Annotated in this window: 38 protein-coding genes and 6 pseudogenes (1 of these 44 running past the window's edge); 27 read left to right on the top strand and 17 right to left on the bottom strand. The window is 59.1% G+C overall.

Features of this window, described 5'->3' with window-relative positions:
- Positions 1-2,251 carry the end of a tandem-95 repeat protein gene (locus C0617_RS04920; RefSeq protein WP_291315898.1) on the top strand. The gene continues 3,362 nt to the left of window position 1, outside the view, so the window shows 2,251 of its 5,613 coding nt (coding positions 3,363-5,613); the start codon falls outside the window, past its left edge; the stop codon is at positions 2,249-2,251.
- 21 nt (positions 2,252-2,272) lie between these two features.
- A complete protein-coding gene (locus C0617_RS04915; protein ID WP_291315897.1) occupies positions 2,273-8,338 on the top strand; it encodes a tandem-95 repeat protein in 6,066 nt (2,021 codons plus the stop codon).
- A gap of 154 nt (positions 8,339-8,492) precedes the next feature.
- On the opposite strand, the gene epmA is transcribed toward C0617_RS04915, so the two are convergent.
- Both epmA and efp read right to left on the bottom strand, forming a co-directional pair.
- Positions 8,493-9,404 carry an EF-P lysine aminoacylase EpmA gene (gene epmA, locus C0617_RS04910; protein WP_291315896.1) on the bottom strand — a complete coding sequence of 304 codons (912 nt, stop codon included), beginning with the start codon at positions 9,402-9,404 and terminating at the stop codon, positions 8,493-8,495.
- Between the two features lie 61 nt (positions 9,405-9,465).
- On the bottom strand, positions 9,466-10,029 hold the full coding sequence (gene efp / locus C0617_RS04905; protein ID WP_291315895.1) for an elongation factor P: 564 nt from the start codon (positions 10,027-10,029) through the stop codon (positions 9,466-9,468).
- A gap of 172 nt (positions 10,030-10,201) precedes the next feature.
- Between efp and C0617_RS17020 the strand changes: the two are divergent.
- From C0617_RS17020 to C0617_RS04840, 13 genes and pseudogenes are all read left to right on the top strand, one after another.
- Positions 10,202-10,456: pseudogene (locus C0617_RS17020) on the top strand (elongation factor P); the annotation flags it as partial.
- A gap of 139 nt (positions 10,457-10,595) precedes the next feature.
- Complete coding sequence (locus tag C0617_RS04895; RefSeq protein ID WP_291315893.1) at positions 10,596-13,202, top strand: hypothetical protein; 2,607 nt, start codon at positions 10,596-10,598, stop codon at positions 13,200-13,202.
- Between the two features lie 11 nt (positions 13,203-13,213).
- Positions 13,214-15,448 (top strand): hypothetical protein, encoded by a 2,235-nt coding sequence (locus C0617_RS04890; protein WP_291315892.1) that lies wholly within the window; start codon positions 13,214-13,216, stop codon positions 15,446-15,448.
- Entirely contained in the window at positions 15,438-15,974 is a 537-nt protein-coding gene (locus C0617_RS04885; RefSeq protein WP_291315891.1) for a hypothetical protein, read from the top strand. The genes C0617_RS04890 and C0617_RS04885 overlap by 11 nt, the downstream gene beginning before the upstream one ends.
- Positions 15,975-16,029: 55 nt before the next feature.
- On the top strand, positions 16,030-16,506 hold the full coding sequence (locus C0617_RS04880; RefSeq protein ID WP_291315890.1) for a hypothetical protein: 477 nt from the start codon (positions 16,030-16,032) through the stop codon (positions 16,504-16,506).
- Positions 16,507-16,746: 240 nt separating this feature from the next.
- Positions 16,747-19,056 (top strand): AAA family ATPase, encoded by a 2,310-nt coding sequence (locus C0617_RS04875; protein ID WP_291315889.1) that lies wholly within the window; start codon positions 16,747-16,749, stop codon positions 19,054-19,056.
- Positions 19,057-19,274: 218 nt separating this feature from the next.
- The gene (locus C0617_RS04870) at positions 19,275-19,919 is read left to right on the top strand and encodes a hypothetical protein (RefSeq protein ID WP_291315888.1); all 645 of its coding nucleotides are present in this window, start codon (positions 19,275-19,277) and stop codon (positions 19,917-19,919) included.
- 69 nt (positions 19,920-19,988) lie between these two features.
- Entirely contained in the window at positions 19,989-20,468 is a 480-nt protein-coding gene (locus C0617_RS04865; RefSeq protein ID WP_291315887.1) for a hypothetical protein, read from the top strand.
- A 93-nt stretch (positions 20,469-20,561) separates the two neighbouring features.
- On the top strand, positions 20,562-21,125 hold the full coding sequence (locus tag C0617_RS04860) for an elongation factor P (protein WP_363324405.1): 564 nt from the start codon (positions 20,562-20,564) through the stop codon (positions 21,123-21,125).
- Positions 21,126-21,276: 151 nt separating this feature from the next.
- Complete coding sequence (locus C0617_RS04855; protein WP_291315885.1) at positions 21,277-23,355, top strand: site-specific DNA-methyltransferase; 2,079 nt, start codon at positions 21,277-21,279, stop codon at positions 23,353-23,355.
- A gap of 2 nt (positions 23,356-23,357) precedes the next feature.
- Entirely contained in the window at positions 23,358-25,706 is a 2,349-nt protein-coding gene (locus C0617_RS04850; RefSeq protein WP_291315884.1) for a DEAD/DEAH box helicase family protein, read from the top strand.
- Positions 25,707-26,705: 999 nt separating this feature from the next.
- A pseudogene (locus C0617_RS04845) lies at positions 26,706-26,804 on the top strand (elongation factor P); the annotation flags it as partial.
- A gap of 1 nt (position 26,805) precedes the next feature.
- Positions 26,806-27,027, top strand: a pseudogene (locus C0617_RS04840) (elongation factor P); the annotation flags it as partial.
- Positions 27,028-27,116: 89 nt separating this feature from the next.
- Here the strand turns inward: C0617_RS04840 and C0617_RS04835 are convergent.
- From C0617_RS04835 to C0617_RS04815, 5 genes are all read right to left on the bottom strand, one after another.
- Positions 27,117-27,725, bottom strand: coding sequence for an acetate uptake transporter (locus tag C0617_RS04835; protein ID WP_363324406.1), 609 nt, complete (start codon positions 27,723-27,725; stop codon positions 27,117-27,119).
- A gap of 636 nt (positions 27,726-28,361) precedes the next feature.
- Positions 28,362-29,747 (bottom strand): sigma-54 dependent transcriptional regulator, encoded by a 1,386-nt coding sequence (locus C0617_RS04830; protein WP_363324407.1) that lies wholly within the window; start codon positions 29,745-29,747, stop codon positions 28,362-28,364.
- A complete protein-coding gene (locus C0617_RS04825) occupies positions 29,744-31,708 on the bottom strand; it encodes a cache domain-containing protein (RefSeq protein WP_291315881.1) in 1,965 nt (654 codons plus the stop codon). Before C0617_RS04825 ends, C0617_RS04830 begins: the two co-directional genes overlap by 4 nt.
- A 134-nt stretch (positions 31,709-31,842) precedes the next feature.
- A complete protein-coding gene (locus C0617_RS04820; protein ID WP_291315880.1) occupies positions 31,843-32,985 on the bottom strand; it encodes an AI-2E family transporter in 1,143 nt (380 codons plus the stop codon).
- Positions 32,982-33,515 carry a cyclic nucleotide-binding domain-containing protein gene (locus C0617_RS04815; RefSeq protein WP_291315879.1) on the bottom strand — a complete coding sequence of 178 codons (534 nt, stop codon included), beginning with the start codon at positions 33,513-33,515 and terminating at the stop codon, positions 32,982-32,984. The genes C0617_RS04820 and C0617_RS04815 overlap by 4 nt, the downstream gene beginning before the upstream one ends.
- Before the next feature lie 286 nt (positions 33,516-33,801).
- On the opposite strand from C0617_RS04815, the gene uvrC reads away from it, so the two are divergent.
- On the top strand, positions 33,802-35,658 hold the full coding sequence (uvrC, locus tag C0617_RS04810; protein ID WP_291315878.1) for an excinuclease ABC subunit UvrC: 1,857 nt from the start codon (positions 33,802-33,804) through the stop codon (positions 35,656-35,658).
- Here the strand turns inward: uvrC and C0617_RS04805 are convergent.
- The 9 genes from C0617_RS04805 to C0617_RS04765 form a co-directional block, all read right to left on the bottom strand.
- Complete coding sequence (locus C0617_RS04805) at positions 35,634-35,855, bottom strand: hypothetical protein (RefSeq protein ID WP_291315877.1); 222 nt, start codon at positions 35,853-35,855, stop codon at positions 35,634-35,636. The two genes, uvrC and C0617_RS04805, sit on opposite strands and share 25 nt — an antisense overlap.
- Positions 35,856-36,070: 215 nt before the next feature.
- Complete coding sequence (locus C0617_RS04800; protein ID WP_291315876.1) at positions 36,071-37,084, bottom strand: sensor domain-containing diguanylate cyclase; 1,014 nt, start codon at positions 37,082-37,084, stop codon at positions 36,071-36,073.
- A gap of 9 nt (positions 37,085-37,093) precedes the next feature.
- Positions 37,094-38,248, bottom strand: coding sequence for a hypothetical protein (locus C0617_RS04795; protein ID WP_291315875.1), 1,155 nt, complete (start codon positions 38,246-38,248; stop codon positions 37,094-37,096).
- Positions 38,249-38,333: 85 nt separating this feature from the next.
- Positions 38,334-38,717, bottom strand: a complete 384-nt coding sequence (locus tag C0617_RS04790; RefSeq protein ID WP_291315874.1) for a cytochrome c3 family protein — start codon at positions 38,715-38,717, stop codon at positions 38,334-38,336.
- A 192-nt stretch (positions 38,718-38,909) separates the two neighbouring features.
- Positions 38,910-40,055: a metallophosphoesterase gene (locus C0617_RS04785; protein WP_291315873.1), complete on the bottom strand. Its 1,146-nt coding sequence runs from the start codon at positions 40,053-40,055 to the stop codon at positions 38,910-38,912.
- Positions 40,056-40,135: 80 nt separating this feature from the next.
- A complete protein-coding gene (locus C0617_RS04780; RefSeq protein WP_291315872.1) occupies positions 40,136-40,906 on the bottom strand; it encodes a hypothetical protein in 771 nt (256 codons plus the stop codon).
- A 189-nt stretch (positions 40,907-41,095) separates the two neighbouring features.
- Positions 41,096-42,613 carry a 4-alpha-glucanotransferase gene (malQ, locus tag C0617_RS04775; RefSeq protein WP_291315871.1) on the bottom strand — a complete coding sequence of 506 codons (1,518 nt, stop codon included), beginning with the start codon at positions 42,611-42,613 and terminating at the stop codon, positions 41,096-41,098.
- A gap of 87 nt (positions 42,614-42,700) precedes the next feature.
- Positions 42,701-43,537, bottom strand: a complete 837-nt coding sequence (locus tag C0617_RS04770) for a c(7)-type cytochrome triheme domain-containing protein (RefSeq protein ID WP_291315870.1) — start codon at positions 43,535-43,537, stop codon at positions 42,701-42,703.
- Positions 43,538-44,347: a c(7)-type cytochrome triheme domain-containing protein gene (locus C0617_RS04765; protein WP_291315869.1), complete on the bottom strand. Its 810-nt coding sequence runs from the start codon at positions 44,345-44,347 to the stop codon at positions 43,538-43,540.
- A gap of 301 nt (positions 44,348-44,648) precedes the next feature.
- Here C0617_RS04765 and C0617_RS04760 point away from each other — a divergent pair, with 301 nt between their 5' ends.
- Complete coding sequence (locus tag C0617_RS04760) at positions 44,649-45,023, top strand: hypothetical protein (protein ID WP_291315868.1); 375 nt, start codon at positions 44,649-44,651, stop codon at positions 45,021-45,023.
- 462 nt (positions 45,024-45,485) lie between these two features.
- Here C0617_RS04760 and C0617_RS04755 read toward each other — a convergent pair whose 3' ends face one another.
- Positions 45,486-47,132, bottom strand: coding sequence for an OFA family MFS transporter (locus C0617_RS04755; protein ID WP_291315867.1), 1,647 nt, complete (start codon positions 47,130-47,132; stop codon positions 45,486-45,488).
- A 498-nt stretch (positions 47,133-47,630) separates the two neighbouring features.
- Here C0617_RS04755 and C0617_RS04750 point away from each other — a divergent pair.
- The 10 genes and pseudogenes from C0617_RS04750 to C0617_RS17015 form a co-directional block, all read left to right on the top strand.
- A pseudogene (locus tag C0617_RS04750) lies at positions 47,631-48,866 on the top strand (peptide chain release factor 3); the annotation flags it as partial.
- 1 nt (position 48,867) lies between these two features.
- A pseudogene (gene prfC, locus C0617_RS04745) lies at positions 48,868-49,173 on the top strand (peptide chain release factor 3); the annotation flags it as partial.
- A gap of 62 nt (positions 49,174-49,235) precedes the next feature.
- Complete coding sequence (locus C0617_RS04740; RefSeq protein ID WP_291315866.1) at positions 49,236-49,730, top strand: hypothetical protein; 495 nt, start codon at positions 49,236-49,238, stop codon at positions 49,728-49,730.
- 283 nt (positions 49,731-50,013) lie between these two features.
- Positions 50,014-51,309 (top strand): double-cubane-cluster-containing anaerobic reductase, encoded by a 1,296-nt coding sequence (locus C0617_RS04735; RefSeq protein WP_291315865.1) that lies wholly within the window; start codon positions 50,014-50,016, stop codon positions 51,307-51,309.
- A gap of 6 nt (positions 51,310-51,315) precedes the next feature.
- The gene (locus C0617_RS04730) at positions 51,316-52,056 is read left to right on the top strand and encodes an acyl-CoA dehydratase activase (protein WP_291315864.1); all 741 of its coding nucleotides are present in this window, start codon (positions 51,316-51,318) and stop codon (positions 52,054-52,056) included.
- 655 nt (positions 52,057-52,711) lie between these two features.
- Complete coding sequence (locus C0617_RS04725; protein ID WP_291315863.1) at positions 52,712-54,205, top strand: DUF2779 domain-containing protein; 1,494 nt, start codon at positions 52,712-52,714, stop codon at positions 54,203-54,205.
- Positions 54,206-54,414: 209 nt separating this feature from the next.
- Positions 54,415-55,380, top strand: coding sequence for an ABC-three component system protein (locus C0617_RS04720; protein WP_291315862.1), 966 nt, complete (start codon positions 54,415-54,417; stop codon positions 55,378-55,380).
- Complete coding sequence (locus C0617_RS04715; protein ID WP_291315861.1) at positions 55,367-55,594, top strand: ABC-three component system middle component 6; 228 nt, start codon at positions 55,367-55,369, stop codon at positions 55,592-55,594. Before C0617_RS04720 ends, C0617_RS04715 begins: the two co-directional genes overlap by 14 nt.
- A complete protein-coding gene (locus C0617_RS04710) occupies positions 55,585-57,318 on the top strand; it encodes a DUF2326 domain-containing protein (RefSeq protein ID WP_291315860.1) in 1,734 nt (577 codons plus the stop codon). Before C0617_RS04715 ends, C0617_RS04710 begins: the two co-directional genes overlap by 10 nt.
- A 237-nt stretch (positions 57,319-57,555) precedes the next feature.
- Positions 57,556-57,671 (top strand): annotated as a pseudogene (locus C0617_RS17015) (acyl-CoA thioesterase); the annotation flags it as partial.

Here is a 57,671-nt window from a genome sequence, read left to right as displayed (position 1 = left end):
GAACGGCAACATCGCCATCGGCGGCAGCGGCGGCAGCCGTAGCGTGACCGTGACCCCGGCGGGCGATGAAACCGGGACCGCGACGATCACCCTGACGGTGTCGGACGGAAGCCTGTCGGCGTCGGATACTTTTGTCGTGACCGTCACCGCGGTCAACGACGCACCGACGATCACGGACGTTTGCAATCAGTCGACCAGCGAGGACTCTGCGGTCGGTCCGGTCGCGTTCGACGTCGCTGACGTGGAAACGGCTGCAGGCAGCCTCTCCGTCACGGCGAGCTCCAGCAACACGACGCTGGTGCCGAACGGCAACATCGCCATCGGCGGCAGCGGCGGCAGCCGTAGCGTGACCGTGACCCCGGCGGGCGATGAAACCGGGACCGCGACGATCACCCTGACGGTGTCGGACGGCAGCCTGTCAGCGTCGGATACCTTTGTCGTGACCGTCACCGCGGTCAATGATGCGCCGTCGATCACTGGCCAGGGCGCGATCACCATCGGTGAGGATGCGCCGCGGACGATCGTGTTTGGCGATTTGACTGTCACCGACGTGGACAACAGCTACCCGACGGGTTTCACCCTCGCGGTGCAAAATGGCAGCAACTACACGCGCAGCGGCAACACGATCACCCCGGCGGCGAACTTCAACGGCACCCTGACGGTGCCGGTGGTGGTCAACGACGGCACGGCGGACAGCAATACCTACAGCCTCAGCGTGACGGTCAACGCCGCGAACGATGCGCCGACGATTACCGGGCAGGGCACGATCGCCCTGGACGAGGATACCTCTCGGGCGATCGTCTTCGGAGATGTGAGCGTCACCGACGTGGACAACAGCTACCCGACGGGTTTCACCCTCGCGGTGCAAAATGGCAGCAACTATACGCGCAGCGGCAACACGATCACCCCGGCGGCGAACTTCACCGGCACCCTGACGGTGCCGGTGGTGGTCAACGACGGTGCGGCGAACAGCAATACCTTCAACCTGAGCGTGACGGTCAACGCCGTGAACGATGCCCCGACGATTACGGGCCAGGGCGCCGTCACCTTGGACGAGGACATGTCACGAACGATTGTGTTCGGCGATGTGAGCGTTTCCGACGTGGACGACAGCTACCCGACCGGGTTCAGCCTCGCGGTGCTCGGCGGCGTCAATTATACCTGCATCGGCAACACGATCACCTCGACGGCGAATTTCAACGGCACCCTGACCGTGCCGGTCAAGGTCAACGACGGCGCGGCGGACAGCAATACCTTCAACCTGAGCGTGACGGTCAATGCCGTGAACGATGTGCCGACGATTACCGACATCGCCAACCGGAGCACACCCGAGGACGTGACCGCGGGGCCGATCCCGTTTGCCCTGGGCGATGTGGAAACGGCTGCTGCAAGTCTGACGGTAACGGCCAGTTCCAGCAATACGGCGCTGGTTCCTAACGGCAATATCAGCCTTGGTGGAAGCGGTGCAAACCGGAACATTACGCTGATTCCGGCAGCCAATCAGTCGGGCAGCGCGATGATCACGGTGACGGTCTCGGACGGGACCGATTCAACCAATGACAGCTTCGTTCTGACTGTCGGTCCGGTGAACGACCTGCCCACGATCTCCGACATCGCCAACCGGAGCACGCCCGAGGACGTTGCGACGGGTGCGATTTCGTTCATCGTGGGCGACACCGAGTCGGCAGCCGCCAGCCTGCTCGTGACGGCCAGTTCCAGCAACACGGCGCTGGTCCCGAATGGCCACATTTCGCTCGGCGGTAGCGGCACCAGTCGGACCCTGACCCTGATTCCGGCGGCCAATCAGTTCGGCAGTGCGACGATCACAGTGACGGTCGATGACGGCCTCGACACCCAGAGCGACACCTTTGTCCTGACCGTCAATGCCGTCAACGACGTGCCGGCCATTACGGATGTCGGCAACCAGTCTACGCCTGAAGATACCGCGACGAGTCCGATCGGGTTTGTCGTGAGTGATATTGAGGCGGCGTCGAGCAGCCTGACCGTCACGGCGAGTTCCAGCAACACGACCCTGGTGCCGAACAGCAACCTCGCCATCGGCGGCAGCGGCGGCAGTCGCAGCGTGACCGTGACCCCGGCGAGCGATGAAACCGGGACCGCAACGATCACTCTGGCGGTATCGGACGGCAGCCTGTCGGCGACGGACACCTTCGTGGTGACCGTCACCGCGGTCAACGACGCGCCGACGGTAACGGGCCAAGGCGCGATCACCGTGGGCGAGGACGCGTAGCGGACGATCGTTTTCGGCGATTTGAACGTCACCGACGTGGACAACAGCTACCCGACGGGTTTCACCCTCGCGGTGCAAAATGGCAGCAACTACACGCGTAGCGGCAACACGATCACCCCGGCGGCGAACTTCAACGGCACCCTGACGGTGCCGGTCAAGGTCAATGACGGCACGGCGGACAGCAATTCCTACAACCTCAGCGTGACCGTCAACGCCGTCAACGACGTGCCGACCATTACAGATGTCGGCAACCAGTCCACGCAGGAGGATACCGCTACGAGCCCGATCGGGTTTGTCGTGGGTGATATCGAGACGGCGGCGGGCAGCCTGACCGTGACGGCGTCTTCCAGCGACCAGGCACTGGTTGCCGACGCCGGAATTGTCGTCGTCGGCAGCGGCGCCAGCCGCACGGTGACGATCACCCCGGAAAAGAACCAGACGGGCGATGTCACGATCACCCTGACGGTCTCCGACGGGAGCGACACGGCCAGCGACACGTTCGCGCTGAACATTGGCGCGGTCAACGACACCCCGGTGCTGACCGGGCAGTCCGTCTTGGGCACTCCGGAAGACACGCCACTGGCGATTACCTTGGACGATGTGACCGTCAGCGATGTCGACAGCACCTGGCCCGATGATTTCACCCTGACCGTCCTCTCCGGCAGCAACTACCACGTCTACGGTGCGACGATCGTGCCGGTGCCGGATTTCAGCGGCACCCTGACGGTGCCGGTCGAAGTCAGCGATGGCCAGGCGACCAGTGAAGCGTATGATCTGAGCGTGTCGGTCACGGCGGTCAACGACGCCCCGGTCGCGGGCATCGGCCTCGGCTCCGCCCTCGAATTCGACGGGATCAACGACCATGTCCTCGTGGCGCCTGATGCCTCCCTCGACCTTGCGGACGGCACCATCGAGTTCTGGGTCAAGCGCGGGCCGACCGTGGGCAACACCTGCGTCCTCGCCAACCGCGGCTTCTCCGGCAGCGAGACGCGCTACAGCGTGCACCTTTCCGCCACCGCGATCGGGCTGTGGAACGGGACCAGCTTCAATACCGTCGGTTTCGCGACGACGGAAGGGGAGTGGTATCACATCGCCCTGGTGGACAGCGGTTCCGACAGCGAGGTGTTCGTCGACGGCGTTTCGGTCGGCACCACCGGCAACGCCTTCAACCCCCTGGCGTCCGGCCAGAACCTGACCATGGGTCTGACCTACTCCGGTTCGGGGCAGCTCGATTTCGAGCCCTTCGTCGGCGCGATTGACGAAGTCCGGCTGTGGAGCGTCCCGCGCACGGTCACCGAAATACGCCGGACCATGAACCAGCCCCTGGCGGGCGATGAAGCGAACCTGGTCGGCTACTGGCCGATGGACGAGGCGACCGGTTTCAAAATCGACGACCTGTCCGGCGACGGTAACGACGGCACCCTCGGCGGCCAAATGTCAGCGTCCGACTGGGTCGCCGGCCAGATGACCAGTCGCAAGGTCGTGGTCAACGGCCTCGAGGACAACCGGGTGACCGTTGCCCTGGCCGGTGCCGATACCGAAGGCGACAGCCTCTCGGCGACGATTACCGCACTGCCCCAGTTGGGTCAGCTTTACCAGGCCTCCAACGGCACCAGCCCCGGCGCGATGATTACCTCCGTCCCGACCGTGGTGACGGACTCCCAGAGCCGGGTCATCTTCGAACCGGTGGCCAATTCCACTGCGGACCAGGATTTCGCCTACCGGGTGGAGGACGCTTCGGACGCATCGATCCATGCCGTTGCGGTACGCCTGGCTATCGCGCCGACCAACGACAGGCCGACCTCGGCGAGCAACACGGTCCAGACCACGCAGAACACCCCCTACCGCTTCTCCGGGAGCGACTTCGCCTTCAACGACATCGACGGGGATGTGCTCAAGGGCATCCAGGTCACCTATCTGCCGGCGGACGGCTCCCTCTCCCTGGGATCTTCGGCGGTTGGCGTCAACCAGGTTGTCTCGGCAAACGACCTCGGCAGCCTGGTCTTCACCCCGGCGCCCAACGAGTCCGGGGTCGGATACGACAGCTTCGCCTTCCGGGTCTTTGACGGGACGGAATTCAGCCAAAATTCGTACTTCATGACCTTCGACGTGGAGGCCAGCCGCTACGTGCTGACCTCGAGCGCGTCGGCCCATGGTGCCATCTTCCCTGCCGGCAGCGTGACCAAGGTCTACGGGACCTCGCAGACCTACGTGATCAGCTCCGATTCGGGTTACCTGCTCAAAGACGTCGTTGTTGACGGAAGACCCATCGGTGCCGTGACGTCCTACACATTCAGCGATATCGACAGGCCTCATTCGATCAACGCGATTTTCGTAAAGTCGGAGGCGACGCTTCAGGGCCGGGTTTTAAATTCCGCCGGCGCCCCGTTGAGTGGCGCAACAGTATCCGTTGCAGGGGCCTCTTCCTCCACCGGTTCGGACGGTCTCTATTCGATGACCGTGCCTGGCGGCAGTCAGAACATCAAGGTGGAAAGGGCGGGGTTTTTCACTCAGGAAGAGGCGATCAGCGTTGCCCCGGGCGGGACGCTGATCCGCAACTATAAGCTCTATTCGACCGTTGGCGACAACATGGCCATTGTCGTAATCAATTCGAAATATTCCGATCATGCCTATTTCGTGGAAGGGATTGACCACGACGTGACTTATACGGTCGACGTCAAGTGGGGGGTCCATCCCAAAGGGGATGTTCATTTCACCTCGTCCAATGGAACCTCGATCGTCGGTGTTGGCGCGCAAGATCAGGTGACGACCCTGGCTTCGGCCTCAAAGAGTTACAATGTCGGGGACTTGGATGTCTGTTCCAAACTCTATGTCCAAGCGGTAAGTGCCGACGGCACCGTTACACAGAATTCGGTGGCGCCGTTCTCGATAATGCCCCGGCCCGCGTACATGCCGGCGATGGAGTTTGTTCCGCCTCCGCTGTGGGGAGACGACTCCTTTTCGTATAAGGGGGCGCCCGGCCCGATCGATCTGCTGACAGCGATGATTCCCCAGGACATGATCCCGAGCGATGTGCCGCTTTTCAGCGGCGGGGCGATCGAACTGGATTTCGTGCCGACGGTGGAAAGTGAGATTGACGGGAATGAATTGGAATACGTTCTTTCCGGTTCTGGTTTCGGCGGGGACGACGAGCCCTCGGAGTCACTGAAGGATGCCTGGAAAAAGGGGCTGAAAGATGCCAAGGGCAAGCAGCGGGTCGCCGGGATGGAGATGGAATTTACCCCCACGTTCTCCCTGGTCGGCGAGTTCGAGGATGAGATCTGCAGCTGGAACTACGGCGGTTACATCGGTGTCGAAGCCGCGATAAGCGCTTCGGTCACCTGGCCGACGGTCATTATCACGCCGGTCACTCCGCCGATTCCCGGCTACTACAAGGCCTCGGCCGATTTGGCCCTCGGCTTCAATCTGGGAATTGAAGACCTGCTGCCCGAACCGCAGTTCAATGGGAAACTCGATATCGGTCCTTACCTGAGGGGTACGATCGCCGCTGGTGTCGATGGGGTTGCCGCCCTCGAAGGTTGGGTCGGCGGCGGGGCCGACATCGGCTTCCAGTTCCCCGTTCAGCCCCCCCTCAATGAAGCGTCTTTGTATGTCAACGCGGGCGCGACGGCTTATGTGTGGATTTTCTCCTACGAAGTCGAGCTGTTCCGCAAAACGCTCGACCTACTTGCAAGCAACGGTTCGCCCCCCCTGGCATCTCCTTTGAGGATGACGCCTGCACGCGGGCCGAGCTTGATCGCGAGAAATTATTTGGTGCGCCCCGACTATGCGGTCTTCGATGGGGGAACGATTCCGAAGGTGCAGGCCTTGGGTGACGGGGATAGCGGTCCTTCTCTAACGCCGATCCAGACGACTATCTATCCTCGCTCGCAGGCAACCTTGTCTGCCGGCGGTTCACATCTCGATCTCGCCTGGCTGTACGATGACCCGGCGCGGGACGTCGGTGCGATTTTGGCTCCCAACCGGACGGAGCTGGTCTGGTCCGGTTGGAGCGGTTCGGCCTGGTCGACTCCGGTGGCGATTGCCGACGACGGGACCGCTGACTTTCATCCAAACCTGTTCACTTCGGGCGACGGTTCAGTCATGGCGGTTTGGGAAGACCTGAGCACCGTGATTGACAATACGACCCTTCCTGAACTCGAGGACGTGACTGCCAACATGGAAATCTCCACATCCGTCTACAATCCGACCACGCAGACCTGGGGGCCGGAAAAGACTTTGACGGCCAATAGCATTCTGGATCGCACCCCTCAACTGGCAGGAAGTTTCGCCGCCGATCTTCTCCTGATCTGGATCGCCAACGATCAGAACGACATTCAGGGCAGCGGTGTCGCCCCCAACACCATCATGGCTGCCTGGTGGAACGGTGCCGACTGGAGCGCACCCGAGGTGGTGGCGACGGTCCCGAACTACATTGTTAAATACGATGTGGTCTATGACGGCACCCGGGCCGATATCGTTCTGACCATGGATACGGACGGGAACAGTGCGACGGTCGAAGACCACGAACTCTTCCATCTCGAGTACGGCGGCGCCTGGAACCAGATGGTTCAGTTGACCTCTGACGTTCTGGCCGACGATAATCCGCAGCTGGCTTTCGACCCGACAGGTGATGTCGTCATGGCATGGTTGCGCGGCAACGAAGTAAGTGGAGTGACCAACTTCGACTTTGCCAACCGTTCCGTTATTCGCACCGACGAATATACGACCAACCTGGCCGATTTTAAGCTCGCCTCGAACGGCACCGGGCAGATTGCTCTCGTCTGGGCGGAGACGACACAATCAGAAATCGAACCCGACATGCCCTCGTCGGATATCAAGACGATATTCTACGACCCGATCCTCGATGTCTGGGGTCACCCGCGCCAACTGACCTCTGATCCGGAAATCGAACAGGCGATTACCGCGGCCTTTGTCGACGATACCCTGTTCAGCGTTTACAATCGGACCGAGATGGTCAAGATTTCCGAGGAGGTTGTGACCGGTGGTGGCGACACGCTGACCGTAAACTCTTTCGAAGCGGGAACAACGGGCCTGTATATGCTCGAGCACCAGATCAGCAGCAACCTGAGCGTCGCCGAAGACGGCATCGCCATGACACCGCCCAACCCGCTTCCCGGCACGCCGGTCACTCTCGGTGCACAGATCGAGAATATCGGCGATACCGGTGCCGAGGACGTCATTGTCGCCTTCTATAACGGCAGTCCCGATCCGGCCAACCTGATCGACACCGTCGTTGCCGAGGGCATTCTGGCTCCCGGCGCGGCAAAAGTGGTAACCCTCGACTGGACGATACCTGCCGGGGTGACGAACCTGCAGATCAGCGTGCTGGTAGACCCCGATCTGGCGCTGGAGGACAGCGACCGCCTGAACAACACCCTGACCAGTTCGTTCCTGGAGCCCGACCTGACCATCGCCACGGCCGACTGGGAGAAGATCGGCGACAATTACTACGTGACCTTCGATGTCATCAACCAGGGCGCCGTCGATGCGTCCTCGACCGGTTGGGTGCTCCGGGGGGCCGAGAGCGGCACGATCACCAGCGGGTCGGTCGGGGTGCTTGAGCCGTATAATTCGACCGATATCGAGATCGGTCCGTTGACCGCCAATCAGATCGCGAATGCCAACTACACGTTGATCATCGAGGTTGACCAGAACAACGCTCTGCAGGAGTTCGAGGAAGCGAACAATGCGATGACGCTGAACATCGACCGGCTTATGGCCGGCATGTGCGAGCCCCTGAATTACTTCATCGACGGTGACGGCGACGGTTACGGGGATCACAGTGCGTTGCCGATCGAGACCTGTTCGCCGCCTCAGACCGGAACCTATGTGCTTAACGATGAGGACAGAGACGACAGCAACAACACCGTTTACCCCAATGCTCCCGAGCTTTGCGACGGCCTCGACAACGACCAGAACTACCGGGTCGACGACGGCGCTTGTGCTCCGGGCGAAACCGCTGCGGGAGCATCGGAGCCGGCGCGGGTGCCGATTCTCGACGGCTGGTGGCTGCTGGCCGCGGTCGCGGCAGGGGGCGGAATGCTTCGGCGCAGACGGCAATAACCCTTAACTTAGATCGCATCGAAAAGAGGCCGCGCCATGATGGGCGCGGCCTCTTTTTTGTCCGTTGCAACCGGGTTCCGCCCGGCCCCTCGCTTGTCGTGAAAGGGTCTCTTCAGGGGCTTTCAGGGGGGGGAAGACGACGGGGGCCGCGACCCTACAGCTCCTCCGGGGTGAAGGCCACCACTTCGTCGATGGCCTCGGCCCCGGTCAGGAGCATTACCAGGCGATCGACGCCGAGGGCGATGCCGGCGGCCTCGGGCATGGCCTCCAGTTCGCAGAGGAACTTTTCGGGGAAGGGGTAGGGTTTCTTGCCGGCGGCGCGGCGGCTCTTCTCGTCCTGCATGAAGCGCTCGCGCTGCTCGGCCTGGTCGGTAAGCTCGGAGAAGGCGTTGGCGATCTCCAGCCCGGCGATGTACAACTCGAAGCGTTCGGCCACGGTCGGATCATCCGGTTTGGTTCGGGCCAGGGCGCCCAGCTCGAGGGGATAGTCATAGAGGAAGGTGGGCCGGCCCTGACCCAGGCGGGGCTCGACGTACTCGGTGAGGACCTCCTCGAAGCGCTCGGAGGCGAGAGCCCGGTCCAGTGGCATGGGGGCGTAGCGGTCGAAGGCCTCGCGGACCGACAGTCGCTGCCAGGGGGCGGCGAGGTCGATGGCGTGGCCCTGCCAGGTCGCTTTCCCCCCGGGGAGGAGGGCGGCGAGGAGCGCTTCGCATTCGGTCATCAGGGCCGTGTAGTCGGCCCCGGCCCGGTACCATTCGAGGAGGGTGAACTCGGGGAGGTGGTTGGCGCCCCGCTCGCCCTCGCGCCAGCAGCGGCAGAGCTGGAAGGTGCGCTCGTAGCCCGCGGCGAGGAGGCGCTTCATGGCGAGTTCCGGGGAGGTGTGCAGGCACCAGGATCCGCTCGGGACGGGGTCGATGTGCGCCTCGGGGGCGTTGCCCGGAATGCGGTGGGGGGTCTCCACCTCGAGGTAGTCGCGTTCGGCGAAAAAGGCCCGGATCGTCTGAACGATCCGGGCCCGCTTCTGAAGGTTCTGCCGCTTGCGGGCGAGTGCCCAGTTCGGTTCCATGGTCTTCCATTGGAAGTCCCCCTTTGAAAAGGGGGAGGCTCAAGAGGGCGAAATCGGCCGCCTACTCCTTGACCCGGGTGACGTACTCCCCGGTGCGGGTGTCGATCTGGATCAGGACCCCCTCCTCGACGAAGGAGGGGACCTGCAGGGTGTAGCCGGTCTCCACGGTGGCCGGCTTGTTGTTGCCGGCGGCGGTGTCGCCCTTGACCCAGGGTTCGGACTGGGTGACCCGCAGGTTGACGAAGTTGGGCAGGGTGATGCCGATGCCCTGGCCGTTGAACATGAGGATCTTGACCTCGGTGTTGTCGAGGAGGAAGTACTTGTCGTCGCCGAGGGTCTCCTCGGTGAGGGTGACCTGATCGTAGGTCTTCTGGTCCATGAAGACATACCCCGACTCGTCCTGGTAGAGGTACTGCATGTCCCGCTCTTCGAGGCTGGCCGGCGAGAAGGACTCGCCCGAGCGGTAGGTGCGGTCGAAGAGCGAGCCGGTGATCATGTTGCGCAGCTTGCACTTGTAGAGGGCCTGGCCCTTGCCGGGCTTGGTGAAGTCGAACTGGACGATGACGTGGGGTTCGCCGTCTACCATCAGCTTGAGGCCTTTTTTCAGATCTGCGCAACTGTACATGACGCTTTTCTCCTTTTATGTGGTTTCAACGATTATTCCGAGAACAAAACTCGTTATTTAAGCATAGATGTGGACAGATTGTCATCGAAAAAGTCCCCCGGCCGGTTGTTCTCGCCCCGCCCTTTATGGTAGATTTGCCCGGCAGCGCATAACTCAACCGAAGGAGACAGCCATGCCGACCACCGCCGATCTGAAACGCGGCCTCGTCATTCAGCTTGACAACGCCCCCTGCCTCGTCCTCGACGTCACCAGCCAGTCTCCCTCCGCCCGCGGGGGAAGCACCCTGGTCAAGATCAAGTACCGCAACCTGCTGACCGGACAGGTGCTCGACAAGGCCTATAAGTCCGGCGAGCGGGTGGACGCGGCCGATTTCGAGAAGCGCAAGGGGCAGTTCCTGTACGCTACCGGGGATGACGGGGTGTTCATGTATATGTTTTGCGGACATATGAAAACCTTTCGCATGAATGAATGCTTGATATCACTAACGAAATTTGCTATTGTCTCCATACGAAAGATTCATGCTTTTTTTCTGTACCTAAAATGCATTTTTTTGGAGGGATTTCTGGATGGAGTACACCATTGATGTTGAGGCACTAAGAAAGCAGTTTCATCAAAGAAAGCCCTCCTGCAAGCAGGACGCCGAACTTGTCCCCCTCCTTTTTGGTTACCTCGAAGACATCGCAAAAAACAAAGCAGTAACCGTCAGTCAAAAGCTAACACTACACAGACGTGGCATGTTTGAGGCCTTCGGTGCGCCCATGAAGGAATCCACAATGCCCGCCCTGTTTAAAGAGATCTTATTCGCCGCCGACAATCAACTGAAATATCAGCACAATAAGCTCAGGCCTATTCCCGCCTCGTCCCGAGAGATATGCAAGCGTCTTCGTGGCTGGCTTCGTGCGCACGCAAAAGAAGGAACGTTGCCGCTGAACCAGTTTGGCTACCTCAGCGTTAACGAGATGGCCAAAGCGATCAATGTCAAGAATAGTCGCAACGGATGGAATAAAACTTTTCGCCGTCACGTTGAGCGCGTCGATCGCATCTTAGCAAAGCTTCCCACCCACCCAGACAACAGTCCTTACGTTGCCAACATCGACAAGCACAAGCGGTTTTATTCTTTTGAAAAGTACAGGCCTCTAGATAGTGAGCTGATCCTCGAAATTGTAGAGGTCTTCAAAAAAGAGTTCGAAAGCAAGGCGAAAGCCACAACACAGAATTCATTCTTTTCTATCTGCGCGTTTCTTGAGTTCTGGATCGAACAGGCCAGCAACGGCGCACCAGGCTATCTAAATATCAGTCGAAAGCTAATGGATGGAGAAAAGCCAAATCATGAAGAAATGGAGATGGTGCTAACTCGATTTCGTGAGCATGTGCTGCACTCAGGGATGTGGACTGGCGGGGTACTACAAAACTACTTTGGGAATATCAACCGCCTATTCAGAGCGCTTGACCGCGAAGGGGTACTCCCAAAGCCAATTGACCTTAAGCAGCCAGGCCGGGGCTGGAAAGCCAATAAAAACAACCGCCCCAAGAAGAGCCTCGCAGAGGTTCCCGCGACTACCTTTTCGGAGAAGGAATTAAAGAAAATTGTCGAGCCCCTGCTAGAAAAGAATGTCAGTAGCGATGAAATAGTAGAGGCAACAAAAAATGACTTCTTAAAAACATTGGCAGCCGACGGCTTTGACATTACGGCATCGCAGGAAGAACATCTCAAGCATATAGCCGACCTCACCGAAAAGCGCCTTTCCAGCTTGAGGCGATGCGCCGAGGATGAACTCCTAAAATGGTACGAGACCTACCAGGCGGGACAGAAACTCCTCAAGTCCTGCGACCTTTCTTATGAAAAAGGCATCCTCCCCCTCATTGAAGAGTGGCTTCAGGCCTCAAACAGATCCAACACAAAGCTTGCCAGAATCCTTTATAGAAACCAGGAAACTCCAAAAGACGTTGCCCTCTCACGTTACCTCTGCTTAATCGAGAATCGTTGGAATGGAATCCTTCCGACCAGCCAACACTGGGAGCTGCACAGCTTCAATAAAGAGTTCTTCATGAGCGTTGCAAGCCGAACGGACATTCTCCCGATGATGCAGCCTCACAAAGATGCGTACGTCGCCGCCATGGTGATCTTGCTCGTTGACACAGGAGGCAATGTTGATTCCATAAACGATCTTCCATACCCATGCCTTCAAGACACGGACGATCCAAATGAAAAAATCCTCTCTACTTGGAAACCAAGAGCAGGTCATGCCCTCATTCAGGAGATTGTCCAAGTAAACGACAGAAACCGCATCAGCAGCGTAAGGGCCATTGAAATGATAGAGGAAATGACCTCACGGCTGCGGCGAATGGCAAAACATGGGCCGACCGGACCTTTTCAAAGCGAAGCATATGGCACCCACAGGGATAGCGGCCTTGACAAGGTCCACAATCATCTCTTCATCTCCCGTCTCTATCCATCAAAACCAATGCGGGTCTTCAATAAGGCAACCCGAACAAAATCTTTCAAAAAGCTTCTGAAGCGTCATTCCGAACTAGAAAAAATCGCCATGAAAATGGAATTCATCAGAAGTACCATCATCTTAGACGCAACCATCAAGAAGGAAGGTCGACTCCTGGTGGGCCAAACGATAGCAAATCACAAGCATCAGGACACGACGAGCGGTTACAACCGAAAATACACACAAAGCATCATGGCCGTGCAGTCGATCCGCAAATTCCAGAACCTTCTTGAAGCAATTCTGATCACCGACATCAAGAACGGCTACAAAGCCCTTGGAATGTCAAAGGAAAAATGGGAAGAGGCTCTAAGTGAAGCTCACCGTACTGGCCTCGGAGTTATGTGCCTCAACCCGAAAGCAGGAGTGCAGCCAGGGACACAAGAAGGTACGCAATGCGACAAACTAGAAAGCTGCCATTCATGCAAAAGCATGTTTATTCCCGCGACCGTTGAAAACATAAAAGACATGATCTTATTTAGCCAGTATCTACAGGAACATAGTGACGACCTGGCAGCGACCTCTCCGGCTGACTGGGAGAATATCTGGCTTCCCTACATGACCTTGCACGACACTGCCCTGGCGAAATTGATGAAGGGGGGGACGTCAGGGGTTTACCAAGAAGCATTGACTGAAGTTGAAGGTGCAAAGTTCGCCGGAATACCATCTGCCATCTAAGGGGGAACGCAATGTCAAACAACAACACAAATCTCGCACAAGTTCTGCCCTTTCCGGCAGCCGACGAACACCTAAACAGAAGCCAACGACCATGGCTTGACACACTAGCACAGCCGGCCTGGCTAGCCAGCGCCCTACATAGTGACGAGTGGATATTGGGGAACAAGGTTGGCTCGCCGCTCCGCCCGCAGAAAATCCGCTGGAAGCAACTACTCTCAGACGGAACCTATTTGACCGACCCAGAGAATGCCTCCTTCCTTAAATCTTTGCAGTTGATTGCTTACCACATGCGAAGCAGGGCGTATTCGAACATCACATCACCAGCTACTCATAAAGGCAAAGTACAGAAGCTAATAAGTCTCGTCCAGTGGATGGTCCTCAAAAGAATCAAGAGTTTCGGTCGACTCACGCTCAAGGACTTGGATGATTTTCTCGCCGAAGTCAAATACGGAATCAGCGGACTAATGAACCTTCACGAACGGTTTGATAGACATGTTCAAAAGGTCAGATCACAAGGAGATGCTTTTCCAGTTACAGCGGCAGGCCATTTTGCTGCATCTAGCTTTTGTGAAGAGTTTGGATGTGAGCCCTACATGCTCAGATCCGACACCTTGATCACGTGGAAGGGTGTCGAAATTGCGCTTGAGCAGGGCCTTAAGATAAAGCCAGCAAATCAGGAAAAGTATCTAGACACGCTTCCCGATGGAACTCAGATTATGGCTGAGCCACCTGAAATACAAGTCATTACTAGCGCTTCAATTGAAGATACACTCTGGGCGTGGCTCGACCTATGGGAGCACAGGAAATATGTCGACGACAAACTTACTTTTATGCCTTTTGGCAGCATAGAGTCGCTTAAAAAACGGGCTCATGCCTTGGGCCGTGAAGGGGCCCGCACGGGAACAATCCCAGAGAAACAGGCAGCAGAATTAATCGACCGCGCGATCCGCTGGGTTCTTTTTTATGGCGACGATCTCTTTGCTCTTAAAGATATTTACGATGCCGCCTCAAGGGAATTCAGAGAAAAGTTTGGCCCTCATCAAGGCATTCCACATCTAGTTACAAAGCGCTTGGTTTTTATTCGAAAGGCCTTCGCAAAATATAGGCCCACTAGCCAAGGCAAGGGAAGCCCTTGGCCCGTTGATCCGGCGCTTATGCATTCCGATGGGCTGAGTCTTTTTGATGCACTCTACGTCCTTCTTCCCGCAGCTTGTTCAATTGTAATAGGTGCCTTTACTGCACGGCGGCACATAGAGATTTTAACAAGCAAAGAAGACTGTATATCGTTCGAGAATGATGGGGCATGGATCGAAACCTGGATTGAAAAAACGGTTCAGAACTGGGACAAGACTCCATGTCCAAAAGTTGTTGTCCGCGCGGTAGAAGTTCTTAAACGACTCAGCCAGATGGCCCGTGAGAAAACAGGGGAGTCCTACCTTTTTAGGTTTCAAGGAAGATGGGCTGAAGAGGGCGAGAACAATGGCGTTAAGACATTTGAGATGGGTAAGGGGCTTAGGGGATTTGCAGCCTTCGTGAAGGTGTCTCCTCTTGATGATGGCTCCTTCTGGGACTTTAAACCGCATCAGTTCCGGAGATTCTTCGCCATGCTTTATATGTGGAGATATTCAGATCGTCTCAAGTCGCTTGAAGCGCTCCTAAATCAACTCCGCCATGCTTCAGTCGAGAGAACAATGCATTATGTCACCGAGATAAGGCCCGGCGAAGTGTTCGAAAAAGCCAATGCAGAAGAAAACTATCGGATAGTAAATGATGTAGCGTTTCATCGTAGTGGGTATGTTGGTGAATTTGCAAAGCGATTCGGGAAAACCATTGACAAGCTTACAGCAGTTGCACGCAAGCAGATTGTCGTTCTGACCGAACAAAATGTTAAGCGCCGCATCGAACGCTACCTAGAAAAGCACCAGACGCACATTGTCCCATTGCCATGGGGCTTTTGTGCCGTCGAGACGCATGAACCCATTGAAACGGCCTGTTGCCTAAAGTCAGTTGATGGGGCAAAGGTTACACGATTAAGTCATTCCGACCCCGCAAACTGCGCCCACTGCGAGAGATTTTTGGCAGACGACAGCTTTAGGCAGTATTGGGAAATGCAGGCACTGAAATGCGAGACGGTCGCTAACAACAAAAGCAATCCACCTCTCATGAGGAACTGGCAGTCCGAAAGGGCCAAAAAGTTCCGAAGGGGCATCGCCGCCCTCTGGCAGGAGGAAGATAATGGCTCGTAGAGAAGCAGGACAGACGCCCCAGATCAGTCAGGAAAAGAAAGACCAAACTACCCGGCACATCAAAGACAAGGTGCTTGTCCTGAAAACATGGCTCAATGAAGGAGGGGTTCCAGAAGGCTACAATTGGCCCGGGTGGACAACTAAGAAGAACAAGAAAGTTTTATCCGGCACAGAAGCTTTTCGAGTCTGGCATGATCCCGAATTGGAAGTGAAAGTGCGCGGTAAAACCATCAAAGGAATCTTCAAAATAGGTTCACCCGCTTCATTGAATAAAGAATGGAACGTTAAGCATGTAAAACAGGCCGTAGAGCTGATAAAGGCCCTCAATAGGCTTTCTACCACTAAAACCTCAGATGTCGTGAAAGAGCTGAAGGCGCTATTAAAGGCCGAGGAAACTCTTACCCAAGACCTCCAGAACCAAGTTGTCATGGTAGAAGCTGAAAATGAAAGTTTAGATCGCGAAAACGATAGATTAAGGCGCAGATACAAGGAAATGGAAGAGGATCTACAACGGGCAAGTGTTTAAATACGTTCCCTGAAAAATACCACTCTGCTTCGATCCCACAGGGGAGGAAAGGATAATGATGAGCAATAAGCCCCAAGGCCTATCGAAGCAAGAGATCAAGGCGCAGAATCTAGCGAAGCTAAAGGAGCGACTAGAGGAAGGCCTCCGCAATGGCGACCTACCTCTGAAAGCTGACGGAACGATCAAGCGAGACGAGGTTGCGCAAGAGTGTGGCTTCGCACGTTCAGCCTTTCAGAAGGCGACAAAAACTGTTGATGGCCAGCGAGTTAAGGTCGACTCCGACTTTGCAAATTTAGTCGATGACTACGACTTGAAAATAGCAGGTAAGTCCGGTTCCGAGTGGGGCGGAAACTCCAGGAAATCTGGGGGGGACGACCAGCGGGTACGCGATCTAAACAACCGCATTCTGAAACTTGAGCAACGAAATGCGACTCTAACTCTGGAGCGAGATGAAGCCAATGAAAAGCTGGCAACACTGGGCTACAAAGACGCCGAGCTGAATGACGGCAACATCAGGTTACCATGGGATTGAGACAGATGATTTAGCTCTGTTCGCGAAACAGATTTTCGTTCTTGTCGTTACACTTTTTGCGTAACGCAAAAAGCGTAACGACGAAAGGTCTTTAGTTTCCGCTTAGTTACACTGCCAACTCAATGCGCTAACAGAGCCAATAACTTTCTGTACCGAACAAATCATATGAACTTGCTGATGGGTGCTATGGTCGATGTTTTACTTCGCGTAAAAAGACTCACATGGCCAAGGAGTGGGGTTGTGGGCAAAGGAGCAATCTTCCTTGCGGAGACCTTGGATAAAGACCTCAATACGACAGGCAAAACCATCACTGTCCGGGCTGACTACAAAGCCATTGGCCGCGAATCATGTGTCAACGATCGCGAGATATGGCGCATCATCGGTTCCTGGGAAACCTATAAAGGCAAAAAGCAGATTACAGCTCAACAGGCCTTCCTCTTCCGTCCCCGCGGCGATCACATTGTCGACCTGCTCACCCATAACCCAAGGTTCGCTGGACTAGGCGAAGCATATGCTGAACGGCTATGGGCGAACCTTGGGACAGATCTCCATGACATCCTAAACTCAGGCGATTTCCATGCGCTTGAAGACGCCATGATGGTGGCTGAGGTCCGCAACGCAGAGAAGGTCGCCCGAACAGCTATTGAAGCATGGGCCGAGATGGGTTATGGCGAGGTTGTGTCTTGGCTGGATTCGCTCCGTGCAGGAGAGAAGATGGGCGTGCGTATGGGACGCAAAATATATGAGTGCTGGGGTGACAAAGCCAAGGAAATTGTCACGGCCGACCCTTATCGGCTAGTCGCCTTCACAAACAGCTACGAGAAAAAAAAAGACAACAAGAAAAGAAAGGGTTGGAAACTTGTCGACGGCATTGCCCGGTCCGTCTTCATGATTCCGCCTGATGATGTAAGGCGCCAGCACGCCGCAATCGTTGACTCGCTCTTCTGCCAGTACGATGAGAAATCAACGATTGTTGACAGGGACACCCTTTTCGATGAACTCAAAAAGAGGCTTGGCAATGAAAAACTCGCTGAGCGCACCCTGAAGGAGAATTTTGCTTCACGGGCATTCCTAACCAATGACCGATTCTGGCAGGCCAGGGGGGCCTTCCTCATGGAAAAAGCCGTCGCGGAAGGATTGGCGGCGCTCGCTCAGATCAAGCAGTACGAATTATTTGGGGAGAATGCGGCGAATAAGGAACGAATCAGGGGTGTTATACGAGAATTTGAGGGCGAAGAAGGGTACGACCTAGGGGATGAACAAAAAAAAGCCGTAGAACTCGCCCTAGAGAACCAGGTGTCAGTCATTACTGGGGGAGCCGGTGTAGGAAAAACCTCAGTTTTAACATGTCTTCATAAATGTATTGAGGATGCTGGGGGTAGGGTGATCCAAATGGCCCTTAGCGGTCGGGCCTCTCGACGTATGGCAACAACAACCAAGCGCCATGCGATCACCATCGCCGGTTTTCTGAGCAAAGAGCAAGACTTCGACGGAAAGCCGACAATTATCATCGATGAGGCCTCGATGCTAGACCTACCGCTGACCTACCGTATCGTCAAGAAGGTTCCCCTTGGTTGTCGCCTGGTCTTTGTCGGGGACGCAGAGCAGTTGTCACCCATCGGTCCAGGCAAGGTGTTCCATCTGTTGACAAAAGATTTCCGTGGCATTTTTCCGACCGTTGAATTAACCAAAGTGTACCGACAGGATGGCGCTACAGGCATCCCGGCGGTCGCCGACGCCATCAGGAGAAGCGAGTGGCCAGAACTACCTGAATTTGATGGCCAGAAAGGAGTCGGCGTCAGTGTTATTCCAGCCCCAGGCAGTGCATTGCTAGGCTCTTTCGATAAAGAGGGCAAATACCAAAACGGCATTCTTGAAGACCTTTACGAAAAACTGGGCGGAAACAGCGAAGAGGACGTTCAGATCCTGTCAGCGACCCGCGGAGAAGACTCTTGTGGGACAGTGGGAATTAACGAGGCCTTCCACGAAAAATATGCGCTTGGCTGTCGCAAAGCTCTTGTTTGGTACAACCACGTGGATTACTTTTTGGAGAGGTGGATCGATTCAGGTTTCAGTGAAGGCGACAAGGTGATGTTCACTTACAACGACTGGGACCGTGATCTGTTCAACGGGTCCCTCGGTGTTGTCACCAACGCCTATGGTTCAACCTCAGACCCCGCACCCGAAACTGATAGTCCACGCATGGAGGTTGACTTCGATACAGGCGCCCAGGAACTCAACGCCGAAGATCTGGACTCGTGTGAATTGGCGTACAGCATTACTGTCCACAAGGCGCAAGGAAGCCAGTTTGAGCGTGTCATTATTCCGATCAGAAAGGGAAACCTTCTCGATCGATCCTTGATATATACCGCAATCACACGTGGAGTTAAGCAAGTCGTCCTAGTAGGTGACATTGAAGCTGCAGCTAATGCGGTCAGATCAGAGGCCCACGCCGATAAACGACAGGTGGGACTGGGCCATCTCCTTAAGTTAGAAGTGCATTCATACTCTAGAAATGCCTTCGACCAACCCCACGCACAGGGGAGCTGATCGTGGCCAGGGTATTAAAATTCAAAAGGAAACGAAGACCGTACCCGATAATTCGTTATACAAACGATGCCTGCATCATCAACAGGCTACCCCAAAGTGGCATTCCCATCATCATTGATTGCCACAACCAGGTCGTATGGGAGCTAGTGTCGTGGTTTAGGTATCTCAAAGTCACCGAGACTAGACCGACTTCTTCTCTCTCCACATATGCAGACCACATGAGAATGTTCTGGGAGCACCTATCGAACGAAGGCAGAGACTGGAAGGACGTTGATGACGATTTCTTGAGAGATTTCAGAAACCTCCAGCGTTCAGGCGTGAGAATTTCGCACAAACAAAAAGGTGAAGAGCTTTTTGAGGGGACGATAAACGGCCGCCTCATGACTATTCTCGCTTTCTATTGGTGGTGTCATAAAAACGGCAAAGTTAGAGAGGATATGATCGGCCCATCAAGATGGGAAGAAGAAGGCCATTTCCGACCTCAGATAGTTTTAGATGTCAAAGGATATGATCCAAGGAGTGACAGTCCGTATAAGGACCTAAAGTACAGCAGTCCCCTTTTGTATAAGAACATCCGCGCTCCCAAGCGAACTATTCCTACAGAAGACCAGACCAGTAAAATGCAAGCGAAGCTGAGTAGTTTTCGTGACCAGATCATGTCGCAGTGGACTGAGCAGACCGGACTTCGCGCTTTCGAAATCTGCAAAATTAAAGTTGAAGACGTTCCGTCGTTCGACGACATCGATGCGCTAGAGGACGCCGACAATCATCATAAATTCCTGCTGAAAGGAAAGGGTCGCAAGGAGCGCTTTATCTACGTTCAATCAGATCTGCTAACTTCCACTCGTGAATATATCGAGTGAGAAAGAGCACAGCTCGTCGAACGCAAAAAAAAGAAAGGCGGGGCATATCACGAACCCGAGGAAGTGTTTTTGTCCAAAACGACTGGCCAGCCTCTTGATTCTGAAACGTTCTCCAAATATGTCACAAAAGCGTTCCGCAAGACGGGTGTCGACGCACGCAATCATGACCTTCGAGCTAAATTCATTACCAAGTTCATTCAGCAAAAAATTGACAACATCATCAAAGAAGGCTCCGGCTGGGAAGCGATAGATGTAGACACGATCTTGTTGGAAGCTGCCGAAAGGTTGGGGCATGCAAGCATTGAGTATCTGAGACCATATGTTGTGCTGGAACGTAAGCGGCTTTTGGCTAAAACACCCGCGTCAAAAGCCGATTCCTTGGATACTGAAATAACAGCCAAAAAGCGACGGCTCCAAGCTTTAACGCGACAAGTTAGAGAAATAGAATTATTGCGAGAAGCAGCGGGGAAACTAACCGAAGGGGACCGAGGTGGATTTATCCGCGAGGTTGAAGAGCTGCTGCGAAATATGAAGGCCGGCGAAGCGTAGCTTGCATGATCGACGAGAAGAGACTATAAAACTAATCCAATAGAAACCCGTAGATAATAGATGCACCCTTCGGTGCCCCAATAGGAGACTTCAATAATGACAACAGCAGACCTGAAACGCGGCCTGGTCATTCAGATCGATAACGCCCCCTGCATAGTTCTCAATGTCACCTCCCAATCCCCTTCTGCGCGGGGCGGAAGCACCTTAGTCAAGACCAAGTATCGAAACCTTCTCACAAGCCAAGTTCTGGAGAAAACCTTCAAAGGCGGAGATCGTGTCGATGAAGCCGACTTCGAGCGCCGCAAAGGGCAGTTTCTCTACTCCGATGGTGACGAAGGGGTATTTATGGACCTTTCGAGCTACGAGCAATATCACCTGGGCGAAGACCTTTTCGAGCCAGTGAAGGGCTATCTACTAGATGGCACTGAAGTCACACTGGGCGTCTATGATGAACAGGTGATCAGCCTAGAAGCACCTTCGGTAGTTGAGCTGGTGGTCAGCGAAACTGCGCCGGCGATCAAGAACGCTACCGCAACGGCCCAGACCAAGGAAGCGATTTTGGAAACCGGCATCGCCATCCAGGTTCCGGGCTACCTCGAATCGGGGCAAAAAATCAAGGTCGATACCCGCGAAGGGCGCTTCATCTCGCGGGCCTGAACCAGACGGAAACACATGGCAGAGCAAGTTGGTCCCAGCTTAACACACAGGGTCCATTCACCCCTGCCAAGGGCGGGAACGACTGTCCAAAACAATTAATGCTTTACGTATAGCAGTCATAGGGTTTTGCTATCCAGGCACAAGGTGGGAAATGAAAGACGATTTTAGACAGATGGTAATTGATGCGCTCCGACGCGGTGAAGACCTACCCACAGAATGGTCGAGGATACTCTTCCCCCCCGACAAGCAAGAATATGAACTCGTTTATCACGGTAAAGAGCGGAAAGAGGAAGTTATCCGTGGGACGATGGGTGTCCCTCTCCAGCCTGCAAGCTCGTTTGGAAAAAATAGCGCCGACTGGCACAACAAACTGATTTTCGGTGACAACCTTCAGGCGATGAAAAGCCTGTTGAGAATGAAAGAACGTAATGAACTTGTAAATGCGGACGGTTCTCCTGGGGTAAAGCTTATTTATATCGATCCACCCTTCGCGACTAAACAGGAATTCCGAGGCAGTAAAGAGCAAAAAGCATATCAAGATAAAATTGCAGGTGCTCAGTTCGTAGAGTTCATGCGCAAGAGACTTGTCTTTCTTTACGAGCTTCTGGCTGACGACGGCTGTCTTTATTTTCATCTGGACACCAAGAAGATTCATTACATGAAAGTGGTTTTAGATGAGATTTTTGGTGAAGAACGGTTCGTCAATGAAGTCATCTGGAAAAGGACTTCAGCGCATAGCGACTCAAGCCTTTATGCAAACGTACATGACACTTTGCTACTTTATTCTAAGTCATCAAAATTCACCTTCAACCAACAGTTCACAGATTATACGGAAGCTTACATCGCTGAGCGCTACAAGCATATTGAAACCAAAGGCCCTCGAAAGGGGGAAAGGTATGCGGATGATAATTTGATTGGTACTGGTCTGAGGGGTGGCGGCTACCCATATGACTGGAAAGGGGTTTTTCGTACGTGGAGATGCCCTATTGATACGATGCGGAAGTATGCAAAAGAGAATAAGCTTTACTATACAAGAAACGGAGTAGCCCGGATAAAACGGTTCGTTAAAGACCTACCAGGTGTTCCACTTTCCGATGTGTGGACCGATGTTAATCCGGTAAATTCGCAAGCGGCTGAGCGGCTTGACTACCCGACCCAAAAGTCGGAATCTCTTCTGGAAAGAATCATAAAAACATCTTCCTCTGAAGGAGATATTGTCTTTGACGCGTTTGCGGGTTCAGGCACTTCTTTGGCTGTAGCAGAAAAACTCGGGCGCCGCTGGGCTGGTATTGATTGCGGCAAGCTTTCTATCTACTCAATACAGAAGAGAATGCTAAACATGAAGGAAAAAATCGGCAACAAAGGAAAATGCCTTTCACCAAAACCCTTTACGGTCTACAACGCTGGTCTATATGACTTCTCGACCTTGAAACAACTTCCATGGTTCGAATGGCGTTTTTTTGCACTACAACTATTTGGCTGCAAAGAGGAACCTCATTCCATCGGCGGGCTGAAGCTCGACGGCAAACTCAAGGGCGCGAGTGTTCTCGTGTTAAATCATCAGGAAAATCCTGGGCAGAGGATCGATGAGGAAACGATTCATGATATTCATGGTGCCGTCGGCAAAAAAATTGGCAATCGATTTTTCATTGTGGCACCACGAGGAGTGTTTGATTTCCAGCAGGACTACATTGATTGCGGTGGCGTGCGCTACTATGCTCTGCGCATTCCATATTCTGTAATTAACGAATTGCATTCCCGTGAGTTCAGTGCCCTTCAGCAACCCAACGACGAAACAGCAGTAAATGATACTGTAGATGCTGTTGGCTTTGACTTCATCCAACCACCGCTAGTGGACTGGTCGATTGACTTAAAAAAGCGAAAGGGCAAAAAGCTTGAAGAAGCATGCTTGCAGATAAAGGATTTTGAAAGCCGTGCTCGACTGAGAGGCAAAGACACAAAAGGCGGATTGGAAACCTTCTCGATGCTGATGGTGGACTTCAATTACAACGGCGCAGTCTTTGATATGGACGAAACTCACTTTGCACATGAGCTAGAAGCACACGAATGGCAAACTTGGTTCAAGTTAGATCGTCTAGGTGAGAATATCATGGTGGTATTTCTCGATATCTATGGCAACGAAGCGAGAGAGGTCGTCGCACGTAAGTCGTTCTCAACTGCCCTAGCCGAGACATCTAAAGGCCAAGCGAAGTCAAAGAAACGGAGCTGATGATGGCCAAAAATGCCAATAATCAACGCTTTCGAAACGAAGACTTGCTACTCAAGGTTAGCCCGGCCATTGATCGGGCTAAATGGGATGAGAGTAAGTATGAAGATTTCATCGAAGAGCTTTGTGAGACTCGCGAATATCAGAAAGAAGCGATACGAACAACTCTGCGGTATCTGCTAGGTGGTGAGTATCCCGATTTACGCGCTCTTGCAAAGGATAACCTTGAAGAGAACTCTACGCTTGAAACGCGCTATGGGTCCTGGGCCGGAATGCAGCGCCACTTGCAAATACCTTACAAGCTTGCTGCATCACTAGACCTTGCGACCGGAACTGGCAAAAGCTACGTAATGTACGGATTGGCAGCTATCCTTTTAGCTGAGGGTGTAGTTGACCGGGTTCTAGTTTTGTGTCCATCCACCACCATTGAGGATGGTCTTTTGGAAAAGTTCCGTCAACTAGCGTCCAGGGCGGACTTGATGGATCAGCTTCCCGTCGGGAGTAAGATTGCCGCCCCATCGATTATCAATGCTAGCCAAACCATCACCCAAGGGAGCATCTGTGTAGAGAACTATCATGCAATATTAGAGCATGTCGGTTCGTCAATCAGCGACAGCCTGAAAGGTAAGGGTTCCCGCGTAGCAGTTTTGAACGATGAAACGCACCATGTAGCCAATGAGTCGGCGGCAAAAACAAAAAAATGGAAAGAGTTTCTCACTAATCCTGATTACGATTTTCGATATATCATCGGGGTGTCAGGCACCTGCTATGTTGCGAATGAATACTTTTCAGACGTAATTTTCCGCTATTCTCTCCGTCAGGCAATGGAAGAAAAATATGTCAAAAGAGTTGAGTATGTTGCGGAGATGCCGCGTACGGGAGACCCTAACGAAAAGTGGCAGGTAGTCTGCAGTAAGCATGAAGAGGCGCGGAGCAAGCTAAAGAAACGAAACATTAAACCACTTACCATTATTGTTACGCAGACGATAGCGAAATGCAAAGACGTGGCCGAAGAACTCAAGGCATTCTTGATTGAAGAAGCCGGGCAGTCTCCAGAAACAATCAACGAGAAAGTCTTGGTTGTATACAATAACGCCCCGGATGTTTATAAGCTCTCACGCGTCGACATGCCGGATAACCCCGTTGAATGGATTATTGCCGTATCAATGCTCAATGAGGGCTGGGACGTTAAGCGAGTATTCCAAATCGTCCCACATGAGGAACGCGCCTTCAACAGCAAGTTGCTTATTGCTCAGGTTTTGGGCCGTGGATTGCGCGTCCCCGTCGGCTGGGTTGGTGAACAGCCTGAAGTGACGGTCTTTAACCATGACTCTTGGGCACCTCGTATTAGACACCTCGTCAATGAGATCTTAGAAATCGAAAAAAGGCTCACCTCGCGTATCCTCGAAGGCTCACCAAACCATTTCGACCTTCATACTATTGACTACACCTTGGAGCCAACATCAATTAAAAAGCCGATGGAGCGCGAATATAACCTCTTCACAAAGGGGTACGTTGACTTGGCGACGGATTCCGCATCGGAGGACGTCAGTATTGAATTTGAACGCGCTTCAACTGGCCAAAGGTACATGTGGCAGACGACGATTCAACATAAAACATATACACCACGGCAAATTGCAATTGATATGTATAACAGGCTAGAAGAAGCCCAGGACCCTGAAGATCCTGATCCAAAGATGCGGACTATCTACACCGATAAGTTTACGATACGCAAGTTAGAGAAAATCGTACAAAAATCGCTTGCTCGTCTTGATACTGATGTTGCCACTGAAAGCATGAAGCAGAAATTTCTGCAGTCCTTAGGTACACTTCGGCGGAAAACATCTGAAAATGTTCGCTATACCACCAAAATCAATAGTTTTCAGACCTTTTCTACTGAGCAACGGCAAGCAAGTAGTGTTTCCGCCGCCGAACTTCGAAGCACAAAAGCCTTCTTCTATACTTACCAAACACGTTCGAGCGTTGCAGATGAACAAATTGAGTTCTTCGACGAAGTAGCAGAGCCTGGTAGCGGTTACAAAGTAATTCAGGTTGCGAACCGCCATGACTTTAAGACCCCATTGAACGCAGCAATCGCCGATTCAGATAACGAAAGACGTTTCATCAATGGGCTGCTCCAAGCGGAAAACGTTACGAAATATGATGCTTGGCTTAAGTCTACTTCGATGCGCTTCTACGAAATAGACTACGCTTGGAAAAAAGGGGAGCACCCGAAGCGTGGTAAGTTCAGTCCTGATTTCTTTGTCAAAGTTGGAGACTTGGTCGTAGTTGTAGAAATCAAGGGTGACGAAGAGCTGAGAGAACCTTCTGCTGAGAATTTTAAAAAGAACTAATATGCGGTTAATCACTTCGTCAGGGTTAACGAGCATCTAGAAAATCAAGGTAGTACCACGCGTTATAAGTTTACTTTTCTTACCGGCCAAAACTTTAACAAGTTTTTCCAGTGCTTGCGCGACGGAAGCATTGCATCATTCAGGTCGGAACTCGACGTAAAACTGTCTGAGGAATAGTGAGGATTTTTTCCTATAGTTTCATCATGCGAAGGAGTGGGACAGGAATCCCACTCCTTCGTCCCACTCCTCACTAGAATAGTACATGAAATAATCGAGGACAGTCCTCGTGGACAGTCCTCGTGGACAGTCCTTGTCCCAAGTTCTTGTCACCAGTCCTCGTCACCAGTCCTCGTCACCAGTCCTCGTTATTGCACAGCTATAGGCGTCGCAAAGCCGGCAAGAATGAGACAAGAGGTCCGGTTCACGATATGCCACGCACAGGGACAAGAAAAAGGCTCTTTTGTGAATAGCGATACGATTGCCCCGGCGCTACAGTTCCAGAATCTTCGTGGGCGTTCTCCGTGGGCGTTCTCCGTGGCATATCGTGGGCGGTTCACAATATGCCACGGGCAGGGGCATAGATACGATTGCCATCAGTATGTCGGTGTGTCTTGCCTCGTGACCAGTCCAACAAACATTCAATAGTGCAGGCCACTCATTACAGGGTAGCCTGCACTATTTGAGGGCAGTGATACCGTGTGTGGCGTATCGAGAACCGCTGATGTGTGGCATATCAAGAACCGCTGATGTGTGGCATATCAAGAACCGCTGATGTGTGGCATATCAAGAACCGCTGATGTGTGGCATATCAAGAACCGCTGTTGTGTGGCATATCAAGAACCGCTGTTGTGTAGCGTGTCGTGGAGCCCATGTGTTCGGATCACATTCCCCTGAAGCTCTGTTGAATAAAATGACTTATGAAGCTATGCTGTGATGACCCGTTAAAATCGATGGCATTTCATGCGAAAGGTTTGTCCCGTTTTGAGAGTTTCCGCAAAAGACCTGGAGAACTACGAGCAGTACGAGCTGGGAGAGGAGCTTTTCGGGCCGGTACAGGGCTATCTGCTGGAGGGGACGGAGGTCGTGCTCGGCCTCTTCNCTCGGCCTCTTCGAGGGCCATGTGGTGAGCGTCGAGGCGCCGTCGACGGTGGAACTCATCGTCACCGAGACCGCTCCGGCGATCAAGAACGCCACCGCCGTCGCCCAGACCAAGGAGGCTTCCCTGGAAACGGGAATCACCATCCAGGTCCCCGGCTACCTGGAGACGGGCGAAAAGATCAAGGTGGACACACGCGAGGGCCGCTTCGTCTCCCGGGCGTAATCTTCGCCCTGAGAAAAGACGGGAGCTTCCAAAAGAAAAGGGCCGCCCATGCCGGGCGGCCCTTTTGCGTTTCCTGTGGAATCGGTCTGTCAGGCCTTGCGAACCTCGCCGAGGGGGGCGACGGTGCGCCCGAAGACCTCGTTCAGCACCTGGGCCATGCCGGTGTAGATGGCGGAGAGCCCGCAGAGAACCCCCTCCCAGCCGGCGAGCGTCTTGAGGGCGTGGTTGCCGGTGGCGTCGGCCGCGGCGAGCATGAAGAAGAGAATCATCAGGGAGCCGAACACGAACTGCAGGGCGCGGCTCAGCTTGAAGGTGCCGAGGAAGAGGACCGCGGTAAAGAGGCCCCACATCGTGAGGTAGGCGGTCATGGCCGAGGGCTGGGGAGCCTCGCCCCAGCCCGTCTTGGGCAGGACGATGAGGGCGATCAGGGAGAGCCAGAACAGCCCGTAGGAGGTGAAGGCGGTCGCTCCGAAGGTGTTGTTCTTCTTCCATTCCATGATGCCGACCAAGATCTGGCCGATGCCGCCGTAGAAGATGCCCATGCCGAGGATCATGGTGTCGAGGGGGAAGAAGCCGGCGTTGTGCAGGTTGAGCAGCACGGTGGTCATGCCGAAGCCGAGCAGGCCCAGCGGGGCCGGGTTGGCGGTAGTGTCGTGGAGGGCCAGGGATGATGCGTTGACGGGAGCCTGGTCGGCCATGAAGATCGCCTCCTCTTGCAGGTGATGCGTCCCCCCGGCGGTTGCTGCGACGAGGGGAGCGGGAATGTCGCGCTCGCGGGGGAAGCGCTCGGCGAGTTCTTTATGTTTTTGGCAGTCGGGATGGCGGGAGAAGCAGTAGCGGCTGATCATGCGGACGTCGTGGGGGGAGATGTACCCGCAACCGACGTCGCAGCTGTCGTCGTTCTTGCCGAAGTAGGGGCAGAGACTCTCGTCGGCCATGAACCTCCCGAGGCCCGGTCGGTTGAAAAAGCGCGGCACGGGAGTGAGGCCGAACTGTCCCTCAACAGCTCTGGCGGCCCCATCCCGCACCAAAAGGAGTAACGGTTCATTGGGGTAGCAACCGCCGTGCCAACCGGGCTGTTTGGCTGTAAGTGACTGTTGTTGCAGCTTTTTTCAAGGCAAGGGGTGACGGGGGGTGGCGCATGGATGGGGGCGGTTTTCGCAGGGCTGCGAAAGGGGCCGGTTGCTGAATCGTTTGGGGCGGCCGTGCCCGGCGGGGGGCGGGGAGGATTCGGTCTGTATTACGGCCACTTAAGCATCGCGGCGGGGATGCGGGGAGGGTTCGCGATTTTGCAAAAGTCTCCCCGTTCATTTGCAATCGTGCAAGGGGGGCGGCTATCCCCCCGCGAAGTCGTCTTTGCGCAGGCCGTACTTTTTCATTTTCCGGTAGATGGTGGCCATGTTCATGTCGGCCTCCCTGGCGGCGGCCTCGACGTTGCCGCCGCTCTTGATAAGGAGCTGTTTGAGGTAGTCGGTTTCGAAGTCGGCCAGAGAGGAGGCGTAGTCGCTGCCGCCGCCCTCCGCCGGGCCGTTCTCGGCCCGGGTCACGTCGATGAACTGGGAGAGGACATCGAGGCTGATGGTGTCCCCCCCCTCCAGGGCCATGGAGGCCTCGATGACGTTCTTGAGCTGGCGGATGTTGCCCGGCCAGGCGAAGTCGCAGGCCGCGTGGTGGGCTTCGTGAGAGAGTCCCTTGATGTCGGTGCCGAACTTTTCGTTCTGCTGATTGATGAAGTGGGAGGCGAGCAGGGGGATGTCCGCGCGGCGCTCGCGCAGCGGCGGCATGTGGAGGTTGACCACGTTGAGGCGGTAGTAGAGGTCCTCCCGGAAGGTCCCGGCCTCGACCTCGGCGAGCAGGTCGGAGTTGGTGGCCGAGAGGATGCGCACGTCGACTTTGGTCGGCTTGGTATCGCCGATGCGGTGGAACTCCTTCTCCTGGAGAAAGCGCAGCAGGGTCTTCTGGACGTTCATCGGCAGGTTGCCGACTTCGTCGAGAAAGAGGGTGCCGCCGTCGGCCGCCTCGAGCAGGCCCTGTCGGTTTTCGGTGGCCCCGGTAAAGGCGCCCTTCTTGGAGCCGAACAGCTCGCTCTCCAGAACCGATTCGGGCAGGGCCCCGCAGTTGATGGCCACGAAGCGCTTCTCCTTGCGGGGGGAGTTGTAGTGGATCGCCTGGGCGATGAGTTCCTTGCCGGTGCCCGACTCGCCGGTGATGAGGATCGAGGTGTCGCGAACGGCCAGCTTGGTCACCGTCTCCAGGAGGGTGCTGAGCCCCGCCGAGGCGCCGATGATGTTGTCGAAGCGGAACTTGCCGGCCAGCTCCTCCTTGAGTTCCCGGTTCTCCTCCATCAGCTGAGTGTGCTTCAGGGCGTTCTTGACCCGGTAGAGCAGCTCCTCGGGCTCGAAGGGCTTGGTCAGCATGTCGTAGGCCCCCTTGCGCAGGGCCTGGATCGACATCTCCACGGTGGCGTAAGCGGTGATCATGATCACAGGGACCGTCGGGGCCTTGTCCTTGATCCGCTGCAGCACCTCGAGACCGTCGAGCCCCGGCATCTTGATGTCGGAAATGACCAGGTCCCACTGGTCGGGCTTGAACTCCTCGACCGCTTCGAAGGAGCGGGTGTAGGCCTTGACCGCGTAGCCGCTGTCCAGAAGGACCGCCTCCATCATGCGGCAGAGTCCTTCCTCGTTGTCGACGAGCATGATCCGTTTCGGGGTCATCAGAAATCCTCCGGTTCCAGGGGCAGGCGTACGGTGACCGTGGTGCCCTGCCCCACGGTGCTCTCCATCTCGATGCGTCCCTGGTGCTGTTCCACGATCTGCTTGGTGATGGCCAGTCCGAGGCCGGTCCCTCTCGCCTTGGTGGTGAAGAAGGGTTCGAAGATCCTCTCCAGGTCTTCCGGGGCGATGCCGGCGCCGTCGTCCCGGAAGACCAGCAGCGCATCCTTGCCCTCCCGGGCCGTTCTGACCACGAGGCGGCCGCCGTCTTCCATGGCGGCTCCGGCGTTGAGAATCAGGTTGATGGCCACCTGGCGCATCTGGTCGCCGTCGAGCCGGACCGGGGGAAGGTCGGTGGCGAACTCCTTGACCACCTCCACGTTGTGCATGTCGGTGTGGTTGGCGGCGAAATCGACGATCTGCGAGAGCAGGTCGTTCACGTCGGCCTCCTCCATGCTCGGTTTCGGCGTCCTGGCGTAGCTCAGCAGGTCCTGGACGATCTTTTTGCAGCGCTTGCTCTCGCGCTTGATCTCGTGAATGAAGTTGTAGGTCGGGTCCTCGGGGCCGATCTTCTTCTCGAGGTAGCTGGCGTAGCCGAGAATCACCCCCAGGGGGTTGTTGATTTCGTGGGCCACGCCGCTGGAGAGAACCCCGAGCGAGGCCATTTTGCCCTGCTGGGCCAGGGTCGCCTCCATCTCCTGGTTGCTCTTGATGATCCGGGTCATGTGGTTGAAGGTGGCGGCCAGCTCTCCGAGTTCGTCGCTGGTCTCCACATCCATCTGCTCGTCCATTCGGCCGCCCTTGACCTTGCGGATGACGCCGATCATGTGGTTGATCGGTTCGGTGAGGATCTTGGAGGCGACGAAGACGAGGGAGACGGCCACCAGCCCGACGATAAAGGGGAGCAGGAGCATGGTGGTGACGATGCGCCACTTGATCAGGTTGGCCTCCCGGTAGAATTCGTCTTCGTAGGAACCGACCGCGACGATCCAGTCCCAGGGCTCGAAGTAGGCGTAGCGCACGATTTTCATGCGCGGGGCCGTGTCGCCGGGGTTCTTCCAGGGGTAGCGGATCCAGCCGTTCTTCTTCTCGCACATCTCCCGGATGAAGGCGTTGCCCTTGAAGTCGGTGGCGTCGAAAAAGTTCTGCCCCTCGGCCTCGGGATGGATCTTGAAGTTGCCCTTGCTGTCCATGCCGAAGATATAGCCGGTGAGCCCGACCTTTTTGGCGTTGATCTTTTTCTTGAGCTCCTCCAGGGAGCGGGTTTCGAAGGCCAGGTCTTCGTAGGTCTCCTCGAGGTAGGAGCTGGCGGCGATGACCCAGTCACACTCGGGGAAGTAGCGGTATGCAGCGATCTTCCGGCGCGGATTGGTGTCGCCGAGGATGGCGTTGCGCCATGGGTAGATGATGTATCGAACCTCTCCGGGATCGGACTGCAGGGCGCTCTGGATCATCTCGCGGATAAAGTAGCGGCCGCACTCGTCCTGCTCGTCGAGGATGTTCTCCCCCTCCCGTGCGACGTGGACCTCGAGGTCCCCCTTGCTGGTGATGGCGAAGAGGTAGCCGCTTTCGCCGACGTTGACCTTCCTCAGTCCCTCTTTGACCTCTGCTTTCGCCGATTCCAGGGTGATGTGGCCGTCCTGGAACAGGTGTTTCTGCGAGTCGGCGAGGTTGTAGGCAATGTCCGTCAGGGTGGCGAGGTCCTTTTTGAAGCTCTCCCGCTTGTCCTGGCGGTAGACCTGGAACTGCTGGTGGTGGGAGTTGAGCAGGTCGAGGGTGAAGTCGGCCATGTGCTCCAGGTCGGCCTTGCTGGTCTGTGTGACGCCGAGGTAGGCCTGGCGGGAGGCGATGACCCCGATGACGCTGCCGACCAGGATGATGGGGATGATCACCAGGGGCATCACCAGAACCACCATTTTCCAGCGCAGGCTGAGTTTTTTGATGAATCGGAACAGGTAGCGGCTCATAAAAGGTCTTTGGAAGGGAGGTTGCGGCTGGGGAATTATGTTGTAAACGCCATGGAAAAGTCAAGCCGGGCGGGACGTCGGGGCCATGGCGCGCCGCGGCCGGTCGAAGGGCGCCCCGCCCCTTTCCCCCCTTTCTAGGCGGTCGGCTGGTCGTTGTCTTGGACCGCTCCGGGGAGGGTGAAGGTGCGGCGGTAATGGCGGGTCTCCAGGATGGCGATCTTGATGATGCTGGCGACCGGCACGCCGATGATCATCCCGAGCACCCCGTAGAGCTTGCCTCCCATGATAATGGCGAGGATGACCCAGAGGGGGTGGAGGTTCGAGACCCGGGAGATGAGGATGGGGATGAGGAGGAAATTGTCGATGACGACCTGGGCGAGAAGAACGTAGACGATGACGATCCACCAGAACTGGCCGCCCATGCCGAGGTCGACAAGGGCGATGAGGATGCCGGGGATCATCCCGACGATGGGCCCGATATAGGGGACCAGGTTGGTGATTCCGGCGAACAGGCCGAGGATGGGGGCGTAGCCGATGTCGGTCAGGGAGAGCCCCGCGGTGACCACCATCCCGATAATGAACGCCTCGAGGATGCGCCCCCGGATGAAATGGGCCATCTGGCGGCTGACGTTGTAGTAGAGATCGTGGGCCATTTCGAAGTAGCGGTTGGGAACCAGGCCGATAAAGGCGCGCATGGTGCGGTGCCCGTCGCGCAGGAAGAAAAAGGTGAAGAGCGGCCCGAGGATCATCAGGGTGCCGATGCGCAGGGCCGATTTGGGGGTCTGGACCAGGATCTGGGCGAGAAACTGTTCGGCCAGCTGGCGGGCCCGTCCCGGCAGGTCGTAGTGCTCGATGATGGGGAACCGGCTCTGCAGGTTGGTCTGGGCCTCGTTGAGGAACATGACCATCCGCGACAGGTAGCGCGGCATGTCCGTCTTCAGCGAGCCCCACATCTGCTGCCAGTGGGGCGCGAACCAGTTCGCGGCGAAGTACAGCAGCAGGGCGATCAGGAAATAGACGATGAAGATGCAGGTGGTGCGCCTGATCTCCCCCCGCTCGATGAAGCTCACAATGGGGTCGAGCAGGAAGGTCATGATCAGCGAGAGCAGGATCGGCAGGAAAAGGCCCGCGGTGGCTGTCCTGAACAGGGAGATGACCGTGGAGGCCGAGGAGAAGATCGACAGGCCGGTGGCGATGGCCGCGGTCAGGACCAGGAAGATCAGCAGGACCTGGGCCTTGGTCAGGCCCCTCTGTGGGGAGGCGGGGGGCGTGATCATGCGTCGACGGGGCCCGAGGACCCGGCGGTTTCGGAGAGGCCCTTGAGGCGGAGGACCTCCTGGCCGGCCGCCTGCAGGCGCTCGCTTACGATGCGGGTCAGGCCGAGGAGGATCCGGTTGGCCAGTCCCGGGTGTTTCTGCGCCGTCTCGAGCAGGTCGGCGCGAAAGAGCCCGACCAGTTCGGTGGCGTCCAGAGTGCGGGCCGCGGCGGTCCGGGTTGCGGGAGCGGTCAGGGTGGTCTCCCCGAAGAAATCTCCCGGGCCGAGCAGGGCCAGGGTCTCCTCCCGACCCCCTTCCCGGCGGACGAAGATCTCCACCCGCCCGGTGCGGATCACGTACATGCCCGATCCCGGGTCCCCCTCCTCGAAGACCGCCTCCCGGGGGGAGTAGTGGCGGTTGTGGACCAGACCTTCCAGAAAGACGAGGTCGCGCCCCACCAGTTCGGAAAAGACCGGCACCGCCCCCAGGAAGTGTGCCAGGGAATCTTCTTCGGCCTTTTTGCGGAAGATATTGCTCCAGAGCGGGTTCATCGCCTTCTCCCCGAGAATTATTAAACAAATTGGATTATACCAGTCCATCCGGGGATCGACCAGAAAAATATCGATGTCCAGCGACTCTCCGTCTTCCTCGCGTTGAGTTCAGAAGGGCTTGCCGGCGGCCCCGTTCGGTTGACAGCTTCGGGGGCGATTGCTATGCTCGAAACCGTTATGCAGGACGGTGCCGGGCGGTGCCGCCCATCACGGATGAAGCCGGGGCGATCCCCGGTTTTTTTGTCATCGGGCCTCCGCCATCGATCCTGCCCGAAGGGAACCGCCGATGAGCTCCAAACCGACCCTGCCCGAGATCGACCTGAAGAAGTTCCCCACCGCCCCCGGGGTCTACCTTATGAAGGGGGAGGGGGGGGAGATCCTCTACGTCGGCAAGGCCAAGAGCCTGAGGGCCCGCCTGCGCAGCTACTTCGCCTCCGCCGGCGACGGCCGCCTCCATGTCCGCTTCCTGATGAACCGCGTCAGGGACATCGAGACCATTGTCACCGATACCGAGAAAGAGGCTCTGATCCTCGAGAACACCCTTATCAAGCGGCACCGGCCCCGATACAACATCGACCTGCGCGACGACAAGACCTATGTCTCCCTGCGTCTCGACCCGCGGGAGGAGTTCCCCTTCCTTCAGGTCGTGCGCCGGGTGCCCCGGGACGGGGCCCTCTATTTCGGCCCCTTCGCCTCTTCGGCCGCGGTGAAGGAAACCCTCAAGGAAATCCACCGCATCTTCCCCCTGCGCCGCTACCCCATCGAGCGCTGCCGCCGGCGGGGCCGGCCCTGTCTCTTCCACCAGATGGGCCAGTGCAGCGCCCCCTGTCACGGCCTGATCTCTGCCGGGGATTATCGCGAGCTGGTGCGGGGGGTTATCGCGCTCCTTGCTGGACGGCAGAGCGAGGTGGTCGATGTCATGCGCGCCCGCATGGGCGCCGCCGCCGCGGCCATGCGCTACGAGGAGGCGGCCAGGCTGCGGGACCAGATTCGGGCCGTGGAACAGACCGTGGAGAAGCAGAAGGTGGACGCCGCCGCCGGAGGCGATCAGGACGTGGTGGGTCTTCACCGCGAGGGCGGCGAAGTGGAGATCGCCGTCCTTTTCTTCCGCCTGGGCAAGCTCGTGGACCGGCGCAGCTACAACCTGACCTGGCGCCTGGACGAGACGGAGCTGCTCTCCTCCTTCCTGCAGGAATTTTACGGCCGGGACGTCTTCGTCCCCGACCAGGTGCTCCTTCCCCTGGCGGTTGACGACGCCGAGGCTCTTGGGGAGTGGCTGGGGGAGAAGAAGGGGAGGAAGGTGGCTGTGCTGACCCCCCGGCGCGGGCCCAAGGTCGAACTGGTGGGGATGGCAGGGCGCAACGCCCGCGAATCGTTCCGCGAGCGGGGCAGCCGGCGCGAGGCCCGGGAGGCGGTACTCGAGGAGCTTTGCCGGCGCCTTCACCTGTCCCGCTCCCCGAGGCGCATGGAATGCTTCGACATCTCCCACGTCCAGGGGCGGCTCACCGTGGGCAGCATGGCGGTGGTGAGCGAAGGCGAGCCGGACTGCTCCGCCTATCGGCATTTCCGTATCCGCAGCGTTGAAGGAACCGACGACTACGCCTGCCTGCGGGAGGTCCTGCGGCGCCGCCTGCAGCGGGGCCTCAAGGAGGGGGGGCTGCCCGATTTCATCCTCGTCGACGGGGGCAGGGGGCAGCTCTCCGTCCTCTCGGAGGTCCTTCGGGAGTTGGGCCTCGAACAGGAGATCGACGCGGCGGGCATTGCCAAGAGCCGGGTGGTGGCCAACGTGCGGGGCAAGGCGGTGGAACGCAGCGAGGAGCGGTTTTTCCTCCCCGGCCGCAAGAACCCGGTGACCCTGCGCTCGGGGTCGCCCGCCCTGTTCCTGCTCGAGCGGCTGCGGGACGAGGCCCACCGGTTCGCTGTGACCTACCACCGCAAGCTGCGGGGCAAGGAGGCGCTGCATTCGTCATTGGAGGGGATTCCGGGGGTGGGTCCGGCCCGTCGCAAGGCCCTGCTCAAGCATTTCGGCAGTCTCAAGCGGGTCAGGGCTGCGACCCTGGAGGAGCTCCTTGCGGCGCCCGGAGTGACCGGGGCGGTGGCCCGGGCGGTCTTCGCCCGTTACCGGGAGGCGGAAGAGCCCTGAGGGGCCGGGGCGCTTCGGGCGAGGTCGATCTGGCCGGCCGCAAGGAGGGCCAGCCAGCCGAGGGTGCCCAGGATCAGGAGGGTGGGGAGCACGTCCCGGAGGAGGTGGTATGCGAGACGGACCCTTTTCGGGGGGGCTTCGGCGACAGCGGCGCTTTGTCCGGATTGGCCCGAAAGGTCGGCGGCGGATCGTTTCATGGGTCTTCTCTCTCCGGTGATGAACGAAGTCCTGGTACCTCTTCTTATCGATCCCGTTCCGATTTTCCTTTAGGGGGAGTCGCCCATTTTTCACGGGCGTCGAAGAGTCGGGCCGCGAGGCCCGGAGAGAGCTGTATCAAAAAGGCCGGCCCGCGAGGGTCGGCTTTTTTTGCCGGGGGCATCGATCAGGGGCCCTGGGGGCCGGGCAATGAAGCTCAGGCCGGGGGCGACTGGGGCAGCAGGCCGCCCTCCATCTCTTTGCGTGGGAGGTTCTCCCGGGCCAGTTCGGACCAGGCGACCGAGCGGTTGCGGCCCCTGCACTTGGCCTGGTAGAGGGCCTTGTCGGCACGGGAGATAAGCTCCCCCTTGTCTCTGCCGTCGTCGGGAAAGACCGACAGCCCAAGGGAGAGGGAGACGGTGACCGCCTCTCCCTCGTGCAGGAACTCCATGCTTTCGACCCTTTGGCGGATGCGCTCGCCCAGCTGGCGTCCTCCCCCTTCCTCCGAGTCTTCCAGGACAATGGCGAATTCCTCTCCCCCGTAGCGGGCGACCAAGTCCACGAGGCGGGCCGTGTCGGCCATCGTCGCGGCGACGCCCCGGAGCACCTTGTCGCCGAAGGGATGCCCGAAGGTGTCGTTGATCCCCTTGAACGAATCGACGTCGCACAGCAGCAGGCAGAGGGAGCTCTTCCGGCGCCGGGCCCGGGAGAGCATGACGTCGAAGCCGTGCTGGAAGGCCCGGTGGTTGGTGAGGCCGGTCAGCCCGTCGGTGGTGGCCAGCTTGTTGATCTGCTCGTGGGACTGGGCCAGGTCGATCTTGATGGCCACCTGGCCGGCGATGACCTCGAGAATCTCGCGCAGGGAGCGGGTGAACAGGCCCGGTTTCCGGGCCGCCACGGTCAGGGCGCCGAGGGCCTCGCCCTCCTCCCGCTGGAGGGGGATGATGAGCAGGGAGCGGTACCCGTTGAAGAGGTGGTCGCTGCAGAAGACCGGAATGCTGCCCCGGTACTCCCCGCGATCCGGAAGGGTGCTTCTGAACTTCATGGCCTGCCCCACCAGGCCCTGGTGGAGGGGGAAGGTCCTGCCCTGCAGCTTCTCGGCGCTGACCCCCTCGGCCCGGACCGTGCGGTGGCTGTCCTCCTCGATCATGCTGATGGCCACGAAATCGGCCGGCACCAGGGCCCTGACCGCCTTGATGGCGGCGTCGAACGCGGTTTCAAGGCCGAGCACCCCGTTGAGTTACTTCAGGCCGACGCAGACCTGCTGGACGGCGCTTCTCTCCCGGTTCATCTGCTCGATGCGGAGTCCCAGGCCCAGGTCCCGGCACAGCTTGTCGGCGGCGAGGCGCAGGGCCTGCCGCTCGGTCTCTTTCCAGGGGGACGGGTCGCGGCGGTCGACGCAGAGGATTCTCAGGGTGTTGTTCTCCGCATCGGGGATGCGCAGGGCCAGGATCGCCCCGGTCTCCGCTTTTTGGGGATAATAGGGCAGGGCGGCGGGCTGGGCGCCGGCAGGGGCGAGGGCGACCTCGTTCTGGGGGCCGAGAAAGGCGCCGGTAATCCCGGTGCCGATGGGAAAGGGGCCGGGGACCAGGTCAGTCCGGGTCGAGGCCGCGCAGTGCAGGCGCAGGACCCGCCCCAGGGAGTCGGGCAGCAGGACGGCCACCGTCGTCAGTTCGAAGCTCTGGCGCAGCAGCTCCAGCTGAAGCTTCAGGGTTTCGGCCAGTTCCTCGGCCAGGGGGCGCTGGTTGGTCGCTTCCGGCTCGGCATGGGCCTGTGCGTTGAGGGCGGAGAGCAGGGGGGCGTGGGGCGATCCCGGCGCGGTCGCCTCGGTGGGAGGGGTTTCGGCCGAGGCGCGGGGGGCGGACCCCTTTCGCCTCAGGACGGTCGCGGCGCCTGCAACGGCGCCGTAGGCGAGGAGTTGCGCTGCCAGGGCCCCCCCGGCCTGATGCCCTGACAGGGTCAGGGCGGTTTCCGCGCCGGTTGCCGCCAGCAGGCAGAGAATCGCCGTTGCCGGGGGGCGGGTTGCCGCCAGCCAGGCGACCGCACCGGCGGGGATCAGGATCGCGGGGGCGCCGGTGTGGGCGGCCAGGCGGAAGAGTATCCAGGCCGCCGCGGTGACCGAAAGGGGATGGCCTAGCCCGTGGGGGAGATCGGCGGACGGGGGAGGCGCCAAGGGCCGCAGAAGGGAGGCCGCAAGGGCGGAGCCGGTGGCCAGGGCCAGGGTCCACTGTTGCCAGGACCAGGCGGCCGAGGTCTCGAAAAGGCCCAGGGCGACGCCCAGGGTGGCGAGACAGGCAAGCCCCAGCCTCACCCGGGCGGCGGTCCTCGCCGTGGATGGCTCGTGCGCGGCCTTCTCCCTGGAGGCCAGCAATCTCAGGTTTTTCCGGAGATTCAAGGGGGACTTTCTCATTCTGGCGAAGGGCCGAAAGGCCTCATGGTTCTTGCCGGCTGGTCCGCTCGGCAACAAGGGAAAGCGCCGGTCAGCTGCCTGCCCTCAGGAGGTTGGGGCCCGACTCGGTTCCGTGGGGGTCATGACAGGAGAGGCAATTCGTCCGGGCCAGGGAGTGCTCGGTGGCGCTGCCCTGGTCGTGGCAGGTCAGGCAGAGTCCCTTGGCCGGCAGGCTGTACTGGCCGCCATGCGCCGGTGTGCATCCTCGTCCCCCGGGCCGGTGACAGGCTACGCAGCCCCCGCTTCGAACCTGCTCGGCCGCGACCGGACCGTGCAGATACCTGGTCCCGGTGAGGCCCTGGTGACAGCGGGCCGAAAGACAGGTCGCCTCCGGCGGCGCTCCCCACGACACGGTGGCCAGAACGGTTATCAGGGCCGCTGCGGCGAGGGGGATGCTTCGATTCCTATAATTCAACTTCAGCGCGGCGCGACGGGATCGCCAGGTCCTTTCTCGGGTTTCATGAGAAAGTAACCCAAGGCGATCGAATGGTCAAGGACAAGATGGAAAAGCCGCTGCGGAATGGGGGGGAGGGGGACGTCCGAAAAAAACGGAGAGTCCCTTTTCCGCTGGCGCCGCGGCGGCTATCTCCGGCGTGGGCCAACCATGTCAGTCGGGTTCAGAGGGCGTGCTGCGAACGATTTCGATCAGGGTCAGCTCCGGCGGCGACAGGACCCGAATCGGCGGGCCCCAGGTGCCGGTTCCGCGGCTCGTGTACAGGCGGGCCCCGCCGGCGAGGGCGTACAGGCCGTCCTGCATCGGGTATTCCAGCCCTGTGACGAGGTTGAAGGGAAAGATCTGCCCCCGGTGGGCGTGGCCGGAGAGCTGCAGGTCGAAATGCGCCAACGCCTCCTTGTCCACCCAGGGCCGGTGCTTGAGGAGGATGGTGTAGCGGTCCGGCGCGCCCTTTTTCAGCAGGGCGAGTTCATCGGGATCTTCGCCTCCAGCCGGATCGTCGATCCCGGCAAGGAGCAGGCCCGGTCCGACCGCGGCCGATTCCCCCCGCAGCAGGGTGAAGCCGCAGCGGCGCAGGAACTCGCCGGCCTGGGAGATGCCGGCGTAGTATTCGTGGTTGCCGGTGACCGCGAACTTGCCCAGGGGGGGGGAGAGGGCTGCGAAAGGGGCGATCAGTTCCGGGAGATGGTGAATGCGTGCATCGACCATGTCCCCGGTGGAAACGAGCAGGTCGGGCTCGAGTTCGCGAATGTCGGCAGCCAGCTTCTCGGCTGTTCCACGGCGCAGGATCAGGCCCAGGTGGAGGTCGGAAATCTGGGCCACCCGGATGCGTTCCACCCCCGCCGGAAGCTTGTCTGTCTCGATGCGCACCGACTCGACGCGCAGCTGCCCGGCCTCGTAGAAGCCGTAGGCGCCGGTCAGCAGCGCGCAGGTCAGGACCGTGACGGCGCCCGCGCGGCTGCGCCAGGACGGGGGGTTGGACTGGCGGGAGAAGAGCCAGAAAAGGCGGCGGGCCAGGCCGATCAGCAGAAGCAGGACAAACCCCGAGAAGGCAAGGAAAAGGAAGCCCATCCAGAGGTAGCCGAAAAAAGCCATGCTTCGGGCCGGGGCCTCCTGTCCCAGGCGCTCCAGGAGCCGGGCCGACACCGGTGCGGTTACCGTCAGGGCCAGGAACAACAGGCCCGGCAGTCTGAGACGGAAGCCCTCCGGCAGCAGGGGGCGAATCCCCCGGTAGACCAGAGCGTGCATGGCCGAGTAGAGGGAGAGAAAGACGGTGAGGAATACGAGTAGTCGCAGCATCGATGGGGTCCTCGTTCAAATAAAACAAAAAAGCCCCCGGCGACAACCGGGGGCTTTCGTTTTTGGCTTGAAGTCTGACGTTACTCCACCGTCACCTGGGCGTCTTCGATGATCACGTCGTACTTGTAGCCGTAGCCGAAGTCCTTGTTGGTCGAAACCACACCCTTCAACAGCACCGTGTCGCCCACCTTGGCGGTGCCGGCGGTGGTGACGGTCAGGTCATTGGTTTTCTCGCCGCCGGTGCCGTCCTGAAGGTGAATCCAGTTCTTGCCCATGATCTGGGGGCTGAACTTGACGACCTTGCCGCGTATCTGGACCTCCTTGCCGGAGAGGTCGGCCTGCTCGGCGAAGATCTCCTCCACGCTCTTGCCCCCTTCGACCTTGGCGATGCCGGAGAGGTCGACTTCCGGGGCCGGCGCCGCGCCGTTGCCGGTCATGGCGGGGTGCCCGGCGGGCATTTTTGCATCGCCGCCGATCGCCTGACCGGCGCCCGCGACCATAACCGAGGGGACGAAATAGACGAGGGGGAAGTCACGGTTCAGGGTCTTGCTGTGGTAGTTCTCCATGGCCATGCCGTCGGGAACAACCACCGAGTCGCCCACCTGAACATTGAATTCGGGCGCCGCGGCCCAAACTTTTTCGGTGCCCGTATCGACCTGGACGTAGGTGTAGCCGCCCGAGTTCACCGTTTCGGTGACGCTGCCGCTGATACCTTTTTGAGCGGCCTGCGAAGGGGCGGCCGGGGCCGGCGCCGCCGTTTTCGGTTCGGGAGCCGTGGTTGCTTGTTCCTTGCAGCCGGTGACGGTCAGGGCCATCATGCCGGCCAAGGCGAAAACGAGAAATTTGTTCACGGTTTATCCTCCAGGGGGAAATTGGTGGGCCGGTGGCCCTGGGTTGACGGTTGTTTCTGTCTGTCAAATTGAAAGATTAGCACAGGTGCACGGCGGGGTACAAGGAAACTCGTCCTGGTCCCGGCGCGCCCCGGGCGTTTCGGCTGCCGCCGGGGGAGGCGGCCGGAGGCGCGGGCGACGGGGTGAGGGTCATTGCCCGGACTTGGCTGAAGGGGGCGCCGGGGCCCGACCGAAGGTGCGGGTCAGGGTCGCCAGGCTCTGCCCGACCTGCTCTCCCAGGACCCCGGGGTGGAGGCGCCAGGTCCAGTTGCCACGGCCTTGGCCGGGTCGGTTCATGCGGGCCGACCCGTCCAGGCCCAGCACGTCCTGAAGGGGAAAGATGCATAGGTCCGCGACGCTGGCCATCGCCAGGCGGATCATCTCCCGGCCGATGTCCTCCCCGGCGCTGCCCAGGTAGAACCGGACCGCTTCGCGCTCCTGCTGCTTCAGGTCCTGCCACCAGCCCTGGGTGGTGTCGTTGTCGTGGGTGCCGGTAAAGACCACGCAGCGGCGCCGCAGGTTGTGGGGCAGGTAGGGATTGTCCGGGCCGGAGCCGAAGGCGAACTGCAGGATTTTCATGCCCGGAAAGTCGAAGCGGTCGCGCAGGGCCTCGACCTCGGGGGTGATCACGCCCAGATCCTCGGCGATCACCGGCAGTTCTCCCAGGCTCTGCCGCAGGCTTTTGAACAGGGCCTCCCCGGGGACCTCGACCCACGCCCCGTTGACCGCCGTCTTCTCTTCGGCGGGGATGGCCCAGCAGGCCTCGAAGCCGCGAAAATGGTCGATGCGCACCAGGTCCGCCTGGGCCAGGTTCCAGCGAAACCGTTTCAGCCACCAGGCAAAGCCCTCCTCCTCCATCCTGTCCCAGCGGTAAAGGGGGTTTCCCCACCTCTGGCCGGTGTCGCTGAAGTAATCGGGGGGGACTCCGGCCACCTCGGTCGGCAGGCCGGACTTGTCCAGGTGGAAGAGCTCGGGGTTGGCCCACACGTCGGCCGAGTCGAGGGCGACGAAGATGGGGATGTCGCCCAGGATGCGCACCCCCCGGCTGTTCGCGTAATCCTTCAGGGCGAACCACTGGTCGAAAAAGACGAACTGCACATACTGGTGGTAGTGGATCGCTTCGGCCAGTTCCCTCCTCCAGTGGTCCATTGCGGCAGGGTCTCTGCCCCGGGCTTTGTCGGCCCACCGATGCCAGGGCTGGTCCCGGAAATGTCGGCGCAGGGCCTGGAACAGGGCGTAATCGTCGAGCCAGCCGGCCTGCTCGGAGCGGAAGCGGTCGAAGGCCACCCTGCGCGCGGGGTCGGCTTCGGCGTCGAAGCGCCTGGCTGCCTTGTGCAGCAGGCGTCCCTTGCAGCCGTGGACAAAGCCGTAATGGGCCGTGCCCTCCGGCATGGCGATGCCCTCCAGGTCCCCGGGGTCGAGGTCGCCGGCCTCCGCGAGACGTTCCAGGCAGATGAGCAGGGGGTTGCCGGCGAAGGCCGAAAAGGCGCTGTAGGGGGAGTCCCCGTAGCCGGTCGGGCCGAGGGGGAGGACCTGCCAAACCGACTGCCCCGCCGCCTTCAGAAAATCGACGAAGCGATAGGCCTCGGTGCCGAAGGAACCGATGCCGTGGGGGCCGGGAAGGGACGTGGGATGGAGAAGGATGCCGCTCGAGCGTGGGAGCTTCATCGGTCCTTTGGGGGGAAAGGGTTAGGTCTGTTTGCTCAATTTTAGGACATTGGAGTCGCTTTGCAAGGGGACGACGCCTGCTGCAGGCTAAAAGGCCATATTGTTCTTCATTCCGGGGTGGCAGCGGTTGCAGTCGTTCATGGGGAAGGCCGTGCGCATGTGGCAGGTGCCGCAGAACCAGCCGAAGACGTTCTTGTCCATGGTGAAGAACTGGGTCCCCTCCTTCTGGATGTCGAAGATGTCGGGGTGGCAGTTGGAGCAGTCGAGCCAGTCCATGTGGTCGGTGTGGGAGAAGAGGATTCCGCTGCGCGGGGCCGTGGTGCCGAGCTCGAGGGGGCGGCGCAGCTTCTCCGGCAGGTGCATGCTGGGCTGGTTGCCGGGAAGGATGGAATGGACCGGGTTGATATGCCCCTGCTCCAGGGCCGCGGCCCAGTCGATGCCGTTGCCGAAGGGGGCTTTCGGCATTTCTTCGGCGAAGACCCTGAAGCTCTCGGCCAGCTTCCGGTCGTCACGGGTGTGGCAGCGGTCGCAGTGCTTGGGCTCTTCGTTCCTGACCGAGAAGGCGGTCTTCCCGTCGTGGCAGGCGCCGCAGAATTTCCCGGCCAGGTTCTTGCCCCGGTTGATCGGGGTCTCCCCCTGGTAGATGGAGAATTTCAGCTCGAGGTGGCAGACCCGGCAGGTGTAGCGGGCGCGGTGGCTCCAGTGGGGGAAGACGACCGGGTCCATGCGGGCCTTGCCCCGGGGGCGCATAATGGTGTCGCCGTAGTGCTCGGCCGGGCCGTTGGGGGGGATGGTGCGCAGCACCTGCGCCAGTTCTTCACGGTTCATGGCCCGGGCCGCTCCGCCGGTCGGGGGGGCGATGAGCGGCCAGCATAGAAGGGCCAGGGCGGCCAGGAAGATCGGTCGAAGCGGAAAATTCGCCATCTAGAAGACCGGCTTCGAGTGACAGCGGCCGCAGTCCTTGAGGGGGAAGGCGACGTTGCCGTGGCAGGCCCCGCAGTAGCGGCCGGCGAAGATGTCCTGCATGGTGTACTTGGTGGCTCCCGCCTTCAGGGCGAAAACCTCGGGATGGCAGAGGTCGCAGCTGTTCCAGGTGGCGTGCTCCTCGTGGGAGAAGATGATGTCCGGCAGGCCCGCAAGTTTGGCGTCGAGGCTGACGTCTCCCTGCTGGTGCTTCATCTTGGTCCGGGGAAAGGAGACGCCGGCGATGAAGTCCTTCGGCTTGACCATGTTTTGCCGGCTCGCCATGGCCCAGTCGACCCGGTTTCCGAAGCGGCCCTCGGGGAGTTTTTCAGCCATGCGATCGAAATCGTCCCGGATGTCGTCGTCCCTGCCGATGGGGGTCGTCGTGTGGCAGCGGTCGCAGTTCTTCTCCGCCTTGCCGAGGAGGCTTTTCCCCTCGCAGGCGAAGGCTTCCTTGCCGTTGTGGCACACCCCGCAGTATTGCCCGTCCCGGTTGTCCTTCTCCCGGACGAGGGTTTGGCCGGCCTCCATGGCGAAGCCGATGTCGACGTGGCAGAGGCGGCAGGTGTGCTTTGAGCGATGCACCCAGTGCCGGAACACGACCGGGGCCATCTGGCTTTGCTCCGAGTAGTTGTTCATGAGCGTGGTGCCGTACTCGTGGGGAGGGAGCCTCTTGGCGATCTTTCCCTGGGAGTTTGCCGGGCAGAGGGACGCTCCGACCAGCGCCAGGGCGATGGTCCATACGCTGACCGTCTTGAAGAAGGAATTCATGGCAGCCTCCTTGGAGTCGAGGAAAAAGATAAAACATAAGTATTCAATAATAATACTTATTTTGTCAGAAAAGTCTAGCACTATTCGAGGTGGAGGCGACGGTGACGTTGCGGCGACCGAAATCGGGTCCGTCGGCGGGGTCCGGACGAAGGTGGTGCGCTTTGCCCTTGACATGTTTTAGAACAACGGTTAATTTCATAAAAAGCCTTACGGGGCGGATATTTATGCTCGATTTGTGATATTATCCCATAGTGGATAAGGCAACGTCTTTTCTTCAAGACGCAGAGTGGGGAGTCCGGTTGTGAACGCAAAGTTGAGCCAGCACATGACCATTCTCGGCCTGTGCGCCGTCGGGTTTTACGGATTCATGGCGGCGACCGGCAGGCTGGGTCTCGACGTTATGCCCCAGTTCATGGTCTCGGCGATGATCTTCATGCTGTCGGGACGCTTCATGAAGAAGGCGGCCCGCGAGGTGCGGGACGAGGACGACGAGAAGAAGCCGAAGGTGGCTGAGGAGGACTGGTCCTTTTTCGCCAACCTGGTCAACTGGATGGGCGCCCTCGTCGTCGTGGGGGTCATGGCGATCCTGCTCATGAAACCTGTCGGCCTCTCCATCGTCGACGCCCTGCAGGCGTCGATCGAACACGAGCAGTTCAGCGCTCACGTCGTTCCCTGACGATAGAAGACCTCATAGATTTCCAGAAAAAAGGCCCCGCAGATGCGGGGCCTTTTCTGTTGGGATTCCAGAGGGATTTGGAAGACTTCGGAATGCTCCCGGGAGGATCTGATTGTCTGCCGTTCCATTCCGGCGCGGGGACTCGCCCCCGCAGGCGACCAGGGGATTGCTCGCCCAATCCCCTGGACCCCAGGGCGCCCCCGACGCCTTGCCCGCCATCGCTTTTAGCGACGGCGGGTTCCCTCCGCTTCGCAGATGAATTTGGCGCGGACGAAAACTTGCCTTCGGCTTCGGACAGTCGTCCGCGTCTTCCCAAATTCATCCACTGCGCTCCGGCGGCGGCGAAGGGGGGGCGAAAAACACATCTCTCGCGCCTCGGCAACACACGGTATATACGAAAAAAAGAGGGGCCCCGCCATAGCGAGGCCCCTCTTTCGGGTGACGGGCTGAGGTGCCCGGGGTTTAGTCGTTGGCTCTCTGGAAGGCGAGGTCTTCCTCTTCCAGCCCGGCGGTAGCGGGTACCTCGACGGCCACCGCGGCCTTTTTGGGGCGCAGGGAGAGCGAGAGCATGGCGCCGACGAGGAGCATGGTCCCGGCGACGGCGAGGGGGACGGTGAAGCCGCCGAACTTGGCGCTCAGCGCCGCGGAGGCCTTGACCAGGACGAAGGCGCCGACCCCCCAGGCGGAGAAGAGGATGCCGTAGTTGAGGCCGTAGTTCTTGGAGCCCCAGTAGTCCTTGGCGAAGGAGGGGAAGAGGGAGAGGTTGGTGCCGTAGTTGAAGCCGATGAAGGAGGCCAGCAGGGTGACCAGGATGGCGTTGGCGCTCTCGCCTCCGACCACCGAGATGCCGGCGAACATCAGGGCCGCCTGGAAGACGAGCATGATCAGCAGGGTGTTGGCGCGGCCGATCTTGTCGGAGAGGACCCCGGCGACGACGCGGCCGGCGGCGTTGCCGATCGACATCATGATCACGGCGATGAAGGCCATTTCGCCCATGCTCTTCTTGGCCAGCCCGGCGATGCTGCCGATGACCATCAGGCCGGCGCCGGCGCCGATGAAGTAGGTGGTCCAGAGGGTGTAGAAGCGCCCTTCGCGGAGGATCTCCATCGGGGTCTTGTCGGCCACCGAGGACTTCTTGGCCGCCGTGGCGCCGCCCTCTTCGGCCGTGAAGCCGGCGGGGGGATTGGAGATGAACATGGCCATGCCGCAGACGATGGCGATGAAGGCGATGCCGAGGATCATCATGGTGGAATGCAGGCCGTAGCTGGCGAGCAGGTACTTGGCCAGCGGGGCGAGGTAGACCGGGGCGATGCCGAAGCCGGCGACGACGATCCCGGCGATCAGGCCGGTCTTGGCCGAGGGGAACCACTTGAGCGCGGGCGGGGTGGCCGCCGAGTAGCCGAAGCCGAAGCCGAAGCCGGCCAGGACGCCGAAGCCGAGGACCCAGCCCCAGTAGCTGGAGGTCTGGGAGCAGACCAGGAAGCCGGCGCCGACCAGCAGGCCGCCGAGAATGGCGGTGAGGCGGGGCCCGGCCTTATCCTGAAGCTTTCCGCCGACGATCATCGACAGGGCGAAGGACAGGCAGGCGAAGGCGTACGGGTCGCCGGCTCCGTCGAAGAGCTTGGCGATATCGCCCTTGAGCATGCTGTAAGCGTAGAGGATGCCGAGGGCCAGATTGACTCCGAGACCGGCGAGGGCGACGGTCCAGCCTTTGTTCTTCACTGCGGTTTGGGTTGCCATTGATGCCTCCTTGAGGGGATTGGGGTTTTCCTTGTACTGACTGGTAAGAAAACTGACATGGTATGGTAAGGGCCATTTGACTTTGAAGGGGGCGACCTCCGGTGGTCCCGGGGACGGCCCGGCCGCTGTCGCCAGGGTCGCGGCGGCCTGCGGGGCCGGACGGAAAAGGGGTTGCCTCGGGGTCGGCTGGGCGTATGCGGCCCGGGCCGGGTAGCGTTCGGCCAGTTCCTGGAACTTGGCGCATTCGGAGTAGCGACAGTTGCAGAAGCTGACCATCATCTTGACGTCCGAGGGGCTGATGTAGCCGTGGCCGACGTCGCAGATATCATCGTCCTTGCGCAGAAATGGACAAACGTTTCGGCTTTGCATGGATGCCTCGGGTTGGAATGGGAAACCTTCGTGTTGCCGCTTGTTGTCCTGGTTAAGAGCAACGCCCATACCAATGTTTTAAAAAAAATATTATTTTTTAAAAAACGGCCTAAAAACAGATGCTTGCGGTTTTGGAAGAGGCCATTTTTCGGATTGTTGAACCTGTGGGGGATTTGCAGGAATGCGAAAAAGACGAGGCTTTCAGGGGGTGGCGGGAGGCCATTTCGGGGCCTGACTTCGGGGGGAGAGACCTATTCTTCCCGGGGCCTCCGCCGATTTGAAGGGGAGGGTCGCGGCGATGCAAAACGCGGTTTTGCATCGCCGCGACCTCGAAAATGAGCCTTTTGCAAATATGCGAAAGTGCAAGGCCCCTTTTCCCGGGGCCGCGGGGCGGGGCGATTTCCCGCATTGACGGGGCCGCGCCAAATGGGCTAATATGCGTAGAAACGGGCCGTTGCGGCCCGCTTTTTTTGCGTTCAGATCCCAAGAGGTTTATTCGTGAGCAAGTATCAGAAGGAAGTCGACCGCCGCCGCACCTTCGGCATCATCAGCCACCCCGACGCGGGCAAGACCACCCTGACCGAAAAGTTGTTGCTCTTCGGCGGGGCGATCCAGATGGCCGGGGCGGTCAAGGCGCGCAAGGCCACCCGCCACGCCACCAGCGACTGGATGGCCATGGAGCAGGAGCGGGGCATCTCCGTCACCTCCTCGGTGATGAAGTTCAACTACCGGGACTTCGAGGTCAACCTCCTCGACACCCCAGGCCACCAGGACTTCTCCGAAGACACCTACCGGGTGCTGACCGCCGTCGACAGCGCGCTGATGGTCATCGACAGCGCCAAGGGGGTCGAGACCCAGACCAAGAAGCTGATGGAGGTCTGCCGCATGCGCAACACCCCCATCATGACCTTCATCAACAAGCTCGATCGCGAGGGCCTCGAACCGCTCGACATCCTCGCCGACATCGAGGAGACCCTGCAGGTCGAGTGCGCCCCCCTGTCCTGGCCCATCGGCATGGGCAAGCGCTTCAAGGGGACCTACAACCTCTATAAGAAGCAGCTGCACCTCTTTACCCCCGGGCAGGAGACGCGGGGCGGCGAGGGGATCGTCATCGACGACCTCTCCGACCCGCGCCTCGACGAGCTGCTCGGCAGCCAGGCCGACGAGTTGCGCGAGGACGTGGAGCTGCTCGAGGGGGCGGCCAACCCCTTCGAGCTCGAGCACTACCTGAAGGGGAACCAGACGCCGGTCTTCTTCGGCAGCGCCATCAACAATTTCGGCGTCCAGGAGATGCTCGACGCCTTCGTCGAGCAGGCCCCGCCGCCGCGTCCCCGGGAGACGACCACCCGCGAGGTCTCCCCCTACGAGGAGCCCTTCTCCGGCTTCGTCTTCAAGATCCAGGCGAACATGGACCCGGCGCACCGGGACCGCATCGCCTTTTTCCGGGTCTGCTCCGGCAAGTTCACCCGCGGCATGAAGGTGCGCCACCACCGCATCGGCAAAGAGGTCGCCATCGCCAACGCGACCATCTTCATGGCCCAGGACCGGGCCCATGTCGAGGAGGCCTATGCCGGCGACATCATCGGCATCCACAACCACGGTACGATCAAGATCGGCGACACCTTCACCGTCAAGGAGCCCCTCAAGTTCACCGGCATCCCGTCCTTCGCCCCCGAGCATTTCCGCCGGGTGCGCCTGAAGAACCCCCTCAAGGCCAAGCAGCTCGACAAGGGCNCCCCTCGCCACCACCGACTACATCCTCGGCGCCGTCGGCGTGCTCCAGTTCGACGTCATCATGGCGCGGCTCAAGGCCGAGTACGCCGTCGACGCCGTCTACGAGGGGGTTCCCTACGCCACCGCCCGCTGGATCGCCTGCGACGACCGCCAGAAGCTCGACGAGTTCCAGAAGAAGAACCAGCACAGCCTGGCCCACGACGCCGAGGGGAACCTCGCCTTTCTCGCCGCCAGCGAGTGGCGCCTCGGCCACACCATCGAGCAGTGGCCCGACGTCGTCTTCCACAAGACGCGGGAGCATAATTAAAACCAGCTGTAAGCTGTAAGCTGAAGGCTGGCTTTTTGAAATGATGTGATCCGGAGGATTGTATGAACTGGGCCCACCTGCACCTGGTCGTCAACCACTTCCCCGTCGTGGGGCTCTTTTTCGCCCTTCTGCTTTTAGTCTACGCCCATTTTCGCAAGAATCTCGAGCTGACCTCGGCCGTCCTCGGCCTCTTCGTCGTCGTCGCCCTGTCCGTCGTTCCCGCTCTGCTGACCGGGCACCGGGCCGAGGGGGTGGCGGAGCACCTGCCCGGGGTCTCCGCCGAACTGATCGAGGCCCACGGGTCGGCCGCCCACATCGCCCAGTACGCCGCCGGCGCCCTCGGCCTCGCGGCCCTGGCGGGGCTGACCGTGACCCTGGTCCGCAAGAGCCTGCCCCAGGCGATGGCGGTCGGGATCCTGCTCCTGGCCGCTCTCAGCGGCGCCGCGTTCGGCTGGACCGCCAATCGCGGCGGACAGATCCGCCATCCCGAGGTTCGCCTCGACTTCGAGCCGCCCCCCGCCGCCCTCGGGCACGAAGGGTCCGGCCGCCGGCACTGAGGCCGTCCGGCCTTGCCGGTCCTCTTTCTCCCCATCGTCTCAAGAGTCCCGTCCCCTTTGCCTGCCCCCCTATCCGTAGGATGACGGTCGATCTGCGCCTGCCCCATCTCGCGGTCCAATGCATAGAAAAAAACTATGCAATGTCTGAGATGTATCGATATTAATTGTTTGATTTTCCCCCGGGGGCAAGGGTACCCTGCCGATACCGTAGCGACCCGCTGCAAGATAGTTCTTGGAACGTCATTGGCAAAGGCCAAATTTTCAAGTCTGAAGGAGGTATGGAATGGCAGAGAAGCAGTTCGAGGTGAAATCCGACCCGGATCTCTGGGCCAAGCTCGACGTGGACGTGGAGCGGTTCAAGGGGATGCCGGCGATGCTGACCCAGGCCTACACCGGCATCTTTTTGAGCCAGAAGAACCGGCCCGGGGGGATGGCCTATTTCGACAGCATGATCGAGAATATCCACACCGGGCGCATCCAGGAACTGGTCGACGCCAAGGAGGCGGGCAAGCCTGTCATCGGCACCTTCTGCGTCTACGTCCCCGAAGAGCTGGTCCAGGCCGCCGGCGGCATCTGCGTCGGGCTCTGCGGCGGCGCCCAGGGCTCCATCGCCGACGCCGAGAAGATCCTGCCCCGCAACATCTGCCCCATGGTCAAGTCGGCCTTCGGCTTCAAGGTCGGCAAGCTCTGCCCCTACTTCCAGGTCGTCGACTTCGTCTACGGCGAGACGACCTGCGACGCCAAGAAGAAGACCTGGGAGCTCCTCGACGAGTACGTCCCGACCCACGTCATGGAGATCCCCCAGAAGAAGGGAGAGCGCGACAAGGCGTTGTGGCTGGAGGAGGTCAAGGACTTCAAGGCCGCCGTCGACAAGGTCACCGGCAACGACACCGGCTTCGACGAGATCGCCGCGAGCATCAAGCTCATCAACGCCAAGCGCACCGCCCTGCAGCGCCTCAACGCCCTGCGCCACCACAACCCCTCGCCCATCAGCGGCAAGGACATGCTCCTGATCGAGCAGATCGCCTTCTACGACGAGCCGGGCCGCTTCGTCAAGCAGGTCAACGCGCTGTGCGACGAGCTGGAGGATCGGATCGAGCAGGGCGTCGCCGTCGCCCCCGCCTCGACGCCGCGCATCATGGTCTCCGGCACCCCCATGGCCCTGCCCAACTGGAAGCTGCACAACATCATCGAGACCTCGGGCGCCGTCGTCGTCAACGAGGAGAGCTGCATCGGCACCCGCTACTACAAGGACACCATCGACGAGGGGAGCAGCAGCGTCGAGGAGCAGCTCGAGCGGCTCACCGAGCGGTACATGCAGATCGACTGCTCCTGCTTCACCCCCAACGACGAGCGCATCGACCAGGTCATCAAGGAATACCGGGACTCGGGCGCCCAGGGGATCATCGACTACTGTCTGCAGTTCTGCCACACCTACAACATCGAGGCGGTCAAGCTGCGCCGGGCCTGCGAGAAGGAGGGGATTCCCTTCCTCGCCATCGAGTCCGACTACTCCCCCGAGGACGTCGGCCAGCTGCAGACCCGGGTCGAGGCCTTTATCGAGCAGATCCAGGGGTAATCTTCCATGCATTTGGGAATTGATTTAGGCTCCAGAACCATCAAGGTCGCCGTCCTGCAGGACGGCGACCTCCTTCATTACGACGTGGCCGAGAGCGGCTTCGACCCGCACGTCCAGTCGGTCGAGATGATCGGCAAGTACGCGCCGGCCGCGGTGACCGCCACCGGCTACGGCCGCCACCTGGCGCAGAAACACTTCGCCGGAGGCACCATCACCGAGATCAAGGCCCACGCCCTCGGCGCTCGCCACCTCGTTCCCGGCTGCCGCACCGTCCTCGACGTCGGCGGCCAGGACAGCAAGGTCATCGCCCTCGACGCCGAGGGGCGGGTGGTCAACTTCCAGATGAACGACAAGTGCGCCGCCGGCACCGGGCGCTTTCTGGAGATGATGGCCGCCTCCCTCGGCTACTCCCTCGGCGAGTTCGGCGCGGCGGCCGCCTCCTCCGGGCAGGACGTGCCGATCAACAGCATGTGCGCGGTCTTCGCCGAGAGCGAGGTCGTCTCCCTCAAGAACCGGGGCTTCGCCCCCGCCGACATCGCCCGCTCCATCCACCTGGCGGTGGTCGAGCGGCTGGCCGGAATGCTGGAGCGGATCGGCTGCGCCGGCGAGGTGGTCTTCTCGGGCGGGGTGGCCAACAACCCCTTCATGGCCCGGGCCCTGGAGCAGAAGCTCGGGGTCCCGGTCACCGTCCCCGAAGTTCCGAGCATCGTCGGCGCCATTGGCGCTGCCATCCACGCGGGGAAGTGAGTCCTGAAGCATGAACGATGCTCACGGGGCGCCCGGTTTCGGGCGTCCTTTTTTTTGTTCAATCGGGAATGACGGGGAGGCGTCTTCAACCCTCAATGACTGAGAGGCCTTCTTGACGTCCAGGGGACTCGCCCCCTGAGGGCGACCAAGGGGGTGCTCGCCCACCCCCCTGGACCCCAGGGCGCCCCGGACGCCTTGCCCGCCATCGCCTTCGGCGACGGCAGGTTCCCTGCGCTGCGCAGATGAATCCGGCGCGGGCGAAAACTTGCCTAGCGGCTTCGGACATTCGCCCGCGTTTCTCCGGATTCATCCACTCCGCTCCGGTGGCGGCAAACGGGGGAGGGCTTTTAACCCAAACAGAAGCTCTTGAACCTGCTTTTCCTTCGCGACCTTTGCGACCTTTGCGACCATGAGCGAGCCCAGCGAGCGGGCGTGAGGACGGTTTCCAGAATTTCCTTTGCGTCTTTGCGTCTTGAGTGAGCGCAGCGAACGGGCGTGAGGCCGATTTGGCCTTTTGGAGTGGACATTGAAGAAAGTCGCGGGGAATGCCGCATGCTGAGGGACGGTTAATTTCTGTTGCCGGTTCCGAATCGCCTGTGCCATACTAGCTCTCCGTTTTTATTGTGTATTTTCCGATCCGTCCCGGGGGAGCAAGATGGGCAAGCGCAGAAGCAGCGGCCTGAGCAAATCGCTCATTCTCAAGGGGATCCAGTGCCAGCGCGCCCTGTGGCTGAAGAAGAACCCGCCCGACTTCGAGTTCCCCCCCCAGCCCGAGCTCGAGGCCAAGTTCGCCGCCGGCAACGCGGTCGGACTCCTCGCCCAGCAGCTCTTCCCCGGCGGCGTCGAGGTCCCTTACGAGGGGCTTTCCTTTCCCGCCCAGCTCGCTCGCACCCGGGAGCTGATCGACGACGGCGCCGAGGTCATCTACGAGGCCTCCTTCTCCTTCTCCGCCATCTTCGTCAAGGTCGACATCCTGGTGCGCGACGGCGCCGCCTGGCAGATCCACGAGGTCAAGATGGGGACATCCGTCAAGGACGTTAACCTCGATGACGTCGCCATCCAGCGCTATGTGCTGAACGGGTGCGGCCTCTCCGTCTCCAAGTCCTTTCTCGTCCACATCGACAACAGCTATGTGCGCCGGGGCGCCATCGAGGCCGACAAGCTCTTCGCCAGCGAGGAGATCAGCCTCAAGGTCGCGGCGCGCCAGCAGAGCATGACGGAGCTCGTCGCCGAACGGCGCGAGACCATGGGCGAAACCGCCGAGCCGGATATCGATATCGGCCCCCACTGCAACGACCCCTACGCGTGCGACTACATCCCCTGGTGCTGGCGGCACATCCCCGAAGATTCGATCTTCGACCTGCGCGGCAGCGGCGTCGACAAGTTCGACCTTTACAGCCGGGGGATCGTCAGGCTGCAGGACGTGCCCCTCGACACCCTCAACGCCGCCCAGCGCCAGCAGGCCGAGGCGACCCTCAACCGGCAGGACGCTACCGACCCGCAGCGGGTGACGGCCTTTCTCGAGACCCTGTGGTATCCGATCTGCCATCTTGACTTCGAGACCTTCAACACCCCGATTCCCAAGTTCGACGGCACCCGCCCCTACCAGCAGGTGCCCTTCCAGTTTTCGCTGCACGTCCAGGAGAGTGCCGGGGCCGAGCCGCGGCACTTCGAGTACCTCGCCCCGCCGGACGGCGACCCGCGTCGCGAGCTGATCGAGCGGCTGCTCGCCGTGGTTCCCGTTGACGCCTGCGTGCTGACCTACAACCAGGCCTTCGAAAAGGGAGTGCTGCGGGAGCTGGCCAAGACTTTTCCCGATCTGGCCGAGGCCATCGATGAGCGGCTGGCCAACGTGCGCGACCTGATGGTGCCGTTCCGGCGGCGCGACGTGTACCGCTGGCAGATGCGCGGTTCGTATTCCATCAAGGAGGTGCTGCCGGCGATGGTACCGGAGTTGTCCTACGCGGGGATGGCGATCGCCGACGGCATGGCGGCGATGGAGGCCTATCACGAGATGTGCGCGCTTGAGGACCCGGTCGCGCTTGCCGAGCTGCGGCGGGCGATGTTGGAGTATTGCCGGTTGGATACTCTGGCGATGGTGAGGATTTTGGGGGAGTTGGAGGGGATTGTTGCCCATTCTGCGGGTTGACAAGTGGCAAGGCAAGACCTGACCCCGAGCCCTTGCTCGGGTTGACAAGTGGCAAGGCAAGACCTGACCCCGAGCCCTTGTTGTTTATTTGTAAACTAGCCCGAAATGCTAGGCGACAAATCAACAACGTCCCCTTCGGCCCCCAGGCGTGACCTCACTTCGTTGGTGCTGGTCGTCGGCCCGCATTTTCTTGCATTGAGGGATCTTTGATGAACAGGCTCAATAATGTCGATTACATCATCCATAAGCTTTCCGTTCTGGCCTATGAAATCGAGCAGCGCGGCAAGCTGAACCTGCTCGACCTTCACCGGCATTGCGAGGACTTCTACGCCCATTTCTGCAATGAGCTGTTCAGTTGGCAACTGCGGAACCTGAATGTTGTCAAGCCGAATGCCGAAGCTATCGACCTGATCGACCATGTAAACAAGATTGTCGTTCAGGTGTCCGCCACCGCCACCAAGAGCAAGATCGAGTCGGCCCTTGCCAAGGATCTGTCCGCGTATGCCGGGTTTTCGTTCAAGTTCATATCCATCTCCAAGGGCGCCGCCGAACTGCGAACCAAGAGCTTTGCCAACCCCCACCGCCTGACCTTCGATCCCCAGTGCGACATTCACGACATCACCTCGTTGCTGCGATATATCGGCAGTCTTGGTGCAGCGCACCAGCAGCGCATCGCCTCCTTCCTCAAGAAGGAACTGGTGGCTGAGGTGGACCCGGTCAGTCTGGAGTCGAACCTTGCCGCCATCATCACGATCCTGGCGCAGGAGAACTGGCGGCAAAACGGTTCCCCCCCTGAGACGGTCCCGTTCGATATCGACAAGAAGATCGAATTCAACGACCTGGACCGCGCCCGCGATATCATCGAGGACTACGCCATTCATTGCCGCCGGCTCGACGGAATTTACAATACCTTCGACCGGGAGGGGAGCAACAAGAGCCTCGCAGTGCTGGACTCCATCAAGGGTTTTTACAGCAAGCACCGGACCCGCCTGAGCAACGACGACCTGTTTGACAAGGTGGTGGAGTGCGTGGCGGAGCGGGTGCAGGAAAGCGCCAACTTCACCCCCATACCCCGGGAAGAGCTGGATTTGTGCGTCAACATTCTTGTGGTAGATGCATTTACCCGGTGCAAGATATTCAAGAATCCGCTAGGATACGCCCATGTTGCTGCCTGACAACATCCACCCGGATCAGAGTATCTATTACAACGGCGCCTTTGTGCTGCAGGCGCTCCGCGAGGAGCGCGCGTTGGGGCTGTTCGACCTGTATGCGCGCACCCAGAAACTCCGGCAGATGACCATGCCGGTCTTTGTCCTCTGCCTGGATTGGCTCTATCTGTTGAATCTGGTCAGCCTGAACGATCGGGGGGACGTAGAATTATGTTCCTGAAATCCCTCACCATCTCCAGCCACGACGAGATCATCCGCCAGATCAGGTTTCACAGCGGCATCAATCTGATCGAGGATGAGACGCCCAACGTCAACGGGATCGAGACCGGCAACAACGTGGGGAAGACCACGGTGCTCATGCTGGTGGATTTCTGTCTGGCCGGAAAAGCGAAACAGATCTATACCGATCCGGAGCAGAAGAAACAGGAATACAAGCTGGTCAAGGACTTTCTGTTTGATAACGAAGTGCTGATTACCCTGGTGCTTACCGACGATCTGTCGCGGGATGACGCCAAGGAAATCAGGATCGAGCGCAATTTTCTGCCGAGAAACCGGAAAATCCAGGGGATCAACGGCAAGTCGTTGTCCGATAACAAGGAATTCGAGGCGACCCTGACCGAACTCCTTTTCCCCGGCCATCGCGGCAAGCCGTCCCTGCGCCAGATCATCTCCCACAATATCCGCTACAAAGACCTGAGCCTGATCTATACCCTCAAAACCCTCGATCGGTATACCAGAGACGCCGAATACGAAACCTTGTACCTGTACCTCCTCGGGGTCGATTATGGCCAGGGGGATGCCAAGCAGGAGCTGTTAGCGCAGATTCGGCTGGAGCAGACCTTCAAGGCCCGGCTGGAGAAGAACCAGACCAGATCGGCCTATGAGACCGCCTTAGCCATCCTGGAAGGTGAAATCGAGCAACTCAACCGGCGAAAGGCAGATTTCAACCTCAACGAGAGTTTCGAGGCCGATCTGGACCGGCTGAATCAGGTCAAGTACCAGATCAACCTCGTCAGCGCGGAAATGGGTCGGCTGAACATCCGGCGCGACCTGATTCTGGGGGCGCAACAGGACCTGGAAAAGAGCACGGCCCACATCGACCTGCGGCAACTGGAGCAGATCTACCAGCAAGCAACCGACCGGATCGCCGGGATTCAGAAGACTTTTGCCGACCTTTGCGCCTTTCACAATCGGATGATTGCGGAAAAGGTCCGCTTCATCGCCAAGGATCTGCCGCGGTTGGATTCGGAGATCAGGAGCAAGTCGGCGCATTTGAGCCGGCTGTTGCGGGAAGAGGCGGAGCTGTCCATGGCGGTGACCCGGAGCGACTCGTTTGCGGTGCTGGAAAAGCTGATCGCCGAGTTGAACGAGAAGCACCGGCGCAAAGGGGAGTACGAAAGCGTCATCCAGCAGCTCTCCGAGGTGGAGGGGAACCTGAAGTCGCTTGCCAAGAAGCTGGAGACCATTGATGATGAGCTCTTTTCCGAGGAGTTCGAGCTGAAGCTGAAGGATCAAGTCAACAAGTTCAACCGGCACTTTACAGCCATCGCCAAGGAGCTATACGGCGAGCAGTATGCGCTGAAGTACGATACGGTCGTGAACAAAAAGGGGGAGCGGCTCTACAAGTTCAGCGTCTTCGATACCGATATCGCCAACCTCAGCTCCGGCAAAAAGCAGGGGGAGATTTCCTGTTTCGATATCGCCTATACTCTGTTTGCCGATGAAGAGGATATCCCCTGCCTGCACTTTCTGCTGAATGACAAGAAGGAGTTGATGCATGACAATCAACTTCTGAAGATTGCTCAGTTGGTGAACCGGAAGGGGATTCAGTTTGTGGCTTCGATTCTAAAGGATAAGTTGCCGGAGGAGTTGAAAAAGGAAGAGAATTTTGTGGTTAAGTTGTCTCAGGGGGATAAGTTGTTTAGGGTGGAAGAGAGCCTATAGGGGGCAGAGCTACAGGTAAATTCTAGTTTAGGGAGTTCAGGGGACACCATACTCAATTAAATCCAAGAGTTAAGTATGGTGTCCCCTGAACTCTGCCGTTTTCGCCTTTCTGCTGTACAAGCCTCAAATCGTTAAAAACGGGGGACATATGGAAAATCCTGATGAACCCAGCAACGGGCGCGGGGTCAAGTCTTGCCCTGCCACTTTTTGCACTAACTATATAAAAACGGGGGACATATGGAAAATCCTGAAGGACCCAGCGGGGAATTGGTCTTGCGCACTCTCGCCATGCCGGCGGACACCAATCCCAATGGTGATATTTTTGGTGGTTGGGCAATGTCCCAGATGGATAT

This window comes from Desulfuromonas sp. (assembly GCF_002868845.1).
GTDB lineage: Bacteria > Desulfobacterota > Desulfuromonadia > Desulfuromonadales > BM501 > BM501.
The sequence above is the reverse complement of the archived record's forward strand: the minus strand, read 5'-3'. Positions and strand labels throughout refer to the sequence as shown.

What these genes read in the sequence shown, in the direction of transcription:
- C0617_RS04805 (WP_291315877.1), bottom strand. Translation starts at nt 35,855, where the DNA reads ATGAAACGATCCGCCGCCGACCTTTCGGGCCAATCCGGACAAAGCGCC.
- C0617_RS04715 (WP_291315861.1), top strand. Translation starts at nt 55,367, where the DNA reads ATGTTGCTGCCTGACAACATCCACCCGGATCAGAGTATCTATTACAAC.
- C0617_RS04895 (WP_291315893.1), top strand. Translation starts at nt 10,596, where the DNA reads ATGGAGTACACCATTGATGTTGAGGCACTAAGAAAGCAGTTTCATCAA.
- C0617_RS04755 (WP_291315867.1), bottom strand. Translation starts at nt 47,132, where the DNA reads ATGCAAAGCCGAAACGTTTGTCCATTTCTGCGCAAGGACGATGATATC.
- epmA (WP_291315896.1), bottom strand. Translation starts at nt 9,404, where the DNA reads ATGGAACCGAACTGGGCACTCGCCCGCAAGCGGCAGAACCTTCAGAAG.
- C0617_RS04725 (WP_291315863.1), top strand. Translation starts at nt 52,712, where the DNA reads ATGGGCAAGCGCAGAAGCAGCGGCCTGAGCAAATCGCTCATTCTCAAG.
- C0617_RS04850 (WP_291315884.1), top strand. Translation starts at nt 23,358, where the DNA reads ATGGCCAAAAATGCCAATAATCAACGCTTTCGAAACGAAGACTTGCTA.
- C0617_RS04890 (WP_291315892.1), top strand. Translation starts at nt 13,214, where the DNA reads ATGTCAAACAACAACACAAATCTCGCACAAGTTCTGCCCTTTCCGGCA.
- malQ (WP_291315871.1), bottom strand. Translation starts at nt 42,613, where the DNA reads ATGAAGCTCCCACGCTCGAGCGGCATCCTTCTCCATCCCACGTCCCTT.
- C0617_RS04785 (WP_291315873.1), bottom strand. Translation starts at nt 40,055, where the DNA reads ATGCTGCGACTACTCGTATTCCTCACCGTCTTTCTCTCCCTCTACTCG.
- C0617_RS04880 (WP_291315890.1), top strand. Translation starts at nt 16,030, where the DNA reads ATGATGAGCAATAAGCCCCAAGGCCTATCGAAGCAAGAGATCAAGGCG.
- C0617_RS04735 (WP_291315865.1), top strand. Translation starts at nt 50,014, where the DNA reads ATGGCAGAGAAGCAGTTCGAGGTGAAATCCGACCCGGATCTCTGGGCC.
- C0617_RS04765 (WP_291315869.1), bottom strand. Translation starts at nt 44,347, where the DNA reads ATGAATTCCTTCTTCAAGACGGTCAGCGTATGGACCATCGCCCTGGCG.
- efp (WP_291315895.1), bottom strand. Translation starts at nt 10,029, where the DNA reads ATGTACAGTTGCGCAGATCTGAAAAAAGGCCTCAAGCTGATGGTAGAC.
- C0617_RS04730 (WP_291315864.1), top strand. Translation starts at nt 51,316, where the DNA reads ATGCATTTGGGAATTGATTTAGGCTCCAGAACCATCAAGGTCGCCGTC.
- C0617_RS04835 (WP_363324406.1), bottom strand. Translation starts at nt 27,725, where the DNA reads ATGGCCGACCAGGCTCCCGTCAACGCATCATCCCTGGCCCTCCACGAC.
- C0617_RS04825 (WP_291315881.1), bottom strand. Translation starts at nt 31,708, where the DNA reads ATGAGCCGCTACCTGTTCCGATTCATCAAAAAACTCAGCCTGCGCTGG.
- C0617_RS04720 (WP_291315862.1), top strand. Translation starts at nt 54,415, where the DNA reads ATGAACAGGCTCAATAATGTCGATTACATCATCCATAAGCTTTCCGTT.
- C0617_RS04820 (WP_291315880.1), bottom strand. Translation starts at nt 32,985, where the DNA reads ATGATCACGCCCCCCGCCTCCCCACAGAGGGGCCTGACCAAGGCCCAG.
- C0617_RS04740 (WP_291315866.1), top strand. Translation starts at nt 49,236, where the DNA reads ATGAACTGGGCCCACCTGCACCTGGTCGTCAACCACTTCCCCGTCGTG.
- C0617_RS04770 (WP_291315870.1), bottom strand. Translation starts at nt 43,537, where the DNA reads ATGGCGAATTTTCCGCTTCGACCGATCTTCCTGGCCGCCCTGGCCCTT.
- C0617_RS04815 (WP_291315879.1), bottom strand. Translation starts at nt 33,515, where the DNA reads ATGAACCCGCTCTGGAGCAATATCTTCCGCAAAAAGGCCGAAGAAGAT.
- C0617_RS04710 (WP_291315860.1), top strand. Translation starts at nt 55,585, where the DNA reads ATGTTCCTGAAATCCCTCACCATCTCCAGCCACGACGAGATCATCCGC.
- C0617_RS04870 (WP_291315888.1), top strand. Translation starts at nt 19,275, where the DNA reads ATGAGAATGTTCTGGGAGCACCTATCGAACGAAGGCAGAGACTGGAAG.
- uvrC (WP_291315878.1), top strand. Translation starts at nt 33,802, where the DNA reads ATGAGCTCCAAACCGACCCTGCCCGAGATCGACCTGAAGAAGTTCCCC.
- C0617_RS04855 (WP_291315885.1), top strand. Translation starts at nt 21,277, where the DNA reads ATGAAAGACGATTTTAGACAGATGGTAATTGATGCGCTCCGACGCGGT.
- C0617_RS04885 (WP_291315891.1), top strand. Translation starts at nt 15,438, where the DNA reads ATGGCTCGTAGAGAAGCAGGACAGACGCCCCAGATCAGTCAGGAAAAG.